Below are 54,750 nucleotides of genomic sequence, written 5' to 3' on the forward strand. Positions count from 1 at the left end.
CAACGGGCCGCGTAAGCGGCCCTTTCAATTTGGCGGCGCGAAGCAGGCAATCGCCCGCTTCCAAACATCGAAGCAGAAACACCTGCTTCCAGAGGTCGAAGCAAGCTCACGCTTGCTCATAGGTGGCGCGGGGTGGAGCAGCCCGGTAGCTCGTCAGGCTCATAACCTGAAGGTCACAGGTTCAAATCCTGTCCCCGCAACCAAATCAAAACAGCCCGGCTCACCCCGGGCTGTTCTTGTATCCGGCTGATGGCCCCCCGCTGATTTGAGAACCCTCATCACAGCCCAGCAAACACCCAAAGCCGACGCCCAAGGTCAAAAACAAAGCCCGCAAAACCAAACACAATCCGCCCGCCAAAGCCCAGCCAAGCCAAAGCGACCAGGGGGGCGGGCAAGCCGGGCCACCGCACAAAAGACAGACCTGTCGCCGAAAATAATCCAGCCGGCAAAGCAATGGCGTCCGCAGTGTAAGCCGTCAACATCTCGACCTGAACCGGCGGGTGGGTTTGTCCAACCGCCGGCATAGGTGGTTCAACTCTTGATTTCGATCCGCTTTGCCTGCGCTTGCGCTTTCGCGGTCTTCGGCAATGTAACCGTCAGGACGCCGTTCCTGAAGCGCGCTTCGACATTGTCTTGCTCTACCTCGACGCCGAGCGGAATGCGGCGCTCGAAACGGCCGTAATAGCGCTCGGAGAACTGGCGCTCCTTGTCCTCGGTCTCGGACCGCTTTTCGCCCTTCAGGGTCAGCACGTCGTCATCGAGCAGGACCTCGATGTCCTTTTCCTCCATGCCGGGCACTTCGGCCGTGACACGGACCTCCTTTCCAGTGTCGGAGATCTCGACGCTTGGCCAGCGTGCGCCCTCGGCGGCAACGGAAGACAAGGATGGCAGCCCCGAACCGAAACCACGGAAAACATCGTCGAAAAGACGGTTGACCTCGCGGTGCAACGACATGAACGGATCACGTTCGCCATCGCGCAAAAGGCTGGGCACCTGTCCGCGTTCCCGGCCAAAAGGAATGAGATCACGTACGCTCATTGTCTTTCTCCTCTTTGCTTGCGTCTCCACCACCGGGCGACCGGCGTCCGGTTGGTGGAAGCCCTGACCCGAATTGCCTCACGCAGCCTGTTTTTCCACTTGCACGGGCTTTGCCGCGGATTTTTCCTTGGCTTTGGCCATGCTGGTGCCGATCTCGATCTTGCGCGGTTTCATCTCTTCGGGAATCTCACGCTGAAGATCGACGGTCAGGAGACCGTTGACGAGGCCGGCGCCGGTCACCTTCACATGGTCGGCAAGTTCGAAGCGTCGCTCAAACGGCCGTCCGGCGATGCCGCGATGCAGGTATTCGCCATTGTCCTCTCCGGCACGCTCGCCGGCGATGACGAGCATGTTGGGTTCATGCACGATGCTCAATTCGTCTTGACTGAAGCCGGCTACCGCCATGGTGATGCGGTAGGCGTCGTCACCGGTCCTGGAGATATCGTAGGGCGGCCAGTTGTCGACGTTCGCCGTGCGGCTGGCATTCTCCAGCAGGTCGAAAATACGGTCGAAGCCTATGCTCGACCGATAGAGTGGTGAAAAGTCGAAAGCGGTTCTCATAGCCATATCCTCCTTCGCTGAGCAACATGGGTACGAGGAGTGCCAAGGATGCGGCACTCCTTGACCTGCCGGCCCTTCCGGCGCCGGCGGAATCGATCTGGGAACTGACGGGCGTGGCGTCAAGAGGCCTGATCGAACGTCTCGTCGAGATTCCGGCGGCCCTTGACGCGGCCTGAACGGCTGACCATCTCGATCACGGATGGACGGTCGCCGGTGACGCCATCCGATTGCTTACTCGCAAAAAGACGTCAAAAAACGGAGGAAGTGATGAACGATATTCGGTTTCCCCAGCCGATTACCCTCGAATTGTCGGACGCCCCACGCAAGGTCGCCAGCAGCTTCGAGGCTCTGGAATGCCTGGATCAACAATGGCCGAAATGGGCGCGCGGACCAAGCTGGCGCGCCGCCGGCCGTGCATGCCGTGATGCGCTGGATGGCTGGCGCAGCGGGCGTGCCGCCTACAAGGCCTTCTTGAAGGCGGCCAAGCGAGCCGGCCTGACGAGGGGCCGCTCCGCTTCGCCCCAGCAATTCCGTTCCGCGGCGATGTCAAGGACGGCCCAGCCGATGGCTGTCAGAGCAGGATGACACGAATCCCATCACTCATCCTGCTCGGGAACTCTGATTTTAGGTATGCTCAATCGAGCCTTTGAGCGCGCCGCGTTGCAGGCGACGCGCTTCAGGTTTTTTGATCCGCTCAATGTGATCCGCTCAATGGATGGCAACGATGCCGTCAACGGCGCGCCATTCCGACGGTGTGATTAGACGATGATGTGCGACGCGCACGGAATGCAGCGTGCCGTCCAGTTCGCTTTCCCAATAGCCAAGGAAGCCCTTCAGCTCCGGGAAATCGGGAGCGAGGTCGTATTCCTGCCAGACATAGAGCTGCAGCAGGTTGGGGTAGTCAGGCATATGATAGTGAATCTCGGCCGTGGTCAGGCCGTAGCCGTCCATCTGCAGGCGGAATTCTCTGCTGACCGCAGTCACCATATGTTTCTCCTTTCGCTTACGACCTCATGCATTCATCCTGGCGAAGTCGTGCCGGAATTCATCCGGCGTGGACCGCGGCGCCGGCACGTCGATGTCGAGCTTGCACAAGGCCTCCATGACGTGGTCGAAGGAAACCGGCCGCTCGACTCCCGGCGGCAGGCGCAGTTCCGGCATCGACTCCACCGCGCAGGCATCCGAGGCCCAAGACGACAGGATCGCCCGCTTTTCCCAGAGGTCGAGCGCGTCGTCTTCCAATACCTCGTCAGGATGTTTGAAGTGCCTCGCCGGCGAAAGCAGCCGGTCAAGCGAGGTGTCGGGCGTGTCAGTCAGGGAAGGCATGATCGGCGAAAATTTCTGTCGGTCCATCGCTGTCCTCCGTCTGCAAAAACTCCTCGATAGCGTCCAGTTTCCGGCTGTGCTTTGGCAGCGCCGGCCCGGATAATCTTGTTGGCTCTTCACCAAAATTCAAGCGGTGAAATCGTCGACCTGGCGAGAATCCCTGCATGATAACAACGCGTTGGCACTCTCATGCGACGAGTGCCAAAATTTTTGCGCGGACCTCTTGAAACCGGAAAATTCCAAAACTAGCTCGATATGCGCGCGCGATGCCTGAACAAGGGTCGCGGCACCTCTTGCCGGGCCGATATTGCCGGTCCGGCGCGGAGGAACCTCAAAAACTGTTTGTCCTTGAAGGAGAACGACATGACGTTCCGCCCATTGCACGACCGTATCCTGGTCCGCCGCATCGAAGCCGAGGAGAAAACGGCTGGCGGCATTATCATTCCCGACACAGCCAAGGAAAAGCCGCAGGAAGGCGAGGTGATCGCCGCCGGCCCCGGCGCCCGAAACGAAGCCGGGCAGCTACAGCCGCTCGACGTCAAGGTGGGTGACCGCATTCTGTTCGGCAAATGGTCCGGCACCGAGATCAAGCTCGGCGGCCAAGACCTGATCATCATGAAGGAAAGCGATGTGATGGGCGTGATCGAGCAGACCGCGACCGTGAAGAAGGCCGCCTGACGGCTTCTTGCCAAGTTATCAGTCAACGAAAGCTGCCTAAATTGAAGGAGTGATCCAATGGCTGCCAAGGAAGTGAAATTCCATACCGAAGCCCGCGAGAAGATGCTGCGCGGCGTCGACATTCTGGCCAATGCGGTGAAGGTGACGCTCGGTCCCAAAGGCCGCAACGTCGTTATCGATAAATCCTTCGGCGCGCCGCGCATCACCAAGGATGGTGTGACGGTGGCCAAGGAGATCGAACTGGAAGACAAGTTCGAAAACATGGGCGCGCAGATGGTGCGCGAAGTCGCTTCGAAGACCAACGACATCGCCGGCGACGGCACCACAACCGCGACCGTTCTGGCCCAAGCCATCGTCAAGGAAGGCGCCAAGGCCGTCGCCTCGGGCATGAATCCGATGGATTTGAAACGCGGCATCGACAAGGCCGTGGAAGCGGTCGTCGCCGAACTGAAGGCCAACGCCCGCAAGGTGACGAAAAACGATGAGATCGCCCAGGTCGGCACCATTTCGGCCAATGGCGATCCCGAGATCGGCCGGTTCCTCGCCGAGGCGATGGAGAAGGTCGGCAATGAAGGTGTCATCACGGTGGAGGAGGCCAAGACCGCCGAGACCGAACTGGAGGTGGTCGAAGGCATGCAGTTCGACCGCGGCTATCTCAGCCCGTACTTCATCACCAACCAGGACAAGATGCGCGTCGAGCTCGAAGAGCCCTATGTGCTGATCCACGAGAAGAAACTGTCCAACCTGCAAGCCATGCTCCCCGTCCTCGAGGCAGTCGTGCAGTCGGGCAAGCCGCTGCTGATCATCGCCGAGGATGTCGAGGGCGAGGCGCTCGCCACGCTGGTCGTGAACAAATTGCGCGGCGGCCTGAAGGTCGCGGCAGTCAAGGCGCCCGGCTTCGGCGATCGCCGCAAGGCGATGCTGGAGGATATTGCCATCCTCACCGGCGGCACGGCGATCAGCGAGGATCTCGGCATCAAGCTCGAGAACGTCACGCTGCAGATGCTGGGCCGCGCCAAGAAAGTGGTGATCGAAAAAGAAAACACCACCATCGTCGACGGCGTTGGCCGCAAGGAAGAGATCCAGGGCCGCATCGCCCAGATCAAAGCGCAGATCGAGGAGACTACCTCCGACTACGACCGCGAGAAACTGCAGGAGCGGCTGGCGAAGCTCGCCGGTGGCGTCGCCGTCATCCGTGTCGGCGGTTCGACGGAAGTCGAGGTGAAGGAGCGCAAGGACCGTGTCGACGACGCGCTGCATGCGACCCGTGCGGCGGTCGAGGAAGGCGTACTCCCGGGCGGCGGCGTCGCGTTGCTCCGGGCCGCCAAGGCGCTCGATGCCTTGCCGATCGACAATGCCGACCAGAGGACCGGTGTCGAGATCGTGCGGCGTGCGATCGAGACCCCGGTGCGCCAGATCGCGGAGAACGCCGGCGCCGAGGGCTCGATCATCGTCGGCAAGCTGCGTGAGAAGAGCGAGTTCGGCTGGGGCTGGAACGCCCAGACCAACGAGTTCGGCGATCTCTACGGCCAAGGCGTCATCGATCCGGCAAAGGTCGTGCGCACCGCGCTTCAGGATGCCGCTTCCGTCGCTGGCCTGCTGGTCACCACCGAGGCGATGGTGGCCGAGAAGCCAAAGAAGGAGGCCGCGACCCCTGCCATGCCCGCCGGCGCGGGCATGGACTTCTAGGACGCCGGGAGGCCGCCCGCTCCCACAAGTGGGAGCGGGCGCTTCCCGGGGAAAGTTTGGAGAGAGACCACTATGACCGGTATCGGTTCCGTTTCGGCGCCCACGCATCCGGCAAACGAATTTCTCGCCTACGAGGCAGAATGCAGGAGCGTGCTGGGGCCATTGTTGATGCGTGTTCTCGACATGGCCGAGTCCGCAGGCTGGAGCCGCCGTACGGCGGCGTCGACGCTGATGTTCCTGGCCGCGCAGCATGTGTCGGCAGCCTCGGAAGGCTCCGGCGGCTCAACCAGGGATGGAGGACGCGATCATCGGAGCCCCACAGCAAACGATGGACCGATGTCCGGTTGGGAAGAGGACCGACATGATCGTGGGCCAATTGCGTGAATGCCTGAAAACGTTGAGGTGGAAAGCGGCAGACCTCGTCGACGAGCTTGGTTGCCCGCAAAGCCAGGTCGCCGCCTGGCTCGATGGGCGGGCGCTTCCGCCGCTTTCCGTCCTTGCCTGGCTCGAGGCGCTCGCCAGGGCGCATAGGGCGCTACCGGCGCCTGGCCGAGGCTCGCCGGTGCTCAAGCCAAGCCCGGTCGAGCCAGCCGAGATCAGGCTCGTGGCCGCCGGAAATCCGACGACACCGGCGCACCCGCCCTATCCGCGCCGACCTGTCTTCGCGCACCAGGCTGCGCGACATGCTTCGGTTCGTTTGCCATCGAATGGAGGTTTAAATCATGGCACAGATGCGCTTTGAAGAACCCGTGACGATCTTGGTCGGAATGGGGCTTCCGGTAACGATCGAGACTGCGATGGAAGCATATGCCGTGTTGCAGGACTGGCCCGTTGCCAGCCGAAACGGCGCCCATGCCGTCGCCCTCAACGCTTGCAAAGCCGGCATTGCCGGCGAGATCGATGCGGAAACCGTGCGGGCGACCTTGATCGCCTTCGCGCGCCGCAATGACATTCTGGTGCCGAATATGATCTCGCCTGCCAGTATCGCATCCGGTGGCCGCGCCGTGCGAGCGGATTGAGGATCTATACGCGACCTATCGGTGAGCGCCCCGGCGATCCAAAATGATCGGCCCGTCGGCCTTGAGCTGGCGGGCTGTCTCCGTCGCCTCAGGCCGTTTCGACGAGACGCGAGCGTTTCTTCTCGGCGGCCGCCAGCAACTCGACGAAGGCGCGGACCTTGGCTGGCCGGAACCGGGCCGGAGGGAAAACGGCATGGATGCCGCCGGCAGGCAACATCCAGTCGGCAAATACCGGCACGAGACGTCCCTCGGCGATATCGTCGCCGACACTGTAGTCGGGAAATACGCCCAATCCGATACCGGCGAGCACGCAGGCAAGAGCCGCCGGGCTCTTGTCGCACATGATGACCGGGTTGAGTTCGGTCAACACCGTTTCTCCCTCTCTTGAAAACAGCCATTGGCCGATGCCGCGCAGCTGGGCGTTGCCGACCCAGGCAAGCGATCTTGCCTGGCGCGGGGTGACATCGGGCGGCAGGCTTGCGGCGAAGGTCGGGTTCGCCACCACGACCTGCTGTATCGTGCCCAGGCGCCGCGCCTGATTGGACGAATCCGCAAGCCAGCCGACGCGGATGCCGAGGTCGATCTGCTCGTCCACCAGATTGCTGACGGCGTCATCGAAAATCGCCTCGACGCGCATATGCGGATAAGTTCGGAGATAGGCGGCCATGACAGGCGCAACGATCTTCGTGCCATAGTCGAGCGGCGCGGTCAGCCTCAGCATTCCCTTGGGTTCGACTGCCCCGTGCGAGATCTCGCCATAGGCCGCTTCGGCTTCGCGCAGGATGATCATCGCGCGGTCGTAGAAGAGGCGACCCTCCTCGGTCGGCGTGACACGCCGCGTCGTGCGCCGCATGAGCGTCGCGCACAATTCCTGTTCAAGCCTGCCGATCTGGTGGCTGACCACGGCCTTGGCCACGCCAAGCCGGTCCGCCGCCGTGGTGAACGAGCCTGTCTCCATCACCGTGGTGAAATAGACAAGCCGATTGAGATTGAGGAGTTCGGTCACATGCTTTGTCTGATTAGATCAGACAGTCTGTATTATTGGGCACCATTTATTGCAAGACCATCACCTGCCACATGTAAGCCAAGACATTTGGCGGACGGGGCAGCCAACGCCACCGCAACGGAGACCGGGCGACCGTGGGCAATCCAGAAGTGACCTACCTTTTCGATCCGCTCTGCGGCTGGTGTTATGGCGCAAGCCCGATGCTCGAAAAACTGTCCGGCAGCGGCGTGCGCGTCGAGCTCTTGCCGACCGGCCTGTTTTCGGGGGCAGGCGCTCGGCCGATGGATGACGGTTTTGCCGCCCATGCCTGGGCGAACGACCAGCGCATCGAGCGGTTAACGGGACAGGTTTTCACGCAGGCCTATCGCGACAACGTGCTGAATGTTCGCGGCACGTTGCTGGATTCCCATGCCGCGACCCTCGCGATTACCGCAGCGGGCCCGGAAGATCCCGGCCGCCGGCTGGCCGCGCTGAAGGCGATCCAGAACGCGCGCTATGTCGATGGGCGCGATATCGTTACGGTCGGCGGTGTCGCCGAGGTGCTCGCCGACGCCGGCATGGCCGATGCCGGCGAACTGGTGAAGGCGCCAACCGAAGGATTGCTGACAGCTCACCGCGAACTGGTCGGCCGAGGCCGCGCGCTGTTCCAGCGCCTGCATTCCAACGGCGTGCCTTCGCTCGCCATCATGAGCAACGATGCGCCGCGCCTCATCGGTTCGAACGCGCTGTTCGGCAGTTTCGACAATCTCCTCGCTCATATCGCGGCCGCGTGACCCCCAACCGACCTCCAACAAGGAATGGAAAAAGACATGGCAAAAGTCGCTCTCATCGGCGCATCGGGCGCAGTCGGTTCGCGCCTGCTCAAAGAACTCTCCGGCCGTGGCCACACGGTCACCGGCATCGCCCGCAATCCTGAAAAAATCGCGGCGCTGCCTGGCGTGACGGCCAGGAAGGGCGATGTCTTCGACATGGAAGGCCTGGCCAAGCTGATCCGCGGCCATGATGTGGTGACCAGTTCGGTGCATTTCCTCGACAGCGATGCCGACACGCTGATCGCCGCGGTGCGAGCCTCCGGCGTGAAGCGCTACCTGGTCGTCGGCGGTGCGGGCAGCCTTGAGGTCGCGCCCGGCAAGCGGCTGGTCGACACGCCCGAATTTCCCGACATCTACAAGGCCGAGGCGCAGAAGGGCGCCGGCTTCCTCGACAAGCTGAAGACCATCGATGACCTCGATTGGACGTTCCTGTCGCCATCCGCCATGTTCATCCCGGGCGAGCGGACCGGCAAGTTCCGCCTCGGCAAGGACACGCTTCTGGCTTCGGACAAGGGCAGCAGCATTTCCTTCGAGGATTACGCCATCGCGATGGTCGACGAGATCGAGAAGCCCGCCCACATAAAGCAGCGCTTCACCGTCGGTTATTGACTAGGCAGGCCAAGCCAGCTGCTTCTTGTCCACCAACATTCTAAACGTCGCCTGTCATCATCGCTCGCAGCCATGCCGTGATGGCATCGAGGTCGATCGGTTTCGTCGTGTCGACGTCGAAGAGCGGGCCGCGCCGCAGCGGTTCGGCGCGCCTGGCGAGTTCGATCAGTTCGGGGATATAGGCTGCGCCTGGATGGCCGGGGAGACGCTGGCCGAGCCGGGCGCCGTAACGCTCGGCAAGGACTTCGCCGGGCGCATGGCACCAGATTTCGACGGTCTGTTCGACCCCGGCATTCCTGAGATGATCCTCGAGCAGCTCGCGCGGCTGGAAACCGAACCAGGCGTCGACGATGAATGTGGAGCCCGCTGGGGCTTCGCCGACGACTGACCAGATCGCCTGATAGCTGGCGCGGCCGAGCGTGCGGTTGAATGCGCGGTCGCCGCCGCCGAGCACCTCGAGAAACGGATTCTTGATCGTGTCGAGCGCAAGCAACGGCCATCCCATGCGGTCGGCGATGCCGCGCGACACCGTGCTCTTGCCGCTGGCCGGGATGCCGTTGACCAGCACGGCGCGCCTGGCCGCGCCGGCTTGCACAAAATGCCGGCCAAAAATCGGCGCTGTCGCCCTGTCTGTTCCGGCCAGCGCCTGCAATCCCGCCCCGATCACGCCGGCCTCGTCGCCGAGCTGCGCCGGCTCGACCGGGCACTGATACCAGGGCGCCAGGGCCGGCGCGCGGCCGAGCGCCTTGTGTGCCGCCCGGCCAAGACCGCCGCCGAGCAGGACGACACCGGGGTCGAACATGGCGACGCTGGTATCGATGGCGGCACGCAAAGGCATTGCCCAGGCTTCGAGTATAGCGCGCGCCTGGACGTCTCCGGCGGCGTCGCGGGCAAAGAGCTGGTCGACCGAAAGGTCGGGACGCAAGCCGGCCCGCGCGATGTGACGGCCAAGCGCGGTGCCCGAACTGGTGGTCTCGACACAACCGCGCCGGCCGCAGGCGCAGATCTCGCCATTGACGTCGACAGTGATGTGGCCGAGCTGCCCTGCCGTTGCCCGGCCACGCACGATCCGCCGATGTTGAGCGACGGCCCCGCCAATGCCGGTGCCGATGGTGAACATGGCGACGTCGTGATGGCCCCGGCCGGCGCCGAGCGCCATCTCGGCGACCAGTGCCATGTTGCAGTCATTGTCGATGACGACGGGCTTGCCGGCCATGTCTTCCAGGCGCTGCGCCAGCGAGACGGAGGCCAGATTGACGTAGCCGCCGGACAGGACCGCGCGGCGATGCGCGTCGACGCGACCGGGAACACCGATGCCGATGGCCGAAACCTCCGCTGTGTCGAGCCGGCGCACCATCCCGGCGATCCGCGAGAGCACAGCCTGCGGGTCTGGCGCGCTCTTTTCGGACAGACGTTCGACGATTTCGCCGGTGCCCGAAATGCGGGCGGCCCGCAGATTGGTGCCGCCTATATCTATCCCTATGCTGAGAGGCATGACGTCCTGCAGGTGCCGGTGATCCAACGCGGATATCAGGCGGCGGCCTTGCGCCGGTGATGCCCGATTACCGCCTGGATCTCACGCAATCGCGGCACCGCGATGGTCTTAAGCCTTTCGCGCTGAATGTCACGATCGAGCGAGATGCAGTCCTTCCACAGCGAGCGGCCGGCGATGACGCCGGAGGCGCCGTTCTGCATGGCAATCTCGACCTGGCCGAGGAAGGTGGCGTGGTTGACGCCGGCCGAAAGCACCGCCCACGGCACCTCGCCGGCCATTCTCGTGATGTTGGCGCAGGCTTCCGGCGTTCCGGGATACGGAAGCTTCAGCACCTTCGCCCCGCACTCCAGCGAGATCCTTGTGCCTTCCTCGACAAGCCACGGCGTCTTCGTCGCATAATCTTCAGGGCTTTCGCCTTCGAGCTGATAGGTCAGGAATTCGACGACGAGCAACAAATCTTCCTGCCCGAAGTCGGCGATGCATTGGCGCAGGATGGCAATGTTGTGCTCATTCGCTTCGGGCTTGTCGGCCCGCAGATACACCATGATCTTGCCGCCCGTGCCACCCAGTTCGCGCACGCGGCGCGCATCGATGCCGGGGACAAGGCGCGACAGGCGATAGCCTTCAGGCGAGACGTCGAAACCCGAGGCGTCGAGGCCGATAAGCAGCGCGGTATCGCGGTTCAGCACGCCCTCCTCGACAACCCGCGGCACCGCGCAGAGCGGGTCGAGCAGCACGCAGGACGCGGCACTTGCAAGGTAGCGCGTGATGTCGGCCTTGGTGTCCCCGAGCATGTCGTTGGTGATCCTGGCCTGTTCGGCCGGATCCGACGCCAGCAAGGTGCGCATGCCGCCGCGCTGGTCGCAGGCGATGGCCAGCATGGCCCCGTCCTTGCCGCATATCTGCTGATAGCCGCGCAGCTCCGCGGTGGTCATCTTTGTCATGGTCTCTGTCCGATGTTAGCGCTCTCTGGCCGAGGGCGCGGATCCCGTGAAAACAAGAATGTTCAGTTTTTGCCCGCCTGCCGGCAGGGGAGAATTGCCGTCTTGATGCGCCGTCGATTGCCCGGAAAGGCACACCTTGCCGGCGCCTGGGCAGGAACGGCCTCAAGTTGCGGGTTCGCCGGATTTGCGCGATAACTCCCATCGGCGTATACGTGTGTAACACGTTGCTGAAAGGAATTGCAAGCTGGCTGTCCCTCCCATTCAGGATGCGACCGCATCGCGCACGATGCTGCACACGGTCGCCAAACTGCATTACGAGGCGGAGATGTCGCAGGTCGATATCGCGCGGCAGCTTGGCGTCTCCACCGCGACCATATCGCGCCTCTTGCAGCGGGCGCGGGCGGAAGGGATCGTCCGTATCGAGGTTCTCGATCTGGCGGCACCTGAGGAGATCACCGGACAGCTAATCGATAGGCTAGGCCTGCGTGACGCAGCGGTGGTCGAGACGCCGGCCGCAGGCGCGCTGACGGCGCTGGCCGGCCCGCTCGGCGGCCTTCTCAAGCAGGCGCAATTGGTGGCCGGCTCCGTGGTCGCCATCGGCTGGGGGCGCGCGGTGCGCGAGGTGATCCGCGCCGGCCTGCCACGCATTCCGGGCGTGCTGACCGTTGCCGCCACCGGCGGCATGCAGCAGCACGCGGCGCATTTTCAGGTCAACGAATTCGTCCGCCTCGCAGCCGAGGAGTTCGGCGGGATACCGCACTTCATTCATGCGCCCTATCTGCCTTCCAGTGAATTGCGTGAAGTCTTCCTTGGTGATGCCGCCATCAGCGATGCCGTCGCGCTGTGGGACAGGACCGATGTGGCGATCGTCGGCATCGGCCTGCCGCATGCCATCAATGCACCCGAGGCGAGCGCAGCCACGCCGAGCGAGCAGGCGCTGGTCCATGCGGCCGGCGATGTCCTTCGGCATCATTTCGATGCCGATGGCGCGCTGATCGCCTGGGAAGGAGAGGGCCGGATGATCGCTATGTCGCCGGCGCAGCTCCGCGCCGTGCCGCTGGTGATCGGTGTCGCGGCGTCGCCGGAAAAGGCGACGGCCATCATCGGCGCCGCTCGCGCCCGGCTGATCAACGCCGTGATAACGGATACGAAGACGGCGCAAGCCATCCTCGCTACCCTGCCGCCGCGATAGTGCCACCCGACGCCCCGCCGCCGCATTCCAGTTCGCGAGGGCGATTTTACGAAATCGGTTGTGCCGCCGAGAAGTCGAGGCAATAGTTCGGCGGGACTTTGTGGAGCAGTCGGATGTTGCGTGAAAAATCCGGCGTTGCGACCCGGAAAACCGAGTTGCAATTTATTTCTGCAAAGTGTTACAAGTTTGTGAACTTAGCGTGCAATGCATGCCGGGTGCCGTGGTTCTCTGACCTCGCGGAGGCGAGGAAGTGACCGTGGCTATCGTGCCGGTCGGCTGGACCGGCTGACATATCGACTGGAGGGCGCTTGGGAGGAGCTGCCCGCGAAAAGCAAACAGGCGTTCCCGGCCGTCTGTCCCAAGCGGACGACGGCCATTCGATGTCACTTGCAACGGCAGATCTGCCAACACAATGAGGAGGATGTCATGAAGAAGATCGTTGCCGCGCTCGCGGCTCTCGCCGTCAGCGCGACGGTGCTTATCGCGCCCGCGCAGGCGCAGGACAAGAAATACACCATCGCGCTCGTTCCGGGCCTGACCACCGACGGTTTCTACATCACCATGCGCAAGGGCGCCCAGGCCGCGGCCGACGCGCTTGGCGTGAACCTGGTCTTCCAGGGCGCTCCTGAGTTCAATCCGGTCACCCAGGTGCCGGTGCTCGACGCGGTCATCGCCAAGAAGCCGGACGCGATCCTGATCGCGCCTACCGACAAGGTCCAGCTGGTCGAGCCGCTGCGCAAGGCCAATGACGCAGGCATTCCGGTCATCACCGTGGATACGTTCATCGGCACCGGCGCCTATCAGACCGGCGCGGGTGACGCCGATTTCCCGCTGGCCTACATCGCCTCGGACAATGTGCTGGGCGGCGAGATCGCGGCGCGGGCGCTTGCCAAGGCCGTCGGCGACAAGGGCAAGGTCTATGTCTCCAACGTCAAGCCCGGCATCTCGACCACCGACCAGCGCGAGGAAGGCTTCAAGAAGGAGATGGCCAACCATCCCGGCATCACCGTTCTCGAGACCCAGTTCAATGACGACGACGCCAACAAGGCGGCCTCGCAGCTGCAGGCGGTGTTCGCGCGCAACCCCGACCTCGTCGGCGTGTTCGGAGCCAATCTGTTCTCGGCGCTGGGCGCCGCCAATGGCGTCAAGCAGGCAGGGCAGACGGGCACCGTCAAAGTGGTTGCCTTCGATGCTCCGACCAGCATCGTCGACAACATCAACACCGGCCTTGTGGATGTGGCGATCGCCCAGCATCCCGCAGAGATCGGCTATTTCGGCGTCGTCTCGGCCTATGCCCACCTGACCGGCCAATCCATCCCGGTCATGATCGGCACCGGCTTCACGATCATGGACAAGTCCAACATCGCCGATCCGAACATCTCGAAGTATCTCTATTCCGAGTAAGTCCGGACCAGCTTGGCTCTTCCCGGTGCGCCGGGAGGAGCCTGTGCCGGTCCCGCCAGGGCGGGACCTGTTTGAAGGCAGCCGCGCCGCGGAGTACTCATGACCTCGACATCACCAGCACAGCCAGCCGAGAAGCATGTCGCCCCCCAGGCTGACCACGGCGATCCCGCCAGGAGCTGGATCGCACGCATCGCCGAGGGGCGCGCCTGGCTGTTTCTCGCCGGCCTGATCATCTGTTTCGAGATCTGGTCGCGGAGCGCCTTCGGCGCCACTTTCGTGCTCAATCCGTTCAATCTGCAATCCATCGCGATTTTCGCCGTGGCGCCGCTGCTTTTGGCGACCGGGCAGACCTTCGTCATCATATCAGGCGGCATCGACCTTTCGCTCGGCTTCATCATGGGCCTTGCCGCGGTCATCGCCGCGCATGCCACCAACATGGCGGGCGCCGCCATTCCGTTGCCGTTGGCCATGCTGGCCGGCATCCTTGCCGCGGTGATCGTGGCCGGCGTGCCCGGCGTCATCAACGGCTTGCTGATCTCGCGGCTCAGGGTTCCGCCCTTCATCGGCACGCTCGGCATGTTCGGCGTCGCCCGCGGTGTCGCCTTCCTGCTTGCCGGCGGCACGACAGTGCCGGTACAGAATTCCTGGTTCGCACTGCTCGGCAACGGCAAGTTCCATGGCGTGCCCTATCTGGTGATGATCGCTGCTGTCTTCGTCGTCGTGATGCACTATCTGCTCAGCCAGACCCGTTTCGGCCAGCACAATTACGCCATCGGCGCCAATGTGCAGGCGGCGCGCCGCGCCGGCATCGACATCAGGGGCCACATCCTGCGGCTCTACGTGCTGTCGGCAATGTGCGCCGGCCTTGGCGGCGCGCTTTATGCCGCGCGCTTCACGGCGGGGGCAGCGCAGGCCGGCGAACCGCTGCTGCTCGACAGCGTCGCGGCGGTGGTGATCGGCGGCGCCAGCCTGTTCGGCGGCTCCGGCACCATCTTCGGCACCGTCGCCGGCGCGCTGGTGATCGCGGTCATCCAATACGGGCTGGTCTTCGTCAATGTGGAGCCGTTCTGGCAGTTCATCGCCGTCGGCGTCGTCATCATCATTTCCGTTCTCATCGACCAGGCGCAGCGCCGGTTCAGTGGAGCCCGTCAGGATGAATAGCACCGAGCCCCTCCTCGAAGTCCGGAACCTTTCCAAGCACTTCGGTGCGGTACGGGCGCTCAACGATTTCTCCATGGCCGTGCGGCCGGGCGAAGTGGTGGCGCTTGCCGGCGACAATGGCGCCGGCAAGACGACCCTGATCAAGGCAATATCGGGCGTGTTCCAGCCGACGGGCGGAGAAATCCTGCTCAGAGGTCAGCCGGTGGCTTTCGCCACGCCGCAGGAGGCGCGCGAAAAGGGCATCGAGACGATCTACCAGGATCTCGCGCTGGCCGACAATCTGTCGATCGGTGCCAACATCTTCCTCGGCCGCGAACCGATGCGCAAGGCGTTCGGCTTCCTGCCGGTGCTCGACCGCAAGGCCATGGCCGAGGCCGCCAGGGAGACGATGAAGCGGCTGGACTTCCACGTCAGCCGATTGAACGCGCCGGTCAGCAATTTCTCCGGCGGCCAGCGCCAGGCCGTGGCCATCGGCCGCGCCGTCTACTGGGACGCGCAGATCCTGATCATGGATGAACCGACGGCCGCGCTCGGCGTGCCGGAGCAGCGCAAGGTGATTTCGCTCATCCATCAGCTCAAGGCGCAAGGGCGCGGCGTGATCTTCATCTCGCATAATCTGCAGGACATCTTCGCCGTTTCCGATCGCATCGTCGTGCTGCGGCGCGGGATCCAGGCCGGCGAGCGCAAGATTTCCGAGACCAACCATGATGAGGTCGTCAGACTGATGGTCGGCGGCTAAGGCCGTCAATTGCTAGCCGGCATCGCGGTTGGTCAGCGCGATATGGCAGCAGCCGCTGCCGTGGCCGGGCGTCCAGGTGACATTGTCGAAGCGCACGCCGGTCGCCTCGAACAGGCCACGGTCGAAGGCGCCGGCGATGCGGCAGAGCGTCGCGAGTTTTTCCTCGCCGACGCCGGCCTCGACCCAAGCATCCTTGAGGGGGCAGCGTTTCACCTTGAAGGCGATGCGGTCGGGCCCGCGTTCGACATCGGTCGGATACATCCGGCCGTCATCCGGGCTGACCGACAGGAAAGCTTCGCCGATTGAGCGCGCGTCGTTGGGACCGAATGCGGCGAAGGCGGCTGCGGCCACTTCCTTGCCGCGCTGCTCGATGGTCCGGGTCATTATCGCCTCGGCTCTTTCGGCGCCCAGCTCTCCGGTCAACTGATCCAGGAACAGGCGATAGAGGTCGGCCCGGTTGCGGAATGCGGAATCGAGTTCGCGCGACAGTTTCTCGGCTCTGGCTTCGGGGTCGATCATGATGCTTCCTGCGTGGTTCTTCTGAGCTTTGGTGCGGCTGCCACGAGCGCCTTGCCGATAGCCGATCGCGGCGCATCGATGACGGCGCGGGCATCGCCGCTCTCGGCAATCCGCCCGCCGTCGAGAAGGATGACGCGGTGGGCGACGGCCCTGACGACGCCGAGATCATGCGAAATGAAGAGATAAGCGATCCGTTCCTGGCGTTGCAGGTCGAGCAAAAGATCGAGGATCTGTCCGCGCACCGAAACATCGAGTGCCGACACCGCTTCGTCGAGCACGATCAGCGAGGGTTTCGTGGCCATGGCGCGGGCAATCGCCACCCGCTGCCGCTGGCCGCCCGAGATTTCGTGGATGGCGCGAGAGGCGAGCTCCGCCGTAAGCCCGACGCGCTCCAGCAGGGCGGCGATACGGCGCGGGCGCTCGGAACGGGAGGCGACGCCGTGGATGCGCAAAGGATCGTCAAGCACGCGCGCCACCGTGGCGCGCGGATTGAAGGCGGCAAGCGGATCCTGGAACACCATCTGCAAGCGAGCGCGACGCGCACGCAAGCTGGCGCCGCCCAGAGCCAGGAAATCATGGCCTTCAAACTCGATCCGGCCGGCATCCGGCTCGATCAGCCGCAGCACCAGCCGGGCGATCGTCGACTTGCCGCTGCCGGAGGGTCCGGCCAGCGCCAGCGTCTCGCCGGGCCCGATTTCGAAAGAAACGTCGTCGGCCGCGGTAACTGTCTTGCCGCCACGGCGGTAATGCCTGGTAAGGTTGGAAACCGCCAGCACGGGGGCGCTCATGCCATCACACCGTGGTGCAGCGGTTCGGCGTCGAGGCCGATATGGGCCTCGAGCAGCGCGCGCGTGTAGGCTTCAGTTGGCGCACTGACGATCTGTTGCGTGGCGCCAAGTTCGATCAATTCGCCATGCCGGAACACGGCAATGCGGTCCGCCAGCTCGGCGGCCAGCGCAATGTCGTGACTGATGAACAGCAGCGTCATGCCGTCTTCTTCCACCAGCCGCCGGATCAGTGCGACGATCTCGGCCTGCACGATGGTGTCGAGCGCGCTGGTCGCCTCGTCGGCGATCAAAAGTCTTGGGCCGGCTGCGATCGCGGCTGCAATCGCCACACGCTGCTTCTGGCCGCCGGACAGCTGATGCGGATAGGCGCGCAGGGCGGAGTCCGGGTCGGGCAGACGGACGCGTTCGAGCAGATCCTTCGCCTTGGCGTATGCCTGAGGCCATGTGAGACCGAGATGGGTTCGGGAGACTTCGGCGATCTGTTTGCCGACGGTCATGACAGGATCGAGGCTGGCGGACGGGTCTTGAAAGATGAAGCCGATATCGCGGCCGAGGAGGGGTGTGGGGCTTGGTTTGGAAGTGGTCTTTTGGACGCTGCGTTCTATGAGGCCCCCCTCTGTCCTGCCGGACATCTCCCCCTCAAGGGGGGAGATTGCACCTTCATCTCGGCCTTCGCCAATCCCCAATGGTGTAGGGGAGCCATCGGCGAAGCTGCCAATCTCCCCCCTTGAGGGGGAGATGTCCGGCAGGACAGAGGGGGGTGCCTTCGCACCCAACGCTGGCAAAACCCAATCGATACGTCCGTCAATCCTGGCGCTCGCCGGCAACAACCCCGCAATCGCCAAAGCCAGCGTACTTTTGCCCGAACCGCTTTCGCCGATGACGGCCAGCCGCTCGCCAGCCTTGATGTCGAGGCTGATGTCTCTCAGCGCCACCACCTCGCCGTCGTCACGGCGGTAGGTCACCGCGAGGTTGCGGATCGAAGCCAGCGCGGTCACGACAGGCCTCTTCGGACCGCCGTGGTTTCAACGATGCCTTCACCGGCGAGATAGACGCCGAGCACCGTCAGGACCAGTGCTATGCCGGGTACGATCGACAGGAAGGGCGCGGTGCGCAGCACGGCGCGGCCCTCAGCTATCATGCCGCCCCAGGTGACCCGATTGGGGTCGCCAAGGCCGAGGAAGGACAAAGCCGCCTCGGTGAGGATCGCCGCTGCCACGATCACCGAGGACAGCGCCAGCACCGGCGGCAAGGCATTGGGCAGCACCTCGCGAAAGGCGATTTCCAGCGGATGCATGCCGATGACGCGCGCGCCGGCGACGTAGTCGCGCTCGCGGATCGACAGCACTTCCGCGCGGGCCACGCGCGCGGGCCCGGTCCAGGTGCCGAGCGCTATTGCCGCCACGACGACGCCGATCGAAGGGCCGACCGCGCTGACGAAGGCCAGAGCGAGCAAAAAGCCCGGCACGGTCTGGAAGGCATCGGTGACGCGCATCAGCACCTCGTCGGTGAGGCCGTCGGCAAACCCGGCCACCGTGCCCACCACGGAGCCGATGGCCAGTGCGGCGGCCGCTGCCGCAAGGCCGACGGCAAGCGACGTGCGAGCGCCGTGGAAAAGCTCGGCCAGCACGTCGCGGCCAAGGCGATCCGTGCCGAGCGGCAGCGACCAGTCCTGGAAGGGCGGCAGCAGCGCCGGGCCGGCGATGGCTTGCGGGTCGCCCGGAAACAGCAGCGGCGCTGACAGGGCCGTGACGCACAATGCCGCCAGGAGGATGGCGCCGGCGACCGCCTCCGGCGTGCGCAGAAAGCGGCGGAGCGTGCTCATGTGCCGGCCTCGCTGGCGCCGACGCGCGGGTCGAGAAAGGCATAGGCGACATCGACGAGAAGATTGATGACGATGACCAGGACGGCGCTGACGAGAATGATGCCGAGCAGCAAGGGCGTGTCGCGCGCGGCCACTGCCTCCTGCGCCAGCCGACCCAGACCGGGCACGGCAAAAACACTCTCGATCACGACGCTACCGCCCAGCATCTGCGCCGACTGCAGGCCGAGCATCGTGACCAATGGCAGCAGCGCATTGCGGGCGACATGGGCAAGCACGATGCGGCGGCGCGACAAGCCCCTGGCGCGGGCGGCCAGCACAAAATCCTGCCGCCAGACCTCGGTCATGCCGGCACGCATCATCCGCAAATAGAGCGCCAGGTAGATGAAGCCGAGGGCTGAGACCGGCAGGACGAGATGGATGGCGATGTCGGCGGCGCGGTCGAGGCCGGCCTTGCCGGAGGCGATGGTCTCGATGCCGCCGATTGGCAGCCAGCGCAGGTCGACAGCGAAGACGACGATCAGCACCAGGCCGAGCCAGAAACCCGGCACCGCGTAGAGCGCCAGCGAACCGATGGAGAGAAAACGGTCGCGAAAACTGCCCGGCCTGGCGCCGGCATAGATGCCCAGCGCCGAGCCGAGGCCGAAGGAAAGCGCGGTGGCGCTGCCCATCAACCACAGCGTGGTCGGCAGGCGCTCGAGGATCACGTCGCGGATCGGCCGCGAAAAGGTGACGGACTGGCCGAGATCGAGATGCAGCAGCGCCCAGAGATAGTTGGCGAGCCGCGTCAGCTCCGACTGGTCGAGGCCCCAGCGATGGCGCAACAGCTCGATCATGCCGGCATCGCCGCCGGTCGAGACGATATAGGCATCGACCGCGTCGCCCGGGGCGGCTTCGAGCAGCAGGAACGTGCCGATGACGACGATCAAAAGCACGAAGATGCTGCCGACGAGGCGACGGCGGAGGAGCGTGAGGGCGCGGTTCATGGCGGCGTCGAAGAGGTGGTGAGACAACTGAACAAAATGTCGCGCTTGAGCGCCGCCCTCTGTCCGGCAGGACAGAGGGGGGCCTCGTAGAACTCAACGCCTACGATGATTTCGCGAACGTTCATCCGCGAAATACTGTCACGATTCCAGATATGTGTCCGCCCAGTTCGATACCGCCCAGCGCGGATTGTTGGCGATGTTGCCGACCGTGTCGCGGGCGACGCTGATGAAGCTCCATTCGGCGACATTGATCAGCGGCAGGTCGGCGGCCACCTCTTTCTGGAACTCCTTGTAGAGATCGGTGCGGGCCGATGCATCGAGCGTCTCGGACGCCTTGGCGATGAGCGCGTCCAGCGCATCGTTCTTGTAGCCGCCCTGGTTGGAGAACGGCACGCCGTCCGGAATGCCGCTCTGCACCAGGATGGTGGTCGAGATCGCCGGGTCGCCGCGGAACACCGGCGGGCCGACGGCGAGGTCGAAAGCGTGGTCGGTGTAGACGGCCTTGATATGCGCGGCGGAATCGTTGTTGACGAGCTCGGCGTCGATGCCGATGGCGGCGAGCGCCTGGCGCAGATAGTCGCCGAACTGCTTGGTTTCGTTGAAATAGGGAGCCGGCAACAATTTCAGCGAAAAGCGCTTGCCGTCGGCGCCCTTCTTGTAACCCGCCTCGTCGAGCAGCGCATTGGCCTTGGCGACGTCGAAGGCATAGGTCGGGACGTCGGCGGTATAGAACTGCGGGTCGTTCTTCGGCACCGGGCCGGTGGCGGTGGCGGCATAGCCGAGGAACACCGTCTTGACGACGAAATCCTTGTCGATGGCATGCGCGATCGCCTGGCGCACCTTCAGGTCGGCGAGCTCCTTGCGACGATGATTGATCTCGACGACGAGCTGGTAGGTCAGTCCCTCATAGCCCTTGGTGATCACCTTCAGGCCCGGCACTTTCGAGATGCGGTCAAGATCGGCCAGCGGCACGGCGGAGAAGGCGGCGAGCTGGATCTCTCCTGCTTCCAGCGCGCTCGCCGCCGAAGTGCGGTCGGGCAGCACCTGGTAGATGATCTCATCGAGATAGGGCTCGCCCTTGCCCCAATAATCCGTGCTCTTCGTCAGCCGGTAGTATTGGCCGGCCTTGTATTCGGCGAACTTGAACGGGCCGGTGCCGATGGGCGCGTTGTTGGCCGGATTGTCCTCGATCTTGCCGACTTCGTAGATGTGCTTCGGCACCACGCTGCTCAGCGCCGGCAGAGCGTTGCGGATCAGCTGGAAGGGCGTCGGCTTGGCGAATTTGAACACGGCGGTCAATTCATCAGGGGTATCGACCGCGGCCAGATCCTTGAACACGGTGCGGCCGAGATTCTGCAGCGGCTTCCAGATCTGCAGCGCCGAGAAGGCGACGTCGGCCGAGGTGAACGGCTTGCCGTCATGCCATTTGACCCCCTCGCGCAGTTTGAAGGTCGCCGACAGCCCGTCGGCGGCACCTTCCCAACTGACCGCCAGCCGTGGCGCAAGCCCGTCCTTGCCGTCGAAGGAGGCCTCGGCCAGCGTTTCGACGATCTTGCTGGAGATGAAGAAGACGCCGTTGGAGGCGACGATGGCCGGGTTGAGGTTGCGCGGCTCGGAATCGGCCGCAAGCACCAGGCGGCCACCCTTCTTCGGCGTCTGGGCCGAGCTCAAGGCCGGCATCGCGGTGGAGGCCAGAAGCATGGCAGAGCCCGCAAGCACCGTGCGGCGTGAAATCCTGAACTCCGGCATCATCCTATTCCCCCTCTATCTCATATCTTCCATGGAGGCCTTTCGGGCGTTTCCATGCACGTTTGATTATGGGCCTTGCCGTGGCTTTCGCCAGAGACGGAATTGGCGCATCGTGGCGTGGCTTTGAAATTTTTGTTCGCTGGACCAGTTACGGGAGAGTGGTCGATAGACCTGGCTTGGTAAGACCAGGTCATCCGATGCACCTCACATTATCGGCACCGGCGACGGCCATTCAGCTGGGCGAGCCTGTTTCTGGCTGGACCAGATGGGCGAAAATGGTGCAGATTTGACCCGAAGTCGGAAGACCTAACGGGATCGGGCATCCGGCGGTCCAGCCGATCCGCGCGGACATTCAGGGAGAGAGACAATGAACATAGCTCCGGGGAAGAGTGCCGTCGGCGACATCCCATTCGACCACGCCAGGGTCGATGGCCTGATGGAAGAGGCTGATATCGACGTCCTGCTCGCGACATCCAAGCACAACACCCAATATCTGCTCGGCGGCTACAAGTTCATCTTCTTCGCCGCCATGGATGCGATCGGCCACAGCCGGTACCTGCCGATCGTGATCTACGAAAAAGGCGGACCGGACCACGCCGCCTATATCGGCAACCGCATGGAGGGTGGCGAACACCAGAACCACCCGTTCTGGACGCCGACGCTGCATGCCGCCTGCTGGGGCACGCTCGATGCCGCCAATCTCGCTGTCGAGCATGTGCGCAAGATCGGCAAGGGCGACGCTCGCATCGGCATCGAGCCGGGTTTCCTGCCGTCGGACGCCTATGCCCTGATCCGCAAAGCGCTCCCCGACGCCAAGCTGGTCGATGCCACCGGCATGCTGGAGCGCATGCGCGCCATCAAGACCGAGGCCGAGCTGGAGAAACTGCGTATCGCTTCCGAACTGATCACCGATTCCATGCTGGCCACCATCCAATGGGCGCGCGAAGGCACGACCAAGAGCGAGATGATCGAACAGCTTCGCCGCGAGGAGACCAATCGCGGCGCGCATTTCGAATATTGCCTGCTGACGCTGGGCTCCAGCCACAACCGCGCGGCGTCGCCGCAAGCGTGGAAGAAGGGCGAAGTGCTGTCGATCGATTCCGGCGGCAATTATCATGGCTATATCGGCGACCTCTGCCGCATGGGGGTTCTCGGAGACCCGGATGCCGAGTTGGAGGACCTGCTGGCCGAAGTCGAGGCGGTGCAGCAGGCGGCGTTCTCGAAGGTGAAGGCGGGCACGCTCGGCGGCGACATGATTTCCCATGCCGAAGGCGTGCTGAAAAAATCCAAGGTCGCGCCCTACACGGATTTCTTCGCTCACGGCATGGGGCTGATCACGCATGAGGCGCCGTTCCTGATGACCAACCATCCGGTGACCTATGAAGGCACCTATGCGGGCAAGCCGCTGGAGAGGAACATGGTGCTATCGGTGGAGACGACCATGCTTCACCCGACGCGCGGCTTCATCAAGCTGGAGGATACGGTGGCGGTTACCGATACCGGCTATGTGATGTTCGGGGATCGGGGTCGGGCATGGAACCGGGGTAGCATGTAACCTGCCACGTTACAAATGAGCGTGCCGGTCTCGATTGTCTCTAAGGCGCGTCGCGTCGAAACGAATTCATGCGCGGCGCTTTGCCGTTGCCGCTAAACAGAAGTCACTTTTGCGCGACAGGCACTAAACCATTCCAGTGCAGACGACTTCCAATCTTCCGTCGATCGTCTGGGTGCAGCATATGGTAAGCCCCTCGGATGCGGAGACGACGGCGCAATCGGATGCAAACGTTGACGCCCACGGACTGCCGGATTTGGCGTTGCGATGGAACCAGGAGAGTTGGCTCTGAAGCCCGGCCATGATCATAAGCAGGGCATTGATGTCACGTTGATCCGGCGAGGGCGGTGTAAAAGCGATCTTGACCAGCGGATGCTTGTGGTCTTTGCAGTTGACCGTCCGTACCTGCTCGACCGTCTGGATCAAGCTCAGCGGCACGGGTATCCAGGATTCGCAGGACATATCGGTCGAAAAGAGAAGCGTTGACGGGTCGGCGTCGTTGGCCTTGACAATACCGCCAACCGTCATGGCCGGGTTGCCGTCCGGCAGGCTGCCCGTTGCGAGCTTTTCCACGAATTCCTGGGGACTGAAACGCGTCATCGCTTCTCTCTCAAGGAGGCATGCTGGACGATAGCATATCGGAAGGGCGCCTCAAAGTCGCGAGCGAGGGGAGTTCCCGGCCGGCAGCAACCTGAAATCCGGCAGTTCGCGCAATCCCAGTTCCGGCCCTGCCGGCGAATAGACGACGAACAGCTGCATCGGCCCGTCGCCGGTGTTGAGCGTCGAGTGGAAGCGGCTCTCCGGCACGTAAATGGTGCAGCCGGGGCCGACCTTCTCGACCACCGGATTGCCTTGCTCGTCCTCGACCATCTGCTCGCCATGGCCCGAAATGACAAAGATGATTTCCTCCGCGCCCGGATGGTTATGACGGGTATGGCCCTTGCCGGAGGGCAGGTCGACGACGCCGCCGGAAAAGCGGGTCGCGCCGTTCACTTCCGGAGCGACCGTCAGCGACAATTTTCCCCAGTCGAATCCGAAGGCGCTGACATCCTTCGGGTAGACGAACACCTTGCTCTTGTCGGTCATTCTCATGATCCCTTCTTTTTCTTCGTGGTCGTCTTCAGGCCGCCAAGCGTGACGGCCTTGAAATCGGCGGTCTGCCGGGCGATCGCCGCTTCCGCCGGCAGCCGCTCCATCGAGCTCGCGCCATAAAAGCCGTGCAGGCCCTTGCAGCGTTCGAGGATGTAGCGGGCGTCGTCCGGCATCGAGATCGGTCCGCCATGGCAAAGCAGGATGACATCCTTGCGCACCGAACGGGCCGCTTCGGCGATCGCGTCGATGGCGACCACGCAATCGTCGAGCGACTTGGCAGAGGTGGCGCCGATCGAGCCCCCCGTCGTCACGCCCATATGAGCCACGACGATATCGGCGCCGGCCCTGGTCATGGCGCGCGCCTCGTCCGGGTTGAAGACATAGGGCGTGGTCAGAAGGTCGAGCTTGCGGGCTTCGGCGATCATGTCGACCTCGAGCCCAAAACCCATGCCGGTCTCCTCGAAGCTCTGTCGCATGCTGCCGTCGAACAGGCCGATGGTGGGGAAATTCTGCACCCCGGAAAAACCCATCGTCTTCAGTTCGGAGAGCAGCAGCGGCATGATGACGAACGGATCGGTGCCGTTGACACCAGCCAGCACCGGCGTCTTCCTGACCACCGGCAGCACCTCGTAGGCCATCTCCTTGACGATCTCATTGGCATTGCCATAGGCAAGCAGGCCGGCGGCCGAGCCGCGACCGGCCATGCGGTAGCGGCCGGAATTGTAGATGATGATGAGGTCGATGCCGCCGGCCTCTTCGGCCTTGGCCGACAGGCCGGTGCCAGCGCCGCCGCCGACGATCGGCACGCCCTTGTCGATCATCCCCCTGAATTTCTTCAGTATGTCCTTGCGCGGTATTGCCGGCATGTCTTGGATCTCACTGTCTGGCGATTTCGAGGAAAGCCGCGACCGCGGCCTTGGCGAATCGGGGATCATTGATGTGCAGCGGCAGGCGTGTCAGCCGGCGCGTCGCGTTCGGCTTAATCCTGCGCTCAATGGCTTCGAACAGGGCGGCATCGGCTTGCGGGTCGAAGAAGGCGCCGCCTTCGATGTCGAGCGCCGAGACGCCTTTCTCCGGGACAAGGAAATGCACGGGCCCCTTGCAGTGGGCGAGCCTCGTGCCGATCCACTCGCCGATCTTGCGGCATTCCTGCGCCGTCGTGCGCATCAGCGTGACGTTCGGGTTGTGCTCGTAGAACAGCCGCCCGCGATAATGGTCCGGAATGGTCGCAGGCGCCCAGAAATTGACCATGTCGAGCGCGCCAACCGAGCCGACATAAGGCAGGCCGGTGCGGGCAACGGCACCGAAACGATCCTCCGTCGCCGGCAGCACGCCGCCGAACAGGAGATCGCAGACCTCAGTGGTGGTGATGTCGATGGCGCCGGACAGCAGGCCGCTGTCGGCCAGTTTCTCCATGCTGCGGCCGCCGGTGCCGGTCGCGTGAAAGACCATGCAGTCATAGGTCGAACGGAGCTGATCCGCGATTGCCGTCACGCACGGCGTGGTGACGCCGAACATGGTGAGGCCGATCGACGGCTTCCCCTCGGGCGGCGGCGGCGGTCTGGCGGCCATGCCCGATATCGCCTGGGCCGCATTGTGCAGAACGACACGCGAGAGCTGGTTCAGCCCGGCCATGTCGGTCACCGACGGCATCATGACGATGTCCGAGATGTCGACATAGGGCGCGGTGTCGCCGGAAGCGAGCGTCGAGACCATGATCTTGGGCAGGCCGAGCGGCAGCGCGCGCATGCCTGCGCTAATGATCGACGTGCCGCCGCCGCCGCCGATGCCGATCATGGCGGCAATGTCGTTTCGCGATTGGACAAAGCGAGCGAAGGCAATGCCCATCGCGGCGACCGCGGTGCCGCGGTCATCGCCGGCGAGCACCGCGTCTCGCCCGCCGGGATGGTGGCCTGCCACATCCTCAGCGGCAATGTCGACCGGCACGCTCGCGCCGCGCGTTCCGACGTCGACCCGGCAGACAGCGGCACCCGTGGCGGCGATCGCGTCGGCCAGGAAGGCGAGTTCCTCACCCTTGGTGTCCGCGGTGCCCACCACATAAATGCGCTTCATCGATGCCTCCCTCTGCCGGTCCAAGTCACCCAGAGGCTCAGTGCTCTACAGAGCGTCAACCTAGCCATTCCGAAAACGAGGAGGTCATTGCAATTTTTTGAGACGCGCGTATCATATTGGTATGGATGTCTCACGTCAACACGCCGCAGCAAGCGACGACACCGCCGGGGGACCAGAGCGTGGACCGCGCGCGCGCACGAAACGGCTGATGCTGGAGACGGCGACGAAGCTGATGCAGGCAGGCGCAACACCTTCGGTCAGCGAGGTTGCCGAGGCGGCGCAGGTGTCCCGCGCCACCGCCTACCGGTATTTTCCGAGCCAGGCGGCACTGGTGCAGGCAGTGGTTAACGAGGGGCTCGGGCCGATCCTCACCTGGAAATCCACCTCTGCCGATGCCGAGCGCCGCGTCGCCGAGCTCTTCGATACGGCCATGCCGCGCATCGAGGCTTTCGAGGCCACATTCAAGGCGGCGTTGAAACTGTCGCTCGATCAGTGGGCGCGGCGCCAGGCCGGCACTTTGGGCAGCGAACCGACCTTCAAGCGCGGCCACCGCGTCGAGTTGCTTCAGGACGCGCTCGCTCCGCTCAAGGGCCGGCTGCCGCCGCGCGACCTTCAGCGGCTGGCGCAGGCGCTGTCGCTGATCTTCGGCGTCGAGGTGCTTATCGTGCTGAAGGACATCTGGGGACTGGACGGTCGCCGGACGATGTCCGTTGCCCAGTGGGCGGCGGTCGCCCTGGTGCGCGCGGCGATCGCGGAATCAGTGTCCGAAGCACAAGCGATCGAACCAACAAGGGTCACGAAATAGCAGGTATCTGGTTCTACCAGATTTGCATACTGGTTGCCGATATTAACCGCAATGCTGAAGCATGAACAAGGCCGATGTCTATCAATGAGTAGGAAAATTTAGGAAAAACAGGCAGATAAGGCTGGAATTCGAGACTTCGAGCTGTCACCATTGCTCAAGAAAGGGCTTGACGGAGCTTCAAAATTGGTAATACCAGATCAAAGGAGAAAAGCGGATCGAAAGTGAGGGCTGCGATCCATTTCCGGACGGGCGAGGAGGCTCCAAACCGGAAGGCGCGACCAAGGGAGGAACTACCAGGGCCGGCCCCGTTTGCCGGTTCGCTTGATACGGTAGAATGCGCACAAGGGAGGAAACATCATGCGCAAGATAGTGACCAGCTTGCTTGCTGGTATCGGCTTGACACTTGCCTGCGGAACATCCGTCTACGCCCAGGACAAATCGCTCACCATCTTCTGGGCGGAATGGGATCCTGCCAACTACCTCCAGGAACTCGGCAACGAGTACGAGAAGGAAACCGGCGTCAAGATCACGGTGGAGACCACGCCCTGGGCCGACTTCCAGACCAAGGCCTTCACCGAGTTCAACGCTCATGGCGATGCCTACGACCTGGTCGTCGGCGACTCGCAGTGGCTCGGCGCCGGCTCGACCGGTGGCCACTATGTCGACCTCACCGACTTCTTCAACAAGCACAAGCTCGGCGAGGTGATGGCGCCGGCGACGGTGAAGTACTACGCCGAATATCCTGGCAACAGCGGCAAGTACTGGGCCATCCCGCTCGAAGGCGACGCCGTCGGCTGGTCCTATCGCAAGGACTGGTTCGAGGATCCCAAGGAGAAGGAAGCCTTCAAGGCCAAATACGGCTACGACCTCGACGTGCCGAAGGATTTCAAGGCGCTGCGCGACATCGCCGAATTCTTCCACCGGCCGGACCAGAAGAGATACGGCATCGCCATCTACACCGACAATTCCTATGACGCGATGGCGATGGGCTTCGAGAACGCGCTGTTCTCCTATGGCGGCGAACTGGGTGACTATTCGACCTACAAGGTCGACGGTTTCATCAACTCCGACAAGGCTGTCGCCGCGCTCGACGCCTATAAGGAGCTTTACAAGTTCACGCCTCCGGGCTGGGCCAAGTCGTTCTTCGTCGAGGACAACCAGGCGATCACCGAAAACCTGGCCGCGATGAGCATGAACTACTTCGCGTTCTTCCCCTCGCTGATCAACGAGGCGTCGAACCCGAACGCCAAGAACACCGGCTTCTTCGCCAATCCTCCCGGGCCGAACGGCGACCAGTTCGCCGCACTCGGTGGCCAGGGCATCTCCGTCGTCTCCTACTCGCAGAAGCAGGACGAGGCGATGAAGTTCCTCGAATGGTTCATCAAGGACGAGACCCAGAAGAAGTGGGCGGCACTCGGCGGCTACACCTGCAGCGCAGCCGTGCTCAAGTCCGAAGAGTTCCAGAATGCGACGCCCTACAACAAGGCCTTCTACGAGACCATGTTCAAGGTGAAGGATTTCTGGGCGGTGCCGGAATATGCCGAACTGCTCCAGCAGCTCAACCAGCGCGTCTATCCCTACATGATCGGCGGCGAAGGCACCGCCAAGGAAACGCTCGACGCACTGGCCGCCGACTGGAACGCGACCTTCAAGAAATACGGCCGCGGCCAATAATCGTTCATGTCCCACGGAGGGGGCGCTCATGCCTCCTCCGTTTCTTTTTCTTCAAGCGGGAGCAGGGTCTTGGCGACCACGATGATCACCACGCTGGACAGATCTTCACGCGCGGCCGCGCGTGGCCTTAGCGATATTTCGATCCGCAATCTTTTCATCATCCCGACGATCCTGTTCCTGATCGTCTTCAACATCTTTCCGCTGATCTATTCGCTCGGCTATTCCTTCACCGATTTCCGCGCCTCGACCAACGCGCCGGCGAATTTCGTCGGGTTGCAGAACTACCGCGACCTGCTCAGCGATCCTTATGTCTGGTCCAACTTCGCGATCACCGCCAAATACGTGATCATCTCGGTCGCCGGACAGTTGCTGGTCGGCTTCGGCGTGGCGATGCTGCTCAACCGCGATATTCCGCTGAAGGGGCTGCTGACGACCCTGCTGCTGCTGCCGATGATGCTGTCGATGGCCGTCGTCGGCCTGTTCTGGAAACTGCTCTACGATCCGTCATGGGGCGTCATCAACTATGCGCTTGGGCTTGGCAATTTCGAGTGGCTGGCCGACCCCAAGATGGCACTCTACGCGGTGGCGCTGACCGACATCTGGATGTGGTCGCCCTTCGTCATGCTGCTGTCGCTGGCCGGCCTCTCGGCGGTGCCGAAGCACCTCTACGAAGCCGCCGCTATCGACCGCGCCGGTCCGTTCTACACCTTCTTCCGCATCACCTTGCCGCTGGTCGCGCCGATCCTCATGATCGCCGTCATCTTCCGCACCATGGAAGCGTTCAAGACCTTCGATCTGGCCTACATCCTGACCACCCAGCCGACGGCTGAACTGATCTCGATCCGGCTCTACAAGATGGCGTTCCAGGAATGGCAGACCGGGCGCTCCTGCGCGCTCGCCTACATCGTGCTGATCATGGTGCTGGCCATCACCAACATCTACGTCAAATATCTCAACAAAGTGAAGGAGCGCTGAGATGGCCGCCGTCCGCACTTCTTCCGAGATCGCCCTCAACCGCGTCGCAATCGTCGCCGTGCTGGTGGCGACAGTGATCTTCCTGGCGCCGATCTACTGGATCGCCTCGACGGCGTTCAAGCCGCGCAATCTTGCCACCACCATCCCGCCGACGGTCGTGTTCCAGCCGGAGATATCGCCCTTCGTGAAGCTGTTCACCAAGCGCTCGCAATTGCGCAGCCCGCCTTCGCCGGAAGAATACGCGGCGGCGCCCTGGTGGGAACGCGTCGTCTTCGACGGCGGCGAAAAGATCGTGCGCGACGGCAAGGGCCAGGTGCAATGGTCGGGCTATCCGAACCGTTTCATGAATTCGCTGATCGTCGCGATCACCTCGACGGTGCTGGCGGTCGGCATGGGTACGTTCACCGCCTATGGCTTCTCGCGCTTCAGGGTCAAAGGCGAGGCGGACCTTTTGTTCTTCATCCTGTCGACCCGCATGCTGCCGCCCGTGGTGGTGGCGATCCCGATGTTCCTGATGTACCGGGCGGTCGGCCTCAACGATTCCCATATCGGGCTGATCATCCTCTACACCGCCTTCAACCTGTCCTTCTCGGTTTGGCTGATGAAGGGTTTTATGGACGAGATCCCGAAGGAGTACGAGGAAGCGGCGCTCGTCGACGGCTATACGCGCATGGAAGCCTTCTTCAAGATCGTGCTGCCCGAAGCCGCCACCGGCATCGCCGCCACGGCCGTGTTCTGCTTCATCACGGCATGGAACGAATATGCCTTCGCGCTGATCATGACCAATCGCCGCGCCCAGACCGCACCGCCGTTCATCCCGAGCCAGGTCGGCTCCGGGCTGCCGGACTGGACGGTGATCGCCGCCGGCACTTTCCTGTTCCTGCTTCCTGTCGCCATCTTCACCTTCCTGCTTCGTAATCACCTGTTGCGCGGCATGTCCTTCGGAGCGATCCGCAAATGAGCTTTCGCGCCATCAACCAGAAATATCTGGAACCAGGCAGCCAGGTGCTGATGGTGCTCGGCATCGTTGCGCTCTGCCAGCCCTGGAACTTGCTGCTGCACAGCTATGGGCTGACCATCATCCTGATCGGCCTGATCGGCTTCAACATCACCTCCAAGATCGCACCGCAAGAGGAAGCCGGAACCGGCCAGTCAGGCGATCCGCAGCGAAATCCGGGAGCGCAGCATTGACCCAGATCGAGCTTCGCGGCGTCCAGAAGTTCTTCGGCGCCGTCCAGGTCATCAAGGACCTCAACCTCAAGATCGAAGACAACGAGTTCATCGTGCTGCTCGGTCAGTCGGGCTGCGGCAAGACGACGACGCTGCGCGCCATTGCCGGGCTGGAGACGATCGACGAGGGCGACATCCTCATCGACGGCAAGCCCATCCAGCATCTGAAGGCCGCCGATCGCGACATCGCCATGGTCTTCCAGTCGTTCTCGCTGTACCCGCATATGAGCGTCTACGAGAACATCGCCTTTCCCTTGCGCGCCACGCGAAAGAGCAAGAGCGAAATCGACCAGGAAGTTCGCTCGGTCGCCAAGACGCTGCAAATCACGGACCTGCTCGGCAAGAAACCGTCGGCGCTGTCGGGCGGCGACATGCAGCGCGTGGCGATCGGCCGGGCACTGGTGCGGCGGCCGAAAGCGATGCTGATGGACGAGCCGATCGGCGCGCTCGACGCCAAGCTGCGCGAGGAGATGCGGGCCGAGATCAAGCGGCTGCACATCAAGCAAGGCTCGACCACCATCTACGTCACCCATGACCAGATCGAGGCGATGAGCCTCGCCGATCGCATCGTCATCATGCATGAGGGGGTTCTCCAGCAGGTCGGCTCCCCCGACGAGGTCTATTCGCACCCGGCCAACCTCTTCGTCGCGCAATTCGTCGGCAGTCCGGTGATGAACGTGGCCGACGCGGCGGTGGCCGAAAAAGCCTCGTCGGCCTCGGTGACGGTGGGCGATGCGCCAACCGGTTTCGAATTCCCGCGCGCGCTCCTGTCGAAGCTGAACGGCCATGCGGGCGGCCGGCTGGCACTCGGCATCAGGCCGGAAGGCGTCCTCATCAGCCGTGAGGCGGCGGAGGGCTTCATGGCGGTCGAGACGCAGATCGTCGAGCCGCTCGGCTCGTTCGACATCGTCGACCTGAAAGTCGGCTCCAAGATGCTGCGCGCCCGCACCAAGAGCGGCTTCATTTCAGGTCCCGGCGAGAGGGTGTTCGCCAGGATCGATCCGACACAGGCGCATTTCTTCGACGCGGCGAGCGGCAAGTCGCTCGGAGTGAGACTCTGATGGCCCATATCCAGCTCAAGAATATCTCCAAGACGTTCGGCAATCACACGGCCCTGACCGGGCTCGACCTCGACATCGCCGATGGCGAGTTCTTCGTTCTGCTCGGCGAGACGGGCGCGGGCAAGACAACGACGCTGCGGCTGATCGCCGGACTTGAAAAACCGAGCGAGGGCCAGGTCTTCATCGACGGGATCGACGTTGCCGACTGGGGCGCCGCGGAGCGCGACGTGGCGCTGGTGCTACAGCAATATTCGCTCTATCCGCGCTATACGGTGCGCGAAAACCTCGAATTCCCGCTGAAGCCGAAGATCCGGCGGCTGCCCGACGCCGAAATCAAGGACCGCGTCGACCGCGCGGCGCGGACGCTCAGGATCGCGCATCTGCTCGACCGCAAGACCGACCGGCTGTCGGGCGGCGAGATGCAGCGCGTCTCGATCGGCCGGGCCATCGTGCGCAAGCCGCGCGTGTTCCTGATGGACGAGCCGCTGTCGGCGCTCGACGCCAAGCTGCGCGAGGCGCTGCGCACGGAACTGAAGAACCTGCAGATGCAGCTCGGCGCCACCTTCCTGTTCGTCACCCACGACCAGATCGAGGCGATGTCCATGGGCGACAAGGTGGGCGTGCTCAACCATGGCCGCATCGTCCAGACCGGCACGCCGCATGAGATCTACAACAATCCGCGCGACACCTATGTGGCGAGCTTCGTGGGCTCGCCGCCGATGAACCTCATCGACGGCAGGGTGGTCAACGATCGTGCGGTCATGGCGCCGCTGAATTTCGAATTGCCGCTTTCAGGGGGAGCCAAGGCGAGTGCGGCGACCGACGGTCGCCCGCTCGTCTTCGGCATCCGCCCCGAGGACGTCTATCTCGAGAGCGGTGCGCCGGTCGAGGCGCGCGTCCACGACGTCGAAAACCATGGCGTGGAAAAGATCCTGACGCTGCGCGTGGGCGAGACCACGCTGCGCGCCACGGTGCCGGCGCGGACCGATGTCGCGATCGAGCAGCCGGTGCGCTTTGCCTGGAATCCGGACAAGGTGGTGCTGTTCGACAAGGGCAGCGGCGTGAGTTTGCGGCACGCCGGATGAGGCGAATATCGCGAATGCGATGTTCCGGACAGCGCCCTAAACAAAAAGCCCGACTTGCGGCAGGGCAAGGAATCCGGGTTAACGGGTCCCTCCGGAGCCTTCGTCGGTGCGCTGTTGATGAAGCATTGAACGGAAAAACCCGCCTGTGCGGCGGGTCCCTGGCGCAACTCAGCACCATAACCAAATATCTACCATAGTTGCCTTCACCCAGTCAAGAAAAAATTCCTATCATGGGAAACTGGCACAGCGGGACTGGCTGTGGTCAGGTCTTGTTAACCCGAGTTCTGAGCCCCCGCAGCAATGCCGGCCGGACAGCCGTCCCGCACCTCTACTTCGGCAGATAGGTCTCATAGGGCTCGGTGTTGATCAGCAGGATCACGCATTCCGTGTCCGAGAGGCAGGCGTCGGCATGCATCTCATTGGCCTTCTGGGTCCAGTAGGATCCGGGAGGCAGCTCGACCTTGCTCGCCTCGCCGCCGTCCATCTGCCAGTGCGCCCATAGGCCCTGGATCACCACGGCGCGATAATCGGCGGTGTGCGCATGAACAGGGGCGTGCCAGTTGCCCGGGACTTTCAGCAAGGTACCCGCGGGGCGCTTGGCCCTTTCTCCCCATAGCGGTCCGAGACGCTGCGGTTGGTCCGGCGCCTCAGAAACATAGGGAATCTTGTTGGCCGGCAGATAGCTGTCCTCAAGGGCGAAGGCACGGCCGGGGACAGTGAGCATTGCGGCCAGCGTCAGGATTTTTAAGTGATTTGGCATCGCTTCTCCTCTTCGGGCCGACTTGCCGCCGGCGCTCGTCTGTTGGATGACAAGCTATTGCAAATGGCCAAGCCGGGACTGGCATTCTGTCCGGAACACTTGGCAATTCATCCAGGCCGGAAATCGCCACTGCAAACAGCGTTGATTTAGCCTTTTGCCGAGGCGCCGCCCGCGGCGCGCAAATGGCTGGGCGCGCTGCCGACGATGCGCTTGAAGGCCCGGCTGAACGACGCTTCCGAATCGTAGCCCAATCTGGCGGCGATCACCGACACCCGCATCCCTTCTTCCTCGAGCCACCGTCTTGCCTGATGCATGCGCACCCCGGCGACATATTTTGCCGGCGTCTCTCCGACGACGGCCGTGAAACGTTCGGCAAAAGCCGACCGTGAGGCGCCCATCTCGCGGGCCAGCGCTTCGACGGTCCAGTTCCTGTCAGGCTGCCGATGAATGGCGACCAGCACGCGGCCGATGTCCCGATCCTTGATCGCCGCGATCCAACCCGTGATGTCACCGGCGCTGTTCTCCACCCAGGAGCGGATGATGGCTGCGGCCAATACATCGGCCAGCCGCGCCAGCATCATGCCGGAGCCGGCCCGGTTCCTCGTCGCCTCGTCGGCCATGGCTTCCAGCAAATGCGGGATGCCTGGCTCGCCGGCCATCAGCTCCTTCGCGCGCAGCATATCCGGCATCATGGCCAGCAGTGGATGCGAGCCATCGTGGTTGAAGTGCATGCTGCCGCAGAACAGCAGCGTTTTTGCACCATGGCCGCCGTTCGAGGCGGCGTAGACATTGTCCTGCAGGGGCTCGACGCTGTAGCTTTCGAGCGGTTCGGCTTGTACACCGGGTGCGCTGGCAAGGATATGCTCGGCGCCGCGCGGCAACAGCAATGCATCGCCGGCTTTCAGTTCCATCCATTCGCCTGGTGGCGAAAGCAGCCAGCATCCGGCACGGCCGATGAAGTGAAACCGCGCCGCCTTCTGCACCGGAAAGAGCACGGCCCAAGGCGTGCCCAGTTCGCAGCGGCCATAGTCGACGCCCTCGAGGCGCAGCGCGCGCAACATCTCGGTCAACGCACCCCCCGGGGCCGGCACAGTGTCGTTGGGCGAGGTCAAGTCCATGCCGATTCCTACAGCAGTTCAGCGTCCCACGGAAACGCTGAACTGCTGTACCTCTTCGGGCAATTCCGGACGGAATTGCTCCAGCCTGGAGTCACGGCCTGCCGCTTCAGCCGGCCTGGCGGATCTCAGCATGTTCCTCGGCACGCAGGTGGCTGGGAGCCGAGCCGATGACGCGCTTGAAGGCCCGGCTGAAGGCGGCGTCCGACTCATAACCCAGGCGTGTGGCGACGACGGAAATCTTCTGGCGATCGCGCACCAGCCATTGCCGGGCCTGGTGCATGCGCACTTGGGTGACGTACCTGGCCGGCGTCTCGCCGACAATGGTGGCAAAACGCTCGGCAAAGCCCGATCGCGAGGCGCCCATCATCCTGGCGAGCGCCTCGACGGTCCAGTCGCGGTCCGGTTCGAGATGGATGGCGGCCAGAACGCGCCCGATGTCGGGATCCCTGACCGCCGCGATCCAACCGCTTGAATCGCCGCAGCCGCGCTCGACCCATGAGCGGATCACGGTGGCGGCAAGGACGTCGGCGAGCCGCGCCAGAATGCCGCCGGAGCCGACGCGCTCCATCGTCACTTCACGCGCCATCGAGTCCAGGAGATGCGGAATACCCGGCTCATAAGCTTCGAGTTCATGCGCGCGCATGACATCAGGCATCATGCCGAGCAGGGGATGTAGGCCATCGATGTTGAAGTACATGCTGCCAAAAAACAGCAGCGTGCCCGGACAGCGACCATCGGGGCACATGGCTTCATTGGACATGCAATAGACGTTCTTGCAGACTTCTTCGGCCGCGTAGCCCTGGATCGGCCAAGCCTTGGTGCCCGGTTCGCTTGCCAGCACATGCGCTGCGCCACGCGGCAGCAGCGCCGCGTCGCCCGCCTTGAGCTCGACCCACTCGCCCGAGGGCTGCATCAGCCAGCAGCCCTTGCGGCCGATGAAGTGGAATCGCGCCGCTGCCTGGGCCGGAAACTGGATGCCCCAAGGCTCCCGCATTTCGCAACGGGCGTAGTCGACGCCGTCGAGACGCAGCCCGCGCAATATGTCGGTCAGCGGATCGCCAGTGGTCGAAATTTTGGACGAACGGTCAAACATAATGGTGTTTCTAGCATGGAAACTCCAGGTCGTCACTCCCTATGTTGCAGTGCAGCCAAATGTTGCGCTGCAACTTCATCGGAGACTGACCATGGCCGAACCCGCGACGGGCGTCGTCGACGCCGCCCTATTGAACACTGTCGATCAGGAGGAACGAACCGAGCCGGCATGGGGCGCCGTCGTCTCGCTGGCGCTTGGTGTTTTCGGTCTCGTTACGGCGGAATTCCTGCCCGCCAGCCTGTTGACGCCGATGGCGAGCGATCTCGGCGTCAGCGAAGGCGTTGCGGGACAAGCGGTCACCGCGACGGCGATCGTCGGCGCCATTGCCGCTCCCACGATGGCGATCATGACACGGCGCATGGACCGCAGGCTGGTGATGTGGATGCTGACCGCGTTTCTGATCGCCTCGAACCTTTTGGCCGCCTTTGCCTCATCGCTGCCCATGCTTCTGCTTGCCCGCGTCGTGCTCGGCGTTGCGCTGGGCGGCTTCTGGGCGATGTCGGCGGCCATGGCGTTGCGGCTGGTGCCGATGCGGCTGATGCCACGCGCCATGTCGATCATCCTAACCGGCGTTTCGCTGGCCACCGTCACCGCCGCCCCTGTCGGCGCCTATGTCGGCGACATCTGGGGCTGGCGCACGGCTTTCATGATCGCCACCGTCGTCGCCGCGCTGGCGTTGCTGGTGCAGGTTGCCACCATTCCGAAGCTGCCGCCGATGGGCGTGGCAAGTTTCCGCACCTTGCTCGAGGTGCTGGAACGCCCGTCCATCAGGGTGGCGCTGCTGGTCGTGCTGCTGGTCGCTTCGGGGCACTTTGCCGGCTTCACCTATGTGCGCCCCTTCCTCGAGAAGATCCCGATGCTCGGCATCGAGACAATCTCGCTGGTGCTCCTGGCCTATGGCATAGGCGGCTTCTTCGGCAATATCGCCGGCGGCATCCTGGCCGAACGCAATCTCAAGGCCGCCGTCGCGCTGGCACCCCTGCTGATCGCAGTGGCCGCCGCCTCGATGCTGGTCTTCGGCGCCTCGCCGGCGATCGACGCCGCCGCCGTGGCGGCCTGGGGCTTTGCCTTCGGCGCGGTGCCGGTCGGGCTGCAGACATGGCTGGTGCGGGCCGCGCCCGATCAAGCCGAGAGCGCCGGCGGCCTGATGGTCTCCACCTTCCAGGTGGCGATTGCGCTCGGCGCCGTCTTTGGCGGCCTGCTGGTCGATCATGCCGGCGTCGCCAGTGCCTTCGCCTATTGCGGCGTGGCGACTTTGCTGGCGGCAGTCGTGGTGTTCCTGCTCGGCCCAAAACGCGCCGGGTAGGCTCTCCCGACAACCATCCCTGACTTGCGCAACGGCCCGAGAACCATCATGGTTCTCGGGCCGTTGCCTTTGCGATGGCGGCGTCGCTGACAGGCAGACGCGGCAGGCTGCCGGCGAAATTCAGCCTGAACGCCCATCGAAGTCGAAGATCGACAAGGCGGACGGATCGACATCGGCGACACAGTTGACGTTGATGTAGGCGCTGCGTTCACTCCCCTCGCGCACATCCTCGGCGAAAGGATGGATGCCGCAGGTGCGACAGAAGCGGTGCGCGATGGCGCAGTTGCCGAATGTGTAGGTGCCGATCTCGTCGCTCCAGGCCAGCACCCGCAGCGCCTGATGCGGAACGGCGCACAGCAAGGCGCCCTTGCGCGAGCAGATCGAGCAATTGCACCGCACGGCTTCGGTCAGTTCCGCCTCGAACTCGAAGGCGACCTTGCCGCAATGACAGCTGCCTTTGTAGAGCATCGTTCTCTTCCTTGCGTCCGCCAGGGGTGCAAAACCGCCCGCGCCGGGTTAAGTCTCGGCACGCCACGCGCCGGCTGCTAAGCTTAAGACGTCCCAGAGGTCCGGAGTCCGACACCGAAGATGCAATCCGTCCGCGATCACCTGGAAACTATCCTTGCGCGTCTCGCCGCCCGTGCCGGTGAAGAACGTGTGTTCACGAAACTCTATATCGAAGCCGCGCGAGCCGCAGCCGATGCCGCCGACGCGCGGCGGAGGGCCGGCGTGAGGCTCGGACCGCTCGACGGAACGATCATTTCGATCAAGGACCTGTTCGATGTCTGCGGCGAGGCGACCACGGCCGGATCACTGCTGCTCAAGGATGCTGCGCCGGCAATTGGCGACGCCATGATTGTGCGCCGGCTGCGGCAAGCCGGCGCGGTGATCATCGGCAAGACCAACATGACCGAGTTCGCCTTTACCGCCATCGGCGACAACCAGCACTATGGCACGCCTGGCAACGCGACCGATGCCGACCGCATTCCCGGCGGCTCTTCCTCCGGCGCCGGCGTTTCCGTCGGCGAGGGGACGAGCGAAATCTCCATCGGTTCCGACACTGGCGGATCGATCCGTATTCCGGCGGCACTTAACGGCGTCGTCGGCTTCAAGCCGACGGCGCGGCGGGTGCCGCTCACAGGCGCCTTTCCACTGTCGGCCACGCTGGACTCGGTCGGCCCGCTCGCCCGCACCGTGGCGCAATGCGCCGCAGCCGATGCGGTGATGGCGGGCGAGGACTTGGCGCTGCCGGCGCCACTCGCCCTTGCGGGGCTGCGCATCGGTCTCCCGCGCGGCGTGCTTTTCGGAGAGACTGAAGGCGCGGTGGCAGCAGCGTTCGAGCGCTGCCTCGGCAAGATCGAGCAGGCCGGCGCACGGGTCGCGGACCTGTCGATCGACGACCTGATCGCGGACCTTCGCGCGGTCACAAAACGTGGTTCGATCGCCGCGATGGAAGGGGCTGAAGTGCATGCAGACTGGTTGGCGGCAGGCGCTCCGGTGCCGGTTGACCCGCATGTGAGCGGACCCTTGTCGCGGGCGGCAATGCTGCCGACCCCGGTTTACATCAGGGCACTGCGTCGCCGTGCTGCGTTGGCCGCCGCCACGGATGAGCGGCTGACGTCGGTCGATGTGCTGGCCCTGCCAACCACGCCGGTGACGGCGCCGACCCTCGTCTCCCTGGCGCAAGATGCCGGTCTGCGCGATCGCACGGAGGGCCTGCTGCTGCGCAACACGCAGGTGGCCAACCAGTTCGATCTCTGCGCGATCTCGCTGCCGATACCAGGCATGGCGCTGCCGGCCGGCTTGATGCTGGTGGCGCGCCACGGCCATGACCGCCGTCTGCTGAGCATCGCCGCTGAAGTGGAGAGATTGCTGGGCGGCTGATCGGGACTGAACCGAATGTCAGTGTGAAGAGCAGTGCTTGCGTTCGCTGTCCTTGGCGGCGCGCTCGACGGCCGTCGCGATCAGCCACGGCAGGCTGTATTGCTTGCCGGTGATGGTCTGGGTGCGTCGCTCGATCGATCCCCTGACGACAATCTTGCCGGCAGAGAGCGCATCCGACGCCTCGACCATCGCCTTGTCCTTCGTCGGCAATCCGCCGGTGTCGATCGACACGCCCTTGATGATCTTGCCGGTGGCGAGGTCGAGCACGCTGTTCGATGGGCAGGGAGCCTTGAAGCAGCGCAGCCCGTTGTCGCAATAGACATAGCTGCTTTTGGCCGCGGCGAGCGAGGGCAGCAGGCCCGCTGAAGTGGTGGCAAGGCAAAGGAATGCGAGGCGGAGAACGGACATGGCTCCAGCGTCGCGAAGAATTGGGGCGAAACGGCGATGGTCTAGCTGTCGGCGGGAAACCGTCGCCGATAGTGCCCGACCACTTCCGGGTTGCGCAGATTGACCGGCAATTTGCCTGCCAGCACCAGCAGGGCCTCGCCGGCCGCGCCAACGCCCATGCGCATCATCGATTCCTCGGTGATGCCGGCCATGTGCGGGGTGATGACGACATTGTCGAAGCTGAAATAGGGATGATCCGGTGGCAGCGGCTGCGTCGAGAACACGTCGAGCGCGGCACCGCCGATGCGGCGCTCCCGCAAGGCCTCGATCAGCGCGTCGTCATCGACGACGGGCCCGCGCGACACGTTGATCAGCAGCGCGTTGGGTTTCATGCGCGATATGCGTTCGCGGCTGATCAGGCCGCGCGTTTCCGGCGTCAGCGGACAGCACAGGACGATGATGTCGCTCTGCTCGACCAGCGCGTCGATCGACAGGAAGCCGACCTTGTCCGGCGCCGGCTGCATGCTGCGGGTCGTTGCGACCACTTTCAGGTCGAACCCATGCGCGGCGATATGGCCAACGGCCTGTCCGACGGCGCCGAGACCGACGATGCCGATCGTCTTGCCGGCGAGCTCGATGTTGGAATTGGCGTGCTCGCGACCGGCAAGCCAGCCCTTGGCGCGCAGGTCGCGGTCGACGACACGAAACTGCCGAAGCAGGGCGAGGGCTGCAAACATCACATGCTCGGCCACCGAGCGTGCGTTGACCGCCGGCACGTTGGCGACCAGCACACCTGCCGCGGTCGCTGCTTCCATCGGGATCATGTCGAGCCCGGCGCCATGGCGGATCGCTGCCCGCAACCTGGTGGCACCCTCGAACAACAGTGGCGGCAGGGGCGCGCGCACAATGACGATGTCGGCATTCCTCGCCTCGGCGGCCAGCGTGCCCGGATCGATGGCCGAGGCGACGACAAGCTCACCCGCCCCCGCCAGCATGGCCGCGGCGCGCGGATGCAGTCTGTGCGTCGACAGGATGCGCGTCATCCCCGTCAGGCCTGTTCGAGCGTCGGGTTTTGCGGCGCCGCCCCGAGGCCTTCGATCAGCCCCTTCCAGTAGCTTTCCGCGCCCTGCAGGTGGGCGCTCATCAGCGCCTGGGCGAGATTGCCGTCGCGCCGCAGCAGCGCCTCGTATATCTGGATGTGTTCGGCATGCGAGCGCACGCTGCGCTCCGGATCGTTGAAGTAGATCGGCAGGCGCTGCTCGCCCATCAAATAGTAAACGCTGCAGATGTTGTGGAAGACGCCATTCTTGGTGGCGCGCACGATCTCGAGATGGAATTCGCGGTCCTCCTTGGCGAGGCCTTCGCCTGCCGCGATGCGTTCTTCCGAGGCCTTCAGGATCTCGCGCAGCCGTTCGAAATTCTCCTCGGTGGCACGCGAGCATGCAAGTTCGGCCGCCTTGATCTCATGGATCTTGCGCAATTCGACCGTCTCGTAGATCTGCAAGGGATCGAGCGGCAGGCCGGCGCGCGCGAACAGCGCCAGCGCCTCGACGCTGGCCTGCTTGGTGTCGATATAGATGCCGGACTTGGCCCTGCGCTCGACGATGCGCATGGCCTCGAGAATGGCCAGCGCCTCGCGGATCTGGCCGCGGCTGACGCCGAAATGCTCCGCCAGTTCGCGTTCCGACGGGGTTCGGCCCGTCTCCTTGTCGGAATGGGAGAACAGATAGGCGGCAAGCTCCGCGAGAAGGTTGTTTTCTTTCATCGTCAATTGCGTTGCGCGTGCGCCTCCAGGAATCGCTCCGAAATGGTGAATCCCAATCCGGGTTTTTCGGGGATCGCTATCATACCGTCCCTGGCTTCGACAGTCTCTTCGACAAGGTCGTGGATCATCGGATTGGCACCGAGCGAATATTCGACGGTGAAGCTCGACGGCGAGGCGGCGCAGACATGCAGCCCGGCGAAGAAGCAGGGCGCGCCGGCCCATAGATGCGGCGCAAAGCGCAGGTTGAAGGCGCTGGCGATGGTTCCGATCTTCATGGCCTCGCTGATGCCGCCGCAGAAGGCGGGATCGGGCTGGAAGATGTCGGCGGCCTTGAGCACGGCGAGGTCGCGGAAGGCATAGCGGGTCGCATCGCTTTCGCCGGTGGCGATCGGTATGGCGCCGGAGGCACGGACTTCGGCAAGGCCGGACTTGTCGTCGGCGATCACCGGCTCCTCGAACCAGGCAAGGTCGAGATCGCCGGCGAGATGGATGAAACGCTTGGCCTCCGCCACCGTATAGGTGCCATGGGCGTCGACCATCAACTCGACGTCGGGGCCGAGCGCCTCACGGGCGGCGCGAACGCGAGCGGCCGACACATGCGCGGCGCCATCCATGGCGCCGATGCGCATCTTCAGCGCCTTGAAGCCGCCCCTGGCGACATAGGATTTGAGCTGGTCGCCGATCGCGTCGGCGGACGCCCAGCCACCCGAGGCGTAGGCCGGCATGCGATCGAGCTTGCGCCCACCGATCAGCCGCCAGACCGGCTGCCCGAGCGATTTGCCCAGTATGTCCCAGAGCGCGATGTCGACGGCGCTGATGGCGGCCACGCTCATGCCGCGCCGCGCCAGCTGCGGCATGGCATGGCCGGCGCGCGCCGCGCTGTCGTGGCGCACGCCGTTGTAGAGCATTTCCCAGATGATGCCGATATCGGCCGGATCGCGGCCGACGAGCTGCGGCCCGACCTCGCGGTTCAGCATATGGACGAGCGCACCATAGCTGCCGGCGCTGCCGGCGGCGTTCTTGCCTTCGCCCCAGCCGACCAGCCCGTCATCGGTTTCGATGCGCAGGATGGCGGCGTCGAAGGTCGTCACCTGACCGAAATCGCTGCGGTGCTGCTTGGCCGCCTCGATCGGTATGCGAATCCACCAGGCCTGGACGCTTTTGATGCGCATGGTCTTCCCCGGCCCTGCCGCCGGATGGCGGGAGGGCTCATTCCCAATCGGATCGGCTACTTGATCAGCGGCAGCAACGTTTCGGCAGTGATCCGCATCTGGTCGGTGTAGAACTTTTCCGTCAGCACGCTGGAGCCGTGATCCTGGATGAATTTGAGCTGCTCGGGCGAGATGTCGACCGGGTGGCGTTCGACCATGTCGGGGTAGGGCGCGGCCGGGGTGCGGTCGACAGGCGCGACGAACTCGTTGGTCAGCGCCCCGTCATAGCCGACCTCCCGCAAGGTCGCGACGATCTTCGGCCAGTCGATCTGGCCAAGGCCTGCGGCGAAGCGGTTATTATCGGCGACATGGAAGTCGAACAGGCGCTTTCCGACCTTACGGATCGCGTCGTAAACGTTAAATTCCTCCATATGGAGGTGGTAGGCGTCCAGGCAGACGCCACATTCCGGGCTGACAGCGTCGGCCAATGCCAACGCCTGGGCGCCGCGATTGAACAGGTAGGTCTCGAAACGGTTGAGCGGCTCGACCGCGATCTTGACGCCGACCTTCTTGGCGTGGGTGAAGCACTCCCTGGTGGCATCGACCACCCACTTCCATTCCTCTTCCTCGGTGCCGTCCGGCACGACCTTGCCGACGGTCGCCGGAACCAGCGTGATGATCTCGCCGTCGAGTTCGCTGACCATGGTCAACACGTCCTTGACGTATTGCACGGAGCGCTCGCGCTGGCCCTGGTCCCGGGCGGCAAGGTTGCGTTCGCCCAACATCAAGGTCACGGCGCCCCAGCAGCGTATGCCGTGCTCCATCAGGAGCGCGCGCGTCTCCTTGGTCTTGTACTGGTCGGGCTCGCCGGAAATCTCGATCGACTCATAGCCGAATTTCTTGATGCGCTTGAGCGTCGTCTCCAACGGTTCCGCGCGCATCCAGTTGTGCGTCGAAAGATGCATGGTCTGTCCTTCCCGGATCGTCCCTAATGGTTCGCCTGCAACATGCCGTCACCGGATGTGACGGACGGTTCCTCCCCAAGGCGTTCCAGCATTTCTTCGCAAACTGGTTCGACCAATTGGGCCCACGACGAGGTCTACAGCAATTTCCAACGCGCGGCAAGAACTGTGCGATGGCAACTTGCTCTCTGGATTACTCCATTGATTATATTGGACTATGCTGCCCTCCCGTGGCGCGGCGGAGGGCTCTGAATGTGAGTGGCAAGGCTTGACCAAATCGCCACGTTTGGTAATACCAGAATGACAATGCACGCAAGTGACCGTTGAGAACAGACCAAAGTGGCTGGCCCTGTCTTCAATCGGCGCTATGCTCGGTCGCGACAACAATGAGGGAGGATGCCGATGCCGACGACGATGAAGGGCCCTGGACTGTTCCTGGCGCAGTTCGCGGGCGATGCAGCGCCGTTCAATTCGCTTGCATCGATCACAAAATGGGCGGCCGGCCTCGGCTATAAGGGCGTGCAGATCCCGACCTGGGACGCGCGCTTGTTCGACCTCCAGAAGGCTGCGTCTTCCAAGGCCTATTGCGACGAGGTGAAGGGCATCTGTGCCGACGCCGGCGTCGAGATCACCGAACTATCGACGCATCTGCAGGGGCAATTGGTGGCGGTGCATCCGGCCTATGACGCGCAATTCGACGGCTTTGCGCCGGCTTCGGTGCACAACAACCCCAAAGCGCGGCAACAATGGGCGGTCGAACAGATGCAGTTCGGGGCCAAGGCGTCGCGCAATCTCGGGCTCGACGTCTCGGTGAGCTTCAGCGGCGCTCTGGCTTTCCCCTACCTCTATCCCTGGCCACAGCGGCCGGCCGGATTGATCGAAGAGGCGTTCGCAGAACTAGGCAAGCGCTGGAAGCCGATCCTCGATGTCTATGAGGACAATGGCGTCGACGTCGGCTACGAAATCCATCCCGGCGAGGATGTGTTCGACGGGGCGACGTTCGAGATGTTCCTCGACGCGGTCGGCGGCCACAAGCGCTGCAACATCAATTACGATCCGTCGCACTTCCTGTTGCAGCAGCTCGACTATCTCGAATTCATCGACATCTACCACGAGCGCATCAAGGCCTTCCACGTCAAGGACGCCGAGTTCAATCCGACCGGGCGGCAAGGCGTTTATTCCGGCTACCAGAGCTGGACGAACCGCGCCGGCCGCTTCCGCTCGCTCGGCGACGGACAAGTGGATTTCGGCGGCATCTTCTCCAAGCTGACGCAGTACAATTATGATTCCTGGGCGGTGCTGGAGTGGGAGTGCTGCCTGAAGCATCCGGAAGATGGCGCGGCCGAAGGCGCGCCCTTCATCCAGCACCACATCATCCGGGTGACGGAGAAGGCGTTCGACGATTTCGCCGGCGGTGCCACGGATAAGAAGGTGCTGCGCGCCATGATGGGAATCTAGCGCGGGTTTTCCCTCTCCCTCGAGGGGGAGGTATCTCAGACACGAGGGAGACGACATGGTCGGTGCATCGAAGTCGGAAACGGGAGGCGGCCCGATCCGCTATGGCATGGTCGGGGGTGGGCAAGGCGCATTCATCGGCGCGGTGCACCGGATCGCGGCGCGCATGGACAATGAGTTCGTGCTGGTCGCCGGCGCGCTGTCGTCCGATCCGGCGCGCGCCAAGGCCTCTGCCGCCGAGCTCGGGCTCGACCCTTCGCGCAGCTACGCGTCCTATGCCGAGATGGCCAAGGCCGAGGCAAAGCGCCCGGATGGCATCGAGGCGGTGGCCATCGTCACTCCGAACAATGTGCATGTGCCGGCGGCCAGGGCGTTTCTTGAAGCCGGCATCCATGTCATCTGCGACAAGCCGCTGGCGACGACGCTGGCCGAGGCAAAGAAGCTCGCGGCGATCGTCGAGAAGACCGGCAAGGTGTTCGTGCTGACCCACAATTACACCGCCTATCCGATGATCCGCCAGGCGCGCGAGATGGTGGCCAAGGGCGTGCTCGGCGACATCCGCATCGTGCAGTCGGAATATCCGCAGGACTGGCTGACGGAGGACCTTGCCGCCACCGGTCAAAAACAGGCGGCGTGGCGTTCCGACCCCAAGCAGGCCGGTGCCGGCGGCGCGCTCGGCGACATCGGCACGCATGCCTACAATCTTGCCCGCTTTGTCTCCGGGCTGGAACTCGACACGCTGTCGGCCGATCTCGACGCCTTCGTGCCGGGACGGCAGCTCGACGACAATGTCAACGTCATGCTGCGCTTCAAGCCGGTCGGCAAGACGCATGCGGCAAAAGGCATGATCTGGGCAAGCCAGGTGGCGCCCGGCCATGAGAACGGGCTGAAGCTGCGCATCTATGGTTCGAAGGGCGGGCTGGAATGGGTGCAGGCCGATCCGAACTATCTCTGGTATACGCCGTTCGGCCAGCCCAAGCAGCTGATCACCCGCAACGGTGCCGGCGCGTTGCCGGTTGCGGGCCGTGTCAGCCGCGTTCCTTCCGGCCATCCCGAAGGCTATCTCGAAGGCTTCGCCAACATCTACCAAGAAGCAGCGCGCGCCATCCGCGCCGCGCGGCGCAAGGGCGGCAAGCCTGCCAAGGACGTCGTGTTCCCGACCATTCAGGACGGCGTCGAGGGCATGGCCTTCATCGAGGCCTGCGTGAAATCGTCGAAGAAGAATGGAGCGTGGACGAAACTTTAAATTTGATCTCGCGGGGGGATCATTTTGGGGGAGGGGCGTCGATGAAAATCGGCATGTGCATGTTCTTGTGGACGACGGCGGTGTCGAAGAAGCACGAGCCATTGCTTCGCGACATCAAGGCCACCGGCTTCGACGGCGTCGAGATACCGATCTTTGCCGGCATGCCGGACGACTACAGGAAATTGGGCGAGCTGCTCGATCGCATAGGGCTTGAACGGACCGCCGTTTCAGCGATGGGCGATCCGGCGATGAACCTGATCTCGGCCGATGCGGCAGCGCGCAAGGCCGGTGTCGACTACATGAAATGGGCGATCGATTGCGCAGACGCGCTCGGCGCCAGAACGCTGAGCGGCCCGTTGCATTCGACGCTCGGCGCCTTTTCCGGTTCCGGGCCGACCGCGGCCGAGAAGAAACGCTCCGTCACCTCGCAGCGCGCCATCGGCGATCATGCAGGCAAGAGGAACGTCATCATCGGGCTCGAGGCGCTCAACCGCTTCGAATGCTATCTCCTCAACACGATGGCCGACCTGTCGGAGCATATCGATGCCATCGACCGGCCGCACATCAAGGCGATGTACGACACCTTCCACGCCAATATCGAGGAGGCAGACCCGATCGGCGCCTATACGAAGCATCGCAGGAATGTCGTGCATATCCATATATCGGAGAACGATCGCGGCGTGCCGGGGCGCGGCAACATCCCCTGGAAGGAAACATTCTCGGCCATCCGCAAGAGCGGCTACGACGACTGGCTGACGATCGAGGCGTTTGGACGTTCGCTGAAGGATCTCGCGGCGGCGACCAAGGTGTGGCGCGATTTTTCCGAGAGCCCGGAAGCGGTTTATCGGGATGGATATAAGCATATCAAGAACGGGTGGAAGAAGGCCGCCTAGGTGCCTTGGTCGGGCGATAGTGACGCGAACAAGACCTGCGTCGGCGACCTTTGGCGCAAGGCGAGGCGTTGATTGCGCCTGGCCCATTTTCCAGTTGCGTTCGCGGCGGTTTCCAGGTGGTTCCCCCACTCCGTCTCGGCTTCGCCGAGCCACCTCTCCCCCCTCCGGAGGGAGAGGAAAGGCCCCGGTGGCTCGGGATAGAAAGGAGCCTCCGCCTAGGATCGGCCAGGACGCCCTGGCGCTTTCCTCTCCCCCGTCGATCGGGGGAGAGGTGTCGAGCGCAGCTCGACGGAGTGGGGGTCGACCCTTGGCGCGGCACCATACGATGCCCGCGCTTATGCGTCACAAGGTTAGCCCAGTTCGGCCTGCAACCTGTTGTAGTCATGAATCGTCCGGCTCAGCCTGCGGCGCAGGAAATTGGAAATGTTGTCGAAGATGAAGACCACGACCAGCGTCAGCAGCACCATGTAGAAGACGTTGGCCCAGTTGGAATTGGTGCGCATCGCTTCCCACAGTTTCAGGCCGATGCCGCCGGCACCGACGGCGCCGATGATGGTCGCGCCCCTGGTGTTGGATTCCCACTGATAGAGCGTCTGGCTGATGAACACCGGCACCACTTCCGGCAGTACGCCGTAGCGCTGCACCAGAAGACGGTTGGCGCCTGTCGACACAACACCCTCGCGCGGCTTGTCATCGATGTTCTCCAGCGCCTCGGAATAGGTTTTGCCGAGCGTGCCGATCTCGGTGAAGAAGATCGCGGCGCTGCCGGCCAGCGGACCCGGTCCGAAGGCGCGCGTGAAGAACAGTGCCCAGATCAGCATATCGATGGAGCGCATGAAGTCGAAGAAGCGCTTGAGCAGTTGGTTGACCAGCCGGTTGGGGGTGATGTTGCGGGCGGCGAAGAAGGCGAGCGGGAAGGCGACGATGCCGCCGAGCGCGGTGCCGAGAAAGGCCATGACGATGGTCTGCAACAGCTTTGTCCAGACATCGCCATGCTGCCACTGCGCATTGTTCCAGATGTTGTTGCCGGCGAGCGCCAGATTGGAGGTGCCCGCTTTCAGCTCGGGGCCCGACGTGATCAGTGACACCACCTCGCCGGCGGATTTTCCGAAGAAGGGCGAGCGTGTGTCGAAGACGAAGTTCGCCCAGCCGAGAAAGCGCTTGCGGATCCTGACGCGATCGGGGGCGACGCGGACCTCGCCGGCGAAGCCCATGTCGGCGACGACCTCATCCTCATGCACGGTGACCCAGTCGGGAACAGGTCCCGAGACCAGCGGCTTGCCGCTGTCCAGCGCCACCGCCACGCTCGTCCCAGCGGCGACGATCGTTGCTCGTGCCTTGTCGAAGGTGACCGACTTCGCCGTGCCGTCGATCAGGACCGTCACCGAACCGTCGGCGTTGGTCTTGACCCAATCCGGGTGGGGATTGGGGCCGAGTACAGAAAAGCGGGGGTATTTGGCCGTTATCTGCGGCTCGTCGAGGCGGAAGATCGGCTGCACGTCGTAACTGATCCACTGGGTCAGGAACAGCGGCAGCCGCTCCCAATGCGATTCCCGCAGCACTTGCGGCAGATTGAAGAACCACAGCGCGTAGAGCAGGTAGAGCAAGATGCCGCCAAGCAGCAGCAGCGGCCCGAAGCGCCTGTGGAACGGCCGGCGGAACACTTGCGGGAAGCGGTCCTCGATCGACTGAATTTCGGCGGCGGTCATGGATCAGGCGCTCATCACAAAGGCTTGTTCGCCGACCAGCTTGCGGCGCAGCCAGGCGGAGAACTGGTCGACGATGAAGATGGTCGTGAACAGGAGCAGCACCAAGGCTATCGTCTTGGCGCCGAAGCCGCGCGAGATCGACAGCTTCAGCTCCTCGCCGATGCCGCCGCCGCCGACCGCGCCCATGATGGTGGAGATGCGCACGTTGATCTCGATCCTGAGCAGCGTATAGGACATGAAATTGGGCAGCACCTGCGGCAGGCCGGCAAAGCGTACCCGCTCGAACCAGTTGGCGCCGACGGCCCGCAGGCCTTCCTCGGTGCGCATGTCGACGTTCTCGTTGATCTCGTAGAACAGCTTGCCCAACGCGCCGATCGAATGCAGACCGATGGCGATGATGGCGGCGATCGGACCGATCGAAACGATGGCCGCGAACAGGCCGGCGATGACGATCTCGGGAAAGGCCCGCAGCAGTTCCATGAAGCGCTTGACGACAAGCCGCAGCAGCGGATGCGGCGTCAGGTTGCGCGCCGCGATGAAGGAGAACGGCACGGCGAAGACGAAACCAATTGATGTCGAGACCAGCGCCACGTTAAGCGTGGTCAGCATCAGCTCGAAATATTCCGGGATGTAGAAACCGCCCCAGACATAGGCGCGGCCGAGCGGAAAGTTGAATTCCTGCGTGCCGGTGTCATGCGGGGAGGCGATGTCGAACAGCGCCCGCCAGACATCGTTCCAGTCCTTGGGAACGAGCCAGCTCAGGAAATCCAGAATATGCGGCAGCCGGTCGAAGAAGTGCCCGGCATTGGCCTCGTCGGCAAACCACATGGTGCCGCCGAGTGCGACCAACAACAGGCCGACGCCGATGGCGGTGTAGAGCCGGCGCAAGGAGGTCTGGCGACGCCAGGCGTCGGCCATCTGGTGCGTGGCGCCGGAAGGAGCTGTCAGGGAAAGGGTCATGGTCGGAGATGCAAGAAGGGCGGCGTTTTCTCGGCGCCGCCCTTCCTGATTTCTGCCTTTAGCCGCCGATGGCTGCCTTACGGGCTTCGACGATGACGTTATAGAAATCCGCCTTCACCGGAACGTAGCCGGTAAAATCGCCGCCTTCGACGCCTTCGAAGCAAGCCTTGTCCTTCTTGGGCAGGTCGGTGAAGAAGGCGGCCAGCTTGGCCGTCATCTCGTCGCCGAGCGCCGTGCGCACGACCAGCGGACCGTTCGGGATCAGGCCCGAGCGCCAGACCTCGACGAAGTCGTTGGGGTCGACGGCGCCCTTGGCGACTTCCTTGTGGAAGGTGCCGGAGGTGTAGCCGTCCTTGAAGTCGCCGATGCCGGAGGAATCGTCCACCGCCACGTCGACCTTGCCGTCACGCACGGCGAGCACATTGTTCTCATGGCCGCCATTGAACTGGGTCGAGGCGAAGAAGGTCTCGTTCGACGCGCCCGTGTCCTTCGGAATCTGCGTCAGCGGGATCAGGTAGCCGGAGGTCGAATCCGGATCGGCGTAACCGAGCTTCTTGCCCTTGGCCGACTTGATGTCGGTGATGCCGGAGGACTTCAGCGCCAGGCCGATCGAATAGTAGCCGGTCGCGCCGTCGGTCTGCTGGGTTGTGAGAATCGGGGTTACCGCCTTGGGATCCTTGAGGACGACGCTGGCGTAGCCGGAAGCGCCGAGTTCGGCGAAGTCGAGCGTGCCGCCGAGAAGTCCCTGGATGACGCCGTCATAGTCGGCGGCCGGGAACAGCGAGACCTTCTCGAAGCCGAATTCGGCCTTCAGGTGATCGGCCAGGCACTGGTAGTTGCGCAGCCGGTCGGTTTCGTTCTCGCCGCCGAGGATGCCGACGCGGAATTCCTTCATATCGGCGGCATGCGCCGCGCCGGTGGCCATTGCAAGCACCGAAACGGCGCTGAAAACCATTTTCCTGAACATCTGATTTCTCTCCTGTAGGTTCCGGCCCCGCGCCGGCGGCGTTGGTGATTTTGACGGGTGCCCTGACGCGGGCTGGCGATCCAGGTCGCTCTCAGTAACCCGGGAATGCGGGTTCGAGCGGTCCGGCGGATGCGGCGATCTTTTGCTTGAAGGCAACGCTGGTCGAGGTGATGGCCTCGGATATCTCGCCGCCATTGCTGTCGGCGCCATAGACGAGACGGACGGCCTCGCGGTTAAGCTCCTCCGGCGGCCCGTCGAACACGACCTTGCCCGCGGCCATGCCGATGATGCGGTTGCAATAGGTACGGGCGGTGTCCAGCGTGTGCAGGTTGGTGACCACGGTGATGCCTTCGCGCAAATTGATGTCCTGCAGCGAATCCATCACCACCTTGGCGTTGAGCGGGTCGAGCGAAGCGATCGGTTCGTCGGCCAGGATCACCCGGGGCTGCTGCATCATGGCGCGGGCAATGGCGACACGCTGCTGCTGGCCGCCCGACAAGGTGCCTGCGGGCTGCAGCGCGGTACGGGCGATATCGAGCCGCTCGAGGGCGGCGACCGCCTGCGCACATTCGGTTCGCGAGAACATGCCGAAAAGGTTCGACAGGGTCGGACGATGGTTCAGCCGGCCGAGCAGCACATTGGTCAGCACGTCGAGGCGCGGAACAAGGTTGAATTGCTGGAAGATCATGGCGCAGTCGCGCTGCCAGCGCCTGAGCGGCGAACCGCGCAATTGCGAGACCTCGGCGCCGTCGAAGAAAATCGATCCATGGCTGGGATCGATGAGGCGGTTGATCATACGCAGAAGGGTCGACTTGCCGGCGCCGGAACGGCCGATGACGCCGACCATCTGACCCTGCGGGATCGAGATGCTGACATCGTTGACGGCGGTGTTCTTGCCAAATCGTCGGGTGACGCCGCGGATTTCGAGCGTGGCTGACATGGTGCGTTCCCGTCCAGTCGCGGTTGAAGGTCCTGTTGACCCTCGCTAGCGCAGCGCCATGAACCTGTGGTGTCGGATTGATGTCAGTTTTGTTACCACCCACAGCCGCGTCGCGCGCGATCAGGCCAGGACCATCAGTTCCTCGAAATGCTCCACGTCCCTGAAACTGCGGAAGGCAGGCGGCTTGAGAAGACAGCCCCCTGCCCGAACTCTATGTAAGGGATGCGAATAGTGAGCAGCCCTATTCCATTCACCACCGTCATCCACCGTATTTTTCCAGGAAAGCTTCGGCCTCGAGCTGACGGAAATCGTCGAGTGCGGCGCGCAGCCTCGCATGGTCCCAATCCCACCAGGCAAGCGCCTGGTAGCGCTCGGCAGTGCGGCGGTCGAAGCGCTCGCGGATCGGCTTTGCCGGCACGCCGGCGACGATGGTGTAGGGAGCGACATCCTTCGATACCACCGCTCCGGCGCCGACGGCGGCGCCATCGCCGACGGTGATGCCGGGCAGGACTGTCGAGCCATGGCCAAGCCATGTGTCGTGGCCGATTGTGACGCGCCTGGCGCGGCGCTCAGCGAAAAATTCGCTCTCGTGTTCGGCATCGTCCCAATAGTCCGATGCGCGGTAGGTGAAATGGTGCAGCGTCGGCCGCCAGGTCGGGTGGTTGGTGGCGTTGATGCGCACGCTTGCCGCGATGTTGGAGAATTTGCCGATCGTCGCACACCAGACGGCGCAGTCCTGCATCATGTAGGAATAGTCGCCGAGTTCGCTTTCCGAAACCCGACAGCGGTCGGCGATTTCGGTCCACCGGCCAAGCGTCGAATTCTCCACGTCCGCCGTCGGGTGGACCAGCGGCGTCTCCGACAATTTCCTGCTCATGCGGCGAGCTTTCCCGGGGCGAAGGCGGTGACGTCGATGATGCGGTCGGCCACCGCTTCGCGCACATCATGGTCGTGGAAGATGCCGAGCAGGGCGACGCCTGCCGCCTTCTTGGCGGCGATGAGTTCGATCACCACATCGCGGTTCCTTGCGTCGAGCGAAGCGGTCGGCTCGTCGAGCAGCAGGATCGGGTGCCCGGTGATGAAGCCACGCGCGATGTTGACGCGCTGCTGCTCGCCGCCGGAGAAGGTCGCCGGCGGCAATGCCCAGAGTTTTTCCGGCAGGTTAAGCTGCGCCAGCAGGGCGCGCGCCTTGCTTCTTGCTGCTTCGCGATCCTCACCGCGCTCTACGAGCGGCTCAGCGACGACGTCGAGCGCCGATACGCGGGGCACGGTGCGCAGGAACTGGCTGACATAGCCGATGGTCTGGCGGCGCACGGCAAGCACGGTGCGCGGGCTGGCGCTGGCAAGGTCGATCAGCCCGTCTTCGTGCGTGACGATGATCTGGCCTTCGTCGACGGCGTAATTGCCGTAGAGCATCTTCAGGATCGAGCTCTTGCCGGCCCCGGACGGGCCGCCGAGCACGGTGCATTCACCGGCGCGGATCGAGAAGGAGACACCGGCGACGACAGGCAGTTTGATGCCGTCGCGCAGATGCATGGTGAAGCTCTTGGCGACGTCGGAAACAACGAGAGGCGTCGGCATCAGAAGGTACTCCAATCGTTATTCGTTTGCGGGCAGGACAGAGGGGGGGTGACTTGGCGCCATCGTCAAACCTGCAGAATCGAGGAAACAAGTAATTGCGTGTACGGCGCGCGCGGGTCGTCGAGCACGCGGTCGGTGAGGCCGCTTTCGACGACGCGGCCGTCCTTCATCACCATCATGCGCTGCGACAAAAGCCGCGCCACCGCGAGGTCATGGGTGACGACGATGGCGGCGAGGCCGAGATCGGTGACGAGGCCGCGCAAGAGATCGAGCAGGCGCGCCTGCACCGAGACGTCGAGGCCGCCTGTCGGTTCATCCATGAACACCAGCCGCGGGCCGGTGACGAGGTTGCGGGCGATCTGCAGGCGCTGGCGCATGCCGCCGGAAAAGGCGCGGGGCTCGTCGTCGATGCGATCTTCCTCGATCTCGACGCGCGACAGCCAGTCGACGGCGGTGGCGCGGATCTTGCCGTAGTGGCGGTCGCCCACCGCCATCAAGCGTTCGCCGACATTGGCGCCGGCCGACACCGTCATGCGCAAGCCGTCGGCCGGATTCTGGTGGACAAAGCCCCAGTCGGTGCGCATCAGGAAGCGGCGCTCGGCCTCGCTCATGCGGTAGAGTTCGCGGAACTGGCCGTCGCGCATGCGGTAGCTGGCGGTGCCGGATGAGGGCAGCAGCCGCGTCGACAGGCAGTTGAGCAATGTCGTCTTGCCGGAGCCGGATTCGCCCACGACAGCCAGGACTTCGCCCGGCCACAGATCGAAGGTGACGTTGTCGCAGCCGACGCGCGAGCCGTAGAATTTCGAGAGCGCCGAAACGCGTAGCAAGGGTTCGTCGGTCATTGTATCTCCTTACCCTCCCCCTTGTGGGGAGGGTCGGCGCGCAGCGCCGGGGTGGGGGCTGCCGATGGGTCGCTACCCCCACCCGCGCCTTCGGCGCGACCTCCCCACAAGGGGGAGGTAGGGGTGCTGCGCCGCTTCTCGCAGTGGTCGGTGTCGGAGCAGACGAACATGTGGCCGCCGTGATCATCGAGGATGACCTCGTCGAGATAAACGTTCTCGGCGCCGCACAACGCGCAGGGCTGGTCGAAGGTCTGCACCTCGAACGGATGATCCTCGAAGTCGAGGCTGACCACATCAGTAAAGGGGGGCAGCGCGTAGATGCGCTTCTCGCGGCCGGCGCCGAACAGCTGCAAAGCCGGCGAGCGGTGCATCTTGGGATTGTCGAATTTCGGCGTCGGAGACGGGTCCATCACATAGCGGCCCTCGACCTTCACCGGATAGGCATAGGTGGTGGCGATGCGGCCGTGCTTGGCGATGTCCTCATAGAGCTTCACATGCATGAGGCCGTATTCCTCCAGCGCATGCATTTTGCGCGTTTCGGTCTCGCGTGGCTCGAGAAAGCGCAGGGGCTCGGGGATCGGTACCTGGTAGACCAGCACCTGGCCTGCGGCGAGTGGATATTCGGGAATGCGGTGGCGGGTCTGGAT

At 63.7% G+C, this 54,750-nt stretch carries 58 protein-coding genes, 1 tRNA gene and 1 pseudogene (1 of these 60 only partly in view); 26 read left to right on the forward strand and 34 right to left on the reverse strand.

Annotated features, from left to right (window positions below; all coding sequences use genetic code 11):
- Positions 1 to 126 precede the first annotated feature (126 nt).
- Positions 127 to 203 (forward strand) — tRNA-Met (locus tag FJ959_RS25855).
- A 328-nt stretch (positions 204 to 531) separates the two neighbouring features.
- Here FJ959_RS25855 and FJ959_RS25860 read toward each other — a convergent pair.
- A complete protein-coding gene (locus FJ959_RS25860; protein ID WP_140522630.1) occupies positions 532 to 1,038 on the reverse strand; it encodes an Hsp20/alpha crystallin family protein in 507 nt (168 codons plus the stop codon).
- A 78-nt stretch (positions 1,039 to 1,116) separates the two neighbouring features.
- A complete protein-coding gene (locus FJ959_RS25865) occupies positions 1,117 to 1,599 on the reverse strand; it encodes an Hsp20 family protein (RefSeq protein WP_140522628.1) in 483 nt (160 codons plus the stop codon).
- Positions 1,600 to 1,625: 26 nt separating this feature from the next.
- Here FJ959_RS25865 and FJ959_RS31925 point away from each other — a divergent pair, with 26 nt between their 5' ends.
- Positions 1,626 to 1,775, forward strand: a complete 150-nt coding sequence (locus FJ959_RS31925; protein ID WP_181165362.1) for a hypothetical protein — start codon at positions 1,626 to 1,628, stop codon at positions 1,773 to 1,775.
- 91 nt (positions 1,776 to 1,866) lie between these two features.
- Positions 1,867 to 2,184, forward strand: coding sequence for a DUF982 domain-containing protein (locus tag FJ959_RS25870; protein WP_140500455.1), 318 nt, complete (start codon positions 1,867 to 1,869; stop codon positions 2,182 to 2,184).
- 123 nt (positions 2,185 to 2,307) lie between these two features.
- Here the strand turns inward: FJ959_RS25870 and FJ959_RS25875 are convergent, their stop codons facing one another.
- A complete protein-coding gene (locus FJ959_RS25875) occupies positions 2,308 to 2,586 on the reverse strand; it encodes an usg protein (RefSeq protein WP_140500453.1) in 279 nt (92 codons plus the stop codon).
- Between the two features lie 24 nt (positions 2,587 to 2,610).
- Positions 2,611 to 2,952: a hypothetical protein gene (locus FJ959_RS25880; RefSeq protein WP_224518916.1), complete on the reverse strand. Its 342-nt coding sequence runs from the start codon at positions 2,950 to 2,952 to the stop codon at positions 2,611 to 2,613.
- A 336-nt stretch (positions 2,953 to 3,288) separates the two neighbouring features.
- Between FJ959_RS25880 and FJ959_RS25885 the strand changes: the two genes are divergently transcribed.
- The 4 genes from FJ959_RS25885 to FJ959_RS25900 all read left to right on the forward strand — a co-directional run bounded on the left by FJ959_RS25885 (position 3,289) and on the right by FJ959_RS25900 (position 6,311).
- Entirely contained in the window at positions 3,289 to 3,603 is a 315-nt protein-coding gene (locus FJ959_RS25885) for a co-chaperone GroES (RefSeq protein WP_140513826.1), read from the forward strand.
- A 57-nt stretch (positions 3,604 to 3,660) separates the two neighbouring features.
- Positions 3,661 to 5,292, forward strand: a complete 1,632-nt coding sequence (gene groL, locus FJ959_RS25890) for a chaperonin GroEL (protein WP_140513825.1) — start codon at positions 3,661 to 3,663, stop codon at positions 5,290 to 5,292.
- A gap of 72 nt (positions 5,293 to 5,364) precedes the next feature.
- A complete protein-coding gene (locus FJ959_RS25895; protein ID WP_224518917.1) occupies positions 5,365 to 5,676 on the forward strand; it encodes a hypothetical protein in 312 nt (103 codons plus the stop codon).
- Positions 5,677 to 6,014: 338 nt separating this feature from the next.
- Positions 6,015 to 6,311, forward strand: coding sequence for a DUF982 domain-containing protein (locus FJ959_RS25900; protein WP_140624452.1), 297 nt, complete (start codon positions 6,015 to 6,017; stop codon positions 6,309 to 6,311).
- 88 nt (positions 6,312 to 6,399) lie between these two features.
- Here the strand turns inward: FJ959_RS25900 and FJ959_RS25905 are convergent, their stop codons facing one another.
- The gene (locus FJ959_RS25905) at positions 6,400 to 7,317 is read right to left on the reverse strand and encodes a LysR family transcriptional regulator (protein ID WP_140632839.1); all 918 of its coding nucleotides are present in this window, start codon (positions 7,315 to 7,317) and stop codon (positions 6,400 to 6,402) included.
- Between the two features lie 134 nt (positions 7,318 to 7,451).
- On the opposite strand from FJ959_RS25905, the gene FJ959_RS25910 reads away from it, so the two are divergent.
- Complete coding sequence (locus FJ959_RS25910; RefSeq protein WP_140632842.1) at positions 7,452 to 8,090, forward strand: DsbA family protein; 639 nt, start codon at positions 7,452 to 7,454, stop codon at positions 8,088 to 8,090.
- Between the two features lie 36 nt (positions 8,091 to 8,126).
- The gene (locus tag FJ959_RS25915) at positions 8,127 to 8,738 is read left to right on the forward strand and encodes an NAD(P)-dependent oxidoreductase (protein WP_140584085.1); all 612 of its coding nucleotides are present in this window, start codon (positions 8,127 to 8,129) and stop codon (positions 8,736 to 8,738) included.
- 40 nt (positions 8,739 to 8,778) lie between these two features.
- On the opposite strand, the gene FJ959_RS25920 is transcribed toward FJ959_RS25915, so the two are convergent.
- Both FJ959_RS25920 and FJ959_RS25925 read right to left on the reverse strand, forming a co-directional pair.
- The gene (locus tag FJ959_RS25920) at positions 8,779 to 10,233 is read right to left on the reverse strand and encodes an ROK family protein (protein ID WP_140632845.1); all 1,455 of its coding nucleotides are present in this window, start codon (positions 10,231 to 10,233) and stop codon (positions 8,779 to 8,781) included.
- A gap of 35 nt (positions 10,234 to 10,268) precedes the next feature.
- Positions 10,269 to 11,177 carry a tagatose-bisphosphate aldolase gene (locus tag FJ959_RS25925; protein WP_140632848.1) on the reverse strand — a complete coding sequence of 303 codons (909 nt, stop codon included), beginning with the start codon at positions 11,175 to 11,177 and terminating at the stop codon, positions 10,269 to 10,271.
- Between the two features lie 286 nt (positions 11,178 to 11,463).
- On the opposite strand from FJ959_RS25925, the gene FJ959_RS25930 reads away from it, so the two are divergent.
- From FJ959_RS25930 to FJ959_RS25945, 4 genes are all read left to right on the forward strand, one after another.
- On the forward strand, positions 11,464 to 12,369 hold the full coding sequence (locus FJ959_RS25930) for a sugar-binding domain-containing protein (RefSeq protein ID WP_140632850.1): 906 nt from the start codon (positions 11,464 to 11,466) through the stop codon (positions 12,367 to 12,369).
- A gap of 426 nt (positions 12,370 to 12,795) precedes the next feature.
- The gene (locus FJ959_RS25935; RefSeq protein WP_140584091.1) at positions 12,796 to 13,773 is read left to right on the forward strand and encodes an ABC transporter substrate-binding protein; all 978 of its coding nucleotides are present in this window, start codon (positions 12,796 to 12,798) and stop codon (positions 13,771 to 13,773) included.
- Positions 13,774 to 13,872: 99 nt separating this feature from the next.
- Complete coding sequence (locus FJ959_RS25940; RefSeq protein ID WP_140500436.1) at positions 13,873 to 14,934, forward strand: ribose ABC transporter; 1,062 nt, start codon at positions 13,873 to 13,875, stop codon at positions 14,932 to 14,934.
- A complete protein-coding gene (locus tag FJ959_RS25945) occupies positions 14,927 to 15,673 on the forward strand; it encodes an ATP-binding cassette domain-containing protein (protein ID WP_140500435.1) in 747 nt (248 codons plus the stop codon). The genes FJ959_RS25940 and FJ959_RS25945 overlap by 8 nt, the downstream gene beginning before the upstream one ends.
- A 12-nt stretch (positions 15,674 to 15,685) precedes the next feature.
- Here the strand turns inward: FJ959_RS25945 and FJ959_RS25950 are convergent, their stop codons facing one another.
- The 6 genes from FJ959_RS25950 to FJ959_RS25975 all read right to left on the reverse strand — a co-directional run bounded on the left by FJ959_RS25950 (position 15,686) and on the right by FJ959_RS25975 (position 21,537).
- Entirely contained in the window at positions 15,686 to 16,192 is a 507-nt protein-coding gene (locus tag FJ959_RS25950; RefSeq protein ID WP_140624445.1) for an L-2-amino-thiazoline-4-carboxylic acid hydrolase, read from the reverse strand.
- Positions 16,189 to 16,980: an ATP-binding cassette domain-containing protein gene (locus tag FJ959_RS25955; RefSeq protein ID WP_140558316.1), complete on the reverse strand. Its 792-nt coding sequence runs from the start codon at positions 16,978 to 16,980 to the stop codon at positions 16,189 to 16,191. The genes FJ959_RS25950 and FJ959_RS25955 overlap by 4 nt, the downstream gene beginning before the upstream one ends.
- Positions 16,977 to 17,978 (reverse strand): ABC transporter ATP-binding protein, encoded by a 1,002-nt coding sequence (locus FJ959_RS25960; protein WP_181171979.1) that lies wholly within the window; start codon positions 17,976 to 17,978, stop codon positions 16,977 to 16,979. Before FJ959_RS25960 ends, FJ959_RS25955 begins: the two co-directional genes overlap by 4 nt.
- Positions 17,975 to 18,805, reverse strand: coding sequence for an ABC transporter permease (locus tag FJ959_RS25965; protein WP_140632853.1), 831 nt, complete (start codon positions 18,803 to 18,805; stop codon positions 17,975 to 17,977). The genes FJ959_RS25960 and FJ959_RS25965 overlap by 4 nt, the downstream gene beginning before the upstream one ends.
- Complete coding sequence (locus FJ959_RS25970) at positions 18,802 to 19,788, reverse strand: ABC transporter permease (protein ID WP_140632856.1); 987 nt, start codon at positions 19,786 to 19,788, stop codon at positions 18,802 to 18,804. Before FJ959_RS25970 ends, FJ959_RS25965 begins: the two co-directional genes overlap by 4 nt.
- A 138-nt stretch (positions 19,789 to 19,926) precedes the next feature.
- On the reverse strand, positions 19,927 to 21,537 hold the full coding sequence (locus FJ959_RS25975; RefSeq protein WP_140632859.1) for an ABC transporter substrate-binding protein: 1,611 nt from the start codon (positions 21,535 to 21,537) through the stop codon (positions 19,927 to 19,929).
- 367 nt (positions 21,538 to 21,904) lie between these two features.
- Here FJ959_RS25975 and FJ959_RS25980 point away from each other — a divergent pair, with 367 nt between their 5' ends.
- A complete protein-coding gene (locus tag FJ959_RS25980) occupies positions 21,905 to 23,092 on the forward strand; it encodes a Xaa-Pro peptidase family protein (protein ID WP_140632862.1) in 1,188 nt (395 codons plus the stop codon).
- Between the two features lie 123 nt (positions 23,093 to 23,215).
- Here the strand turns inward: FJ959_RS25980 and FJ959_RS25985 are convergent, their stop codons facing one another.
- From FJ959_RS25985 to FJ959_RS26000, 4 genes are read right to left on the reverse strand one after another with little or no spacing between them, the layout of a single operon-like run.
- Positions 23,216 to 23,689, reverse strand: coding sequence for a hypothetical protein (locus tag FJ959_RS25985; RefSeq protein WP_140624438.1), 474 nt, complete (start codon positions 23,687 to 23,689; stop codon positions 23,216 to 23,218).
- A gap of 51 nt (positions 23,690 to 23,740) precedes the next feature.
- The gene (locus FJ959_RS25990; RefSeq protein WP_140500417.1) at positions 23,741 to 24,175 is read right to left on the reverse strand and encodes a cupin domain-containing protein; all 435 of its coding nucleotides are present in this window, start codon (positions 24,173 to 24,175) and stop codon (positions 23,741 to 23,743) included.
- Positions 24,176 to 24,177: 2 nt separating this feature from the next.
- Positions 24,178 to 25,047, reverse strand: a complete 870-nt coding sequence (locus FJ959_RS25995; protein ID WP_140500416.1) for a phosphoenolpyruvate hydrolase family protein — start codon at positions 25,045 to 25,047, stop codon at positions 24,178 to 24,180.
- A gap of 10 nt (positions 25,048 to 25,057) precedes the next feature.
- Positions 25,058 to 26,254: a Tm-1-like ATP-binding domain-containing protein gene (locus FJ959_RS26000; protein WP_140558328.1), complete on the reverse strand. Its 1,197-nt coding sequence runs from the start codon at positions 26,252 to 26,254 to the stop codon at positions 25,058 to 25,060.
- Positions 26,255 to 26,375: 121 nt separating this feature from the next.
- On the opposite strand from FJ959_RS26000, the gene FJ959_RS26005 reads away from it, so the two are divergent.
- From FJ959_RS26005 to FJ959_RS26035, 7 genes are all read left to right on the forward strand, one after another.
- Positions 26,376 to 27,059 carry a TetR/AcrR family transcriptional regulator gene (locus tag FJ959_RS26005; protein WP_140632865.1) on the forward strand — a complete coding sequence of 228 codons (684 nt, stop codon included), beginning with the start codon at positions 26,376 to 26,378 and terminating at the stop codon, positions 27,057 to 27,059.
- Positions 27,060 to 27,416: 357 nt separating this feature from the next.
- On the forward strand, positions 27,417 to 28,733 hold the full coding sequence (locus FJ959_RS26010) for an ABC transporter substrate-binding protein (protein WP_140500410.1): 1,317 nt from the start codon (positions 27,417 to 27,419) through the stop codon (positions 28,731 to 28,733).
- A gap of 69 nt (positions 28,734 to 28,802) precedes the next feature.
- Positions 28,803 to 29,708, forward strand: a complete 906-nt coding sequence (locus tag FJ959_RS26015) for a sugar ABC transporter permease (RefSeq protein WP_140500408.1) — start codon at positions 28,803 to 28,805, stop codon at positions 29,706 to 29,708.
- A gap of 1 nt (position 29,709) precedes the next feature.
- The gene (locus FJ959_RS26020; RefSeq protein ID WP_140500406.1) at positions 29,710 to 30,669 is read left to right on the forward strand and encodes a carbohydrate ABC transporter permease; all 960 of its coding nucleotides are present in this window, start codon (positions 29,710 to 29,712) and stop codon (positions 30,667 to 30,669) included.
- A complete protein-coding gene (locus FJ959_RS26025; protein ID WP_140513808.1) occupies positions 30,666 to 30,899 on the forward strand; it encodes a hypothetical protein in 234 nt (77 codons plus the stop codon). Before FJ959_RS26020 ends, FJ959_RS26025 begins: the two co-directional genes overlap by 4 nt.
- Positions 30,896 to 31,999, forward strand: a complete 1,104-nt coding sequence (locus FJ959_RS26030) for an ABC transporter ATP-binding protein (protein ID WP_140500402.1) — start codon at positions 30,896 to 30,898, stop codon at positions 31,997 to 31,999. Before FJ959_RS26025 ends, FJ959_RS26030 begins: the two co-directional genes overlap by 4 nt.
- Complete coding sequence (locus FJ959_RS26035; protein WP_140632868.1) at positions 31,999 to 33,084, forward strand: ABC transporter ATP-binding protein; 1,086 nt, start codon at positions 31,999 to 32,001, stop codon at positions 33,082 to 33,084. Before FJ959_RS26030 ends, FJ959_RS26035 begins: the two co-directional genes overlap by 1 nt.
- A gap of 328 nt (positions 33,085 to 33,412) precedes the next feature.
- On the opposite strand, the gene FJ959_RS26040 is transcribed toward FJ959_RS26035, so the two are convergent.
- The 3 genes from FJ959_RS26040 to FJ959_RS26050 all read right to left on the reverse strand — a co-directional run bounded on the left by FJ959_RS26040 (position 33,413) and on the right by FJ959_RS26050 (position 36,055).
- Positions 33,413 to 33,844: a DUF4437 domain-containing protein gene (locus FJ959_RS26040; RefSeq protein WP_140513806.1), complete on the reverse strand. Its 432-nt coding sequence runs from the start codon at positions 33,842 to 33,844 to the stop codon at positions 33,413 to 33,415.
- A 146-nt stretch (positions 33,845 to 33,990) separates the two neighbouring features.
- Complete coding sequence (locus FJ959_RS26045; RefSeq protein ID WP_140632871.1) at positions 33,991 to 34,962, reverse strand: AraC family transcriptional regulator; 972 nt, start codon at positions 34,960 to 34,962, stop codon at positions 33,991 to 33,993.
- 106 nt (positions 34,963 to 35,068) lie between these two features.
- A complete protein-coding gene (locus FJ959_RS26050) occupies positions 35,069 to 36,055 on the reverse strand; it encodes an AraC family transcriptional regulator (RefSeq protein ID WP_140522593.1) in 987 nt (328 codons plus the stop codon).
- Between the two features lie 91 nt (positions 36,056 to 36,146).
- Here FJ959_RS26050 and FJ959_RS26055 point away from each other — a divergent pair, with 91 nt between their 5' ends.
- Positions 36,147 to 37,361, forward strand: a complete 1,215-nt coding sequence (locus FJ959_RS26055) for an MFS transporter (protein WP_140632874.1) — start codon at positions 36,147 to 36,149, stop codon at positions 37,359 to 37,361.
- A 120-nt stretch (positions 37,362 to 37,481) separates the two neighbouring features.
- Here FJ959_RS26055 and FJ959_RS26060 read toward each other — a convergent pair whose 3' ends face one another.
- Positions 37,482 to 37,829, reverse strand: a complete 348-nt coding sequence (locus FJ959_RS26060; protein ID WP_140632877.1) for a GFA family protein — start codon at positions 37,827 to 37,829, stop codon at positions 37,482 to 37,484.
- Between the two features lie 120 nt (positions 37,830 to 37,949).
- On the opposite strand from FJ959_RS26060, the gene FJ959_RS26065 reads away from it, so the two are divergent.
- Positions 37,950 to 39,245 (forward strand): amidase, encoded by a 1,296-nt coding sequence (locus FJ959_RS26065; RefSeq protein ID WP_140632881.1) that lies wholly within the window; start codon positions 37,950 to 37,952, stop codon positions 39,243 to 39,245.
- Between the two features lie 18 nt (positions 39,246 to 39,263).
- On the opposite strand, the gene FJ959_RS26070 is transcribed toward FJ959_RS26065, so the two are convergent.
- From FJ959_RS26070 to FJ959_RS26090, 5 genes are read right to left on the reverse strand one after another with little or no spacing between them, the layout of a single operon-like run.
- On the reverse strand, positions 39,264 to 39,653 hold the full coding sequence (locus FJ959_RS26070; protein ID WP_140522584.1) for a hypothetical protein: 390 nt from the start codon (positions 39,651 to 39,653) through the stop codon (positions 39,264 to 39,266).
- Between the two features lie 41 nt (positions 39,654 to 39,694).
- Entirely contained in the window at positions 39,695 to 40,675 is a 981-nt protein-coding gene (locus FJ959_RS26075) for a hydroxyacid dehydrogenase (RefSeq protein WP_140500385.1), read from the reverse strand.
- A 5-nt stretch (positions 40,676 to 40,680) separates the two neighbouring features.
- Entirely contained in the window at positions 40,681 to 41,397 is a 717-nt protein-coding gene (locus FJ959_RS26080; protein ID WP_140513801.1) for a FadR/GntR family transcriptional regulator, read from the reverse strand.
- 2 nt (positions 41,398 to 41,399) lie between these two features.
- The gene (locus FJ959_RS26085; protein WP_140500381.1) at positions 41,400 to 42,569 is read right to left on the reverse strand and encodes a mandelate racemase/muconate lactonizing enzyme family protein; all 1,170 of its coding nucleotides are present in this window, start codon (positions 42,567 to 42,569) and stop codon (positions 41,400 to 41,402) included.
- A gap of 56 nt (positions 42,570 to 42,625) precedes the next feature.
- Complete coding sequence (locus FJ959_RS26090; RefSeq protein ID WP_140566006.1) at positions 42,626 to 43,513, reverse strand: sugar phosphate isomerase/epimerase; 888 nt, start codon at positions 43,511 to 43,513, stop codon at positions 42,626 to 42,628.
- A 399-nt stretch (positions 43,514 to 43,912) separates the two neighbouring features.
- On the opposite strand from FJ959_RS26090, the gene FJ959_RS26095 reads away from it, so the two are divergent.
- Genes FJ959_RS26095 through FJ959_RS26105 form a run of 3 tightly spaced genes read left to right on the forward strand, consistent with a single transcriptional unit; the run spans position 43,913 to position 47,104 of the window.
- A complete protein-coding gene (locus FJ959_RS26095; protein ID WP_140513799.1) occupies positions 43,913 to 44,968 on the forward strand; it encodes a sugar phosphate isomerase/epimerase in 1,056 nt (351 codons plus the stop codon).
- Positions 44,969 to 45,023: 55 nt separating this feature from the next.
- Complete coding sequence (locus FJ959_RS26100) at positions 45,024 to 46,211, forward strand: Gfo/Idh/MocA family oxidoreductase (RefSeq protein ID WP_140500376.1); 1,188 nt, start codon at positions 45,024 to 45,026, stop codon at positions 46,209 to 46,211.
- A 41-nt stretch (positions 46,212 to 46,252) separates the two neighbouring features.
- Positions 46,253 to 47,104, forward strand: a complete 852-nt coding sequence (locus FJ959_RS26105) for a sugar phosphate isomerase/epimerase (RefSeq protein ID WP_140500375.1) — start codon at positions 46,253 to 46,255, stop codon at positions 47,102 to 47,104.
- A gap of 350 nt (positions 47,105 to 47,454) precedes the next feature.
- Here FJ959_RS26105 and phnE (FJ959_RS26115) read toward each other — a convergent pair whose 3' ends face one another.
- The 8 genes and pseudogenes from phnE (FJ959_RS26115) to FJ959_RS26150 all read right to left on the reverse strand — a co-directional run.
- Positions 47,455 to 48,813, reverse strand: a complete 1,359-nt coding sequence (gene phnE, locus FJ959_RS26115) for a phosphonate ABC transporter, permease protein PhnE (RefSeq protein WP_140500373.1) — start codon at positions 48,811 to 48,813, stop codon at positions 47,455 to 47,457.
- Positions 48,814 to 48,816: 3 nt separating this feature from the next.
- A complete protein-coding gene (phnE, locus tag FJ959_RS26120) occupies positions 48,817 to 49,773 on the reverse strand; it encodes a phosphonate ABC transporter, permease protein PhnE (protein WP_140500371.1) in 957 nt (318 codons plus the stop codon).
- A gap of 58 nt (positions 49,774 to 49,831) precedes the next feature.
- The gene (gene phnD, locus FJ959_RS26125) at positions 49,832 to 50,740 is read right to left on the reverse strand and encodes a phosphonate ABC transporter substrate-binding protein (RefSeq protein WP_140500369.1); all 909 of its coding nucleotides are present in this window, start codon (positions 50,738 to 50,740) and stop codon (positions 49,832 to 49,834) included.
- A gap of 91 nt (positions 50,741 to 50,831) precedes the next feature.
- Complete coding sequence (gene phnC, locus FJ959_RS26130) at positions 50,832 to 51,680, reverse strand: phosphonate ABC transporter ATP-binding protein (RefSeq protein WP_140500368.1); 849 nt, start codon at positions 51,678 to 51,680, stop codon at positions 50,832 to 50,834.
- Positions 51,681 to 51,939: 259 nt separating this feature from the next.
- Positions 51,940 to 52,557 (reverse strand): DapH/DapD/GlmU-related protein, encoded by a 618-nt coding sequence (locus FJ959_RS26135; RefSeq protein WP_140500366.1) that lies wholly within the window; start codon positions 52,555 to 52,557, stop codon positions 51,940 to 51,942.
- Positions 52,554 to 53,261 (reverse strand): phosphonate C-P lyase system protein PhnL, encoded by a 708-nt coding sequence (gene phnL / locus FJ959_RS26140; RefSeq protein ID WP_140500320.1) that lies wholly within the window; start codon positions 53,259 to 53,261, stop codon positions 52,554 to 52,556. The genes FJ959_RS26135 and phnL overlap by 4 nt, the downstream gene beginning before the upstream one ends.
- A gap of 65 nt (positions 53,262 to 53,326) precedes the next feature.
- On the reverse strand, positions 53,327 to 54,103 hold the full coding sequence (phnK, locus tag FJ959_RS26145; RefSeq protein ID WP_056577906.1) for a phosphonate C-P lyase system protein PhnK: 777 nt from the start codon (positions 54,101 to 54,103) through the stop codon (positions 53,327 to 53,329).
- A 128-nt stretch (positions 54,104 to 54,231) separates the two neighbouring features.
- Positions 54,232 to 54,750: pseudogene (locus tag FJ959_RS26150) on the reverse strand (alpha-D-ribose 1-methylphosphonate 5-phosphate C-P-lyase PhnJ) (its annotated part continues 321 nt past the right edge of the window); the annotation flags it as partial.

It is taken from the genome of Mesorhizobium sp. B2-2-4 (genome assembly GCF_006442375.1).
Taxonomy (GTDB): Bacteria; Pseudomonadota; Alphaproteobacteria; order Rhizobiales; family Rhizobiaceae; genus Mesorhizobium.

Coding starts and splice junctions, on each gene's coding strand:
- FJ959_RS25860 (WP_140522630.1), bottom strand. CDS start 1,038: ATGAGCGTACGTGATCTCATTCCTTTTGGCCGGGAACGCGGACAGGTG.
- FJ959_RS25955 (WP_140558316.1), bottom strand. CDS start 16,980: ATGAGCGCCCCCGTGCTGGCGGTTTCCAACCTTACCAGGCATTACCGC.
- FJ959_RS31925 (WP_181165362.1), top strand. CDS start 1,626: ATGGGTACGAGGAGTGCCAAGGATGCGGCACTCCTTGACCTGCCGGCC.
- FJ959_RS25915 (WP_140584085.1), top strand. CDS start 8,127: ATGGCAAAAGTCGCTCTCATCGGCGCATCGGGCGCAGTCGGTTCGCGC.
- phnE (WP_140500371.1), bottom strand. CDS start 49,773: ATGACCCTTTCCCTGACAGCTCCTTCCGGCGCCACGCACCAGATGGCC.
- FJ959_RS26085 (WP_140500381.1), bottom strand. CDS start 42,569: ATGCGCATCAAAAGCGTCCAGGCCTGGTGGATTCGCATACCGATCGAG.
- FJ959_RS25885 (WP_140513826.1), top strand. CDS start 3,289: ATGACGTTCCGCCCATTGCACGACCGTATCCTGGTCCGCCGCATCGAA.
- FJ959_RS26045 (WP_140632871.1), bottom strand. CDS start 34,962: ATGGACTTGACCTCGCCCAACGACACTGTGCCGGCCCCGGGGGGTGCG.
- FJ959_RS25930 (WP_140632850.1), top strand. CDS start 11,464: ATGCTGCACACGGTCGCCAAACTGCATTACGAGGCGGAGATGTCGCAG.
- FJ959_RS25920 (WP_140632845.1), bottom strand. CDS start 10,233: ATGCCTCTCAGCATAGGGATAGATATAGGCGGCACCAATCTGCGGGCC.
- FJ959_RS26025 (WP_140513808.1), top strand. CDS start 30,666: ATGAGCTTTCGCGCCATCAACCAGAAATATCTGGAACCAGGCAGCCAG.
- FJ959_RS26050 (WP_140522593.1), bottom strand. CDS start 36,055: ATGTTTGACCGTTCGTCCAAAATTTCGACCACTGGCGATCCGCTGACC.
- FJ959_RS26020 (WP_140500406.1), top strand. CDS start 29,710: ATGGCCGCCGTCCGCACTTCTTCCGAGATCGCCCTCAACCGCGTCGCA.
- FJ959_RS25985 (WP_140624438.1), bottom strand. CDS start 23,689: ATGACGCGTTTCAGTCCCCAGGAATTCGTGGAAAAGCTCGCAACGGGC.
- phnE (WP_140500373.1), bottom strand. CDS start 48,813: ATGACCGCCGCCGAAATTCAGTCGATCGAGGACCGCTTCCCGCAAGTG.
- FJ959_RS26070 (WP_140522584.1), bottom strand. CDS start 39,653: ATGTCCGTTCTCCGCCTCGCATTCCTTTGCCTTGCCACCACTTCAGCG.
- FJ959_RS25935 (WP_140584091.1), top strand. CDS start 12,796: ATGAAGAAGATCGTTGCCGCGCTCGCGGCTCTCGCCGTCAGCGCGACG.
- FJ959_RS26055 (WP_140632874.1), top strand. CDS start 36,147: ATGGCCGAACCCGCGACGGGCGTCGTCGACGCCGCCCTATTGAACACT.
- FJ959_RS25880 (WP_224518916.1), bottom strand. CDS start 2,952: ATGGACCGACAGAAATTTTCGCCGATCATGCCTTCCCTGACTGACACG.
- FJ959_RS25980 (WP_140632862.1), top strand. CDS start 21,905: ATGAACATAGCTCCGGGGAAGAGTGCCGTCGGCGACATCCCATTCGAC.
- FJ959_RS26005 (WP_140632865.1), top strand. CDS start 26,376: ATGGATGTCTCACGTCAACACGCCGCAGCAAGCGACGACACCGCCGGG.
- FJ959_RS25945 (WP_140500435.1), top strand. CDS start 14,927: ATGAATAGCACCGAGCCCCTCCTCGAAGTCCGGAACCTTTCCAAGCAC.
- groL (WP_140513825.1), top strand. CDS start 3,661: ATGGCTGCCAAGGAAGTGAAATTCCATACCGAAGCCCGCGAGAAGATG.
- FJ959_RS25875 (WP_140500453.1), bottom strand. CDS start 2,586: ATGGTGACTGCGGTCAGCAGAGAATTCCGCCTGCAGATGGACGGCTAC.
- phnL (WP_140500320.1), bottom strand. CDS start 53,261: ATGCCGACGCCTCTCGTTGTTTCCGACGTCGCCAAGAGCTTCACCATG.
- FJ959_RS25990 (WP_140500417.1), bottom strand. CDS start 24,175: ATGACCGACAAGAGCAAGGTGTTCGTCTACCCGAAGGATGTCAGCGCC.
- FJ959_RS26075 (WP_140500385.1), bottom strand. CDS start 40,675: ATGACGCGCATCCTGTCGACGCACAGACTGCATCCGCGCGCCGCGGCC.
- FJ959_RS25895 (WP_224518917.1), top strand. CDS start 5,365: ATGACCGGTATCGGTTCCGTTTCGGCGCCCACGCATCCGGCAAACGAA.
- FJ959_RS25965 (WP_140632853.1), bottom strand. CDS start 18,805: ATGAGCACGCTCCGCCGCTTTCTGCGCACGCCGGAGGCGGTCGCCGGC.
- FJ959_RS26000 (WP_140558328.1), bottom strand. CDS start 26,254: ATGAAGCGCATTTATGTGGTGGGCACCGCGGACACCAAGGGTGAGGAA.
- FJ959_RS26105 (WP_140500375.1), top strand. CDS start 46,253: ATGAAAATCGGCATGTGCATGTTCTTGTGGACGACGGCGGTGTCGAAG.
- FJ959_RS26135 (WP_140500366.1), bottom strand. CDS start 52,557: ATGAGCAGGAAATTGTCGGAGACGCCGCTGGTCCACCCGACGGCGGAC.
- FJ959_RS25970 (WP_140632856.1), bottom strand. CDS start 19,788: ATGAACCGCGCCCTCACGCTCCTCCGCCGTCGCCTCGTCGGCAGCATC.
- FJ959_RS26065 (WP_140632881.1), top strand. CDS start 37,950: ATGCAATCCGTCCGCGATCACCTGGAAACTATCCTTGCGCGTCTCGCC.
- FJ959_RS26040 (WP_140513806.1), bottom strand. CDS start 33,844: ATGCCAAATCACTTAAAAATCCTGACGCTGGCCGCAATGCTCACTGTC.
- FJ959_RS25865 (WP_140522628.1), bottom strand. CDS start 1,599: ATGAGAACCGCTTTCGACTTTTCACCACTCTATCGGTCGAGCATAGGC.
- FJ959_RS26080 (WP_140513801.1), bottom strand. CDS start 41,397: ATGAAAGAAAACAACCTTCTCGCGGAGCTTGCCGCCTATCTGTTCTCC.
- FJ959_RS26095 (WP_140513799.1), top strand. CDS start 43,913: ATGCCGACGACGATGAAGGGCCCTGGACTGTTCCTGGCGCAGTTCGCG.
- FJ959_RS25950 (WP_140624445.1), bottom strand. CDS start 16,192: ATGATCGACCCCGAAGCCAGAGCCGAGAAACTGTCGCGCGAACTCGAT.
- FJ959_RS25975 (WP_140632859.1), bottom strand. CDS start 21,537: ATGCCGGAGTTCAGGATTTCACGCCGCACGGTGCTTGCGGGCTCTGCC.
- FJ959_RS25900 (WP_140624452.1), top strand. CDS start 6,015: ATGGCACAGATGCGCTTTGAAGAACCCGTGACGATCTTGGTCGGAATG.
- FJ959_RS26010 (WP_140500410.1), top strand. CDS start 27,417: ATGCGCAAGATAGTGACCAGCTTGCTTGCTGGTATCGGCTTGACACTT.
- FJ959_RS26035 (WP_140632868.1), top strand. CDS start 31,999: ATGGCCCATATCCAGCTCAAGAATATCTCCAAGACGTTCGGCAATCAC.
- phnD (WP_140500369.1), bottom strand. CDS start 50,740: ATGTTCAGGAAAATGGTTTTCAGCGCCGTTTCGGTGCTTGCAATGGCC.
- FJ959_RS26100 (WP_140500376.1), top strand. CDS start 45,024: ATGGTCGGTGCATCGAAGTCGGAAACGGGAGGCGGCCCGATCCGCTAT.
- FJ959_RS26060 (WP_140632877.1), bottom strand. CDS start 37,829: ATGCTCTACAAAGGCAGCTGTCATTGCGGCAAGGTCGCCTTCGAGTTC.
- FJ959_RS25870 (WP_140500455.1), top strand. CDS start 1,867: ATGAACGATATTCGGTTTCCCCAGCCGATTACCCTCGAATTGTCGGAC.
- phnC (WP_140500368.1), bottom strand. CDS start 51,680: ATGTCAGCCACGCTCGAAATCCGCGGCGTCACCCGACGATTTGGCAAG.
- phnK (WP_056577906.1), bottom strand. CDS start 54,103: ATGACCGACGAACCCTTGCTACGCGTTTCGGCGCTCTCGAAATTCTAC.
- FJ959_RS26090 (WP_140566006.1), bottom strand. CDS start 43,513: ATGCATCTTTCGACGCACAACTGGATGCGCGCGGAACCGTTGGAGACG.
- FJ959_RS25940 (WP_140500436.1), top strand. CDS start 13,873: ATGACCTCGACATCACCAGCACAGCCAGCCGAGAAGCATGTCGCCCCC.
- FJ959_RS25925 (WP_140632848.1), bottom strand. CDS start 11,177: ATGACAAAGATGACCACCGCGGAGCTGCGCGGCTATCAGCAGATATGC.
- FJ959_RS25995 (WP_140500416.1), bottom strand. CDS start 25,047: ATGCCGGCAATACCGCGCAAGGACATACTGAAGAAATTCAGGGGGATG.